This is a genomic window from Embleya sp. NPDC056575, assembly GCF_042793325.1.
Lineage (GTDB): Bacteria > Actinomycetota > Actinomycetes > Streptomycetales > Streptomycetaceae > Embleya.
Map to the genome: position 1 here is coordinate 1 of NZ_JBHTVA010000056.1, position 57399 is coordinate 57399.

49 protein-coding genes and 1 tRNA gene (1 of these 50 only partly in view) are annotated in these 57399 nt (G+C 72.4%); 18 read left to right on the forward strand and 32 right to left on the reverse strand.

What is annotated here, in order from left to right:
• Positions 1–67 precede the first annotated feature (67 nt).
• The gene (gene mfd, locus ACFRCG_RS34540) at positions 68–3625 is read right to left on the reverse strand and encodes a transcription-repair coupling factor (RefSeq protein ID WP_380038858.1); all 3558 of its coding nucleotides are present in this window, start codon (positions 3623–3625) and stop codon (positions 68–70) included.
• Positions 3626–3891: 266 nt separating this feature from the next.
• Between mfd and ACFRCG_RS34545 the strand changes: the two genes are divergently transcribed.
• The 3 genes from ACFRCG_RS34545 (at position 3892) to ACFRCG_RS34555 (ending at position 7496) form a co-directional block, all read left to right on the forward strand.
• Positions 3892–5358, forward strand: coding sequence for an aldehyde dehydrogenase family protein (locus ACFRCG_RS34545; RefSeq protein ID WP_380038860.1), 1467 nt, complete (start codon positions 3892–3894; stop codon positions 5356–5358).
• Between the two features lie 195 nt (positions 5359–5553).
• Complete coding sequence (locus tag ACFRCG_RS34550) at positions 5554–6183, forward strand: hypothetical protein (RefSeq protein WP_380038862.1); 630 nt, start codon at positions 5554–5556, stop codon at positions 6181–6183.
• A 56-nt stretch (positions 6184–6239) separates the two neighbouring features.
• Positions 6240–7496: a nucleotide sugar dehydrogenase gene (locus tag ACFRCG_RS34555; RefSeq protein ID WP_380038864.1), complete on the forward strand. Its 1257-nt coding sequence runs from the start codon at positions 6240–6242 to the stop codon at positions 7494–7496.
• A 123-nt stretch (positions 7497–7619) separates the two neighbouring features.
• Here the strand turns inward: ACFRCG_RS34555 and ACFRCG_RS34560 are convergent, their stop codons facing one another.
• The 7 genes from ACFRCG_RS34560 to ACFRCG_RS34590 all read right to left on the reverse strand — a co-directional run bounded on the left by ACFRCG_RS34560 (position 7620) and on the right by ACFRCG_RS34590 (position 14857).
• A complete protein-coding gene (locus ACFRCG_RS34560) occupies positions 7620–7775 on the reverse strand; it encodes a hypothetical protein (protein WP_380038867.1) in 156 nt (51 codons plus the stop codon).
• Positions 7776–8145: 370 nt separating this feature from the next.
• The gene (locus ACFRCG_RS34565; protein ID WP_380038869.1) at positions 8146–9726 is read right to left on the reverse strand and encodes an MBL fold metallo-hydrolase; all 1581 of its coding nucleotides are present in this window, start codon (positions 9724–9726) and stop codon (positions 8146–8148) included.
• Positions 9723–10859 carry a DegT/DnrJ/EryC1/StrS family aminotransferase gene (locus tag ACFRCG_RS34570; RefSeq protein ID WP_380038871.1) on the reverse strand — a complete coding sequence of 379 codons (1137 nt, stop codon included), beginning with the start codon at positions 10857–10859 and terminating at the stop codon, positions 9723–9725. Before ACFRCG_RS34570 ends, ACFRCG_RS34565 begins: the two co-directional genes overlap by 4 nt.
• Positions 10849–11559 carry an acetyltransferase gene (locus tag ACFRCG_RS34575; protein ID WP_380038873.1) on the reverse strand — a complete coding sequence of 237 codons (711 nt, stop codon included), beginning with the start codon at positions 11557–11559 and terminating at the stop codon, positions 10849–10851. Before ACFRCG_RS34575 ends, ACFRCG_RS34570 begins: the two co-directional genes overlap by 11 nt.
• Positions 11559–12722: a DegT/DnrJ/EryC1/StrS family aminotransferase gene (locus ACFRCG_RS34580; RefSeq protein ID WP_380038875.1), complete on the reverse strand. Its 1164-nt coding sequence runs from the start codon at positions 12720–12722 to the stop codon at positions 11559–11561. Before ACFRCG_RS34580 ends, ACFRCG_RS34575 begins: the two co-directional genes overlap by 1 nt.
• A gap of 96 nt (positions 12723–12818) precedes the next feature.
• On the reverse strand, positions 12819–13787 hold the full coding sequence (locus ACFRCG_RS34585) for an SDR family NAD(P)-dependent oxidoreductase (RefSeq protein ID WP_380038877.1): 969 nt from the start codon (positions 13785–13787) through the stop codon (positions 12819–12821).
• A complete protein-coding gene (locus tag ACFRCG_RS34590; RefSeq protein ID WP_380038879.1) occupies positions 13784–14857 on the reverse strand; it encodes a Gfo/Idh/MocA family protein in 1074 nt (357 codons plus the stop codon). Before ACFRCG_RS34590 ends, ACFRCG_RS34585 begins: the two co-directional genes overlap by 4 nt.
• Before the next feature lie 290 nt (positions 14858–15147).
• Between ACFRCG_RS34590 and ACFRCG_RS34595 the strand changes: the two genes are divergently transcribed.
• The gene (locus ACFRCG_RS34595; protein WP_380038881.1) at positions 15148–15660 is read left to right on the forward strand and encodes a YwqJ-related putative deaminase; all 513 of its coding nucleotides are present in this window, start codon (positions 15148–15150) and stop codon (positions 15658–15660) included.
• A gap of 1 nt (position 15661) precedes the next feature.
• Positions 15662–16144, forward strand: coding sequence for an SUKH-3 domain-containing protein (locus tag ACFRCG_RS34600; RefSeq protein ID WP_380038883.1), 483 nt, complete (start codon positions 15662–15664; stop codon positions 16142–16144).
• Positions 16145–16221: 77 nt separating this feature from the next.
• On the opposite strand, the gene pth is transcribed toward ACFRCG_RS34600, so the two are convergent.
• From pth to ACFRCG_RS34625, 5 genes are all read right to left on the reverse strand, one after another.
• Entirely contained in the window at positions 16222–16818 is a 597-nt protein-coding gene (gene pth / locus ACFRCG_RS34605) for an aminoacyl-tRNA hydrolase (RefSeq protein WP_380038885.1), read from the reverse strand.
• A gap of 38 nt (positions 16819–16856) precedes the next feature.
• Positions 16857–17435, reverse strand: a complete 579-nt coding sequence (locus ACFRCG_RS34610) for a 50S ribosomal protein L25/general stress protein Ctc (RefSeq protein WP_380038887.1) — start codon at positions 17433–17435, stop codon at positions 16857–16859.
• Positions 17436–17857: 422 nt separating this feature from the next.
• Positions 17858–18835, reverse strand: a complete 978-nt coding sequence (locus tag ACFRCG_RS34615) for a ribose-phosphate diphosphokinase (protein WP_380038889.1) — start codon at positions 18833–18835, stop codon at positions 17858–17860.
• Positions 18832–20370 carry a bifunctional UDP-N-acetylglucosamine diphosphorylase/glucosamine-1-phosphate N-acetyltransferase GlmU gene (gene glmU, locus ACFRCG_RS34620; RefSeq protein ID WP_380038891.1) on the reverse strand — a complete coding sequence of 513 codons (1539 nt, stop codon included), beginning with the start codon at positions 20368–20370 and terminating at the stop codon, positions 18832–18834. The genes ACFRCG_RS34615 and glmU overlap by 4 nt, the downstream gene beginning before the upstream one ends.
• Before the next feature lie 173 nt (positions 20371–20543).
• A tRNA-Gln gene (locus ACFRCG_RS34625) sits at positions 20544–20616 on the reverse strand.
• 336 nt (positions 20617–20952) lie between these two features.
• Between ACFRCG_RS34625 and ACFRCG_RS34630 the strand changes: the two genes are divergently transcribed.
• The gene (locus ACFRCG_RS34630) at positions 20953–21894 is read left to right on the forward strand and encodes an acyl-CoA desaturase (protein WP_380038965.1); all 942 of its coding nucleotides are present in this window, start codon (positions 20953–20955) and stop codon (positions 21892–21894) included.
• Between the two features lie 58 nt (positions 21895–21952).
• Entirely contained in the window at positions 21953–22555 is a 603-nt protein-coding gene (locus ACFRCG_RS34635; protein ID WP_101897050.1) for a TetR/AcrR family transcriptional regulator, read from the forward strand.
• Between the two features lie 127 nt (positions 22556–22682).
• On the opposite strand, the gene rocD is transcribed toward ACFRCG_RS34635, so the two are convergent.
• Positions 22683–23954 carry an ornithine--oxo-acid transaminase gene (rocD, locus tag ACFRCG_RS34640; RefSeq protein ID WP_380038893.1) on the reverse strand — a complete coding sequence of 424 codons (1272 nt, stop codon included), beginning with the start codon at positions 23952–23954 and terminating at the stop codon, positions 22683–22685.
• Positions 23955–24139: 185 nt separating this feature from the next.
• Positions 24140–25054: a dimethylarginine dimethylaminohydrolase family protein gene (locus tag ACFRCG_RS34645; RefSeq protein ID WP_380038895.1), complete on the reverse strand. Its 915-nt coding sequence runs from the start codon at positions 25052–25054 to the stop codon at positions 24140–24142.
• A gap of 337 nt (positions 25055–25391) precedes the next feature.
• On the opposite strand from ACFRCG_RS34645, the gene trpS reads away from it, so the two are divergent.
• From trpS to ACFRCG_RS34660, 3 genes are read left to right on the forward strand one after another with little or no spacing between them, the layout of a single operon-like run.
• On the forward strand, positions 25392–26420 hold the full coding sequence (gene trpS, locus ACFRCG_RS34650) for a tryptophan--tRNA ligase (RefSeq protein WP_380038897.1): 1029 nt from the start codon (positions 25392–25394) through the stop codon (positions 26418–26420).
• A gap of 10 nt (positions 26421–26430) precedes the next feature.
• Complete coding sequence (locus ACFRCG_RS34655; protein ID WP_380005260.1) at positions 26431–26973, forward strand: 2'-5' RNA ligase family protein; 543 nt, start codon at positions 26431–26433, stop codon at positions 26971–26973.
• Between the two features lie 42 nt (positions 26974–27015).
• Positions 27016–28068, forward strand: coding sequence for a YihY/virulence factor BrkB family protein (locus ACFRCG_RS34660; RefSeq protein ID WP_380038899.1), 1053 nt, complete (start codon positions 27016–27018; stop codon positions 28066–28068).
• 312 nt (positions 28069–28380) lie between these two features.
• Here the strand turns inward: ACFRCG_RS34660 and ACFRCG_RS34665 are convergent, their stop codons facing one another.
• Positions 28381–29589: a D-alanyl-D-alanine carboxypeptidase family protein gene (locus ACFRCG_RS34665; RefSeq protein ID WP_380038901.1), complete on the reverse strand. Its 1209-nt coding sequence runs from the start codon at positions 29587–29589 to the stop codon at positions 28381–28383.
• 107 nt (positions 29590–29696) lie between these two features.
• Here ACFRCG_RS34665 and ACFRCG_RS34670 point away from each other — a divergent pair, with 107 nt between their 5' ends.
• Together ACFRCG_RS34670 and ACFRCG_RS34675 are read left to right on the forward strand one after the other, a co-directional pair.
• Positions 29697–29930 carry an SCO4848 family membrane protein gene (locus tag ACFRCG_RS34670; RefSeq protein WP_380038903.1) on the forward strand — a complete coding sequence of 78 codons (234 nt, stop codon included), beginning with the start codon at positions 29697–29699 and terminating at the stop codon, positions 29928–29930.
• A complete protein-coding gene (locus tag ACFRCG_RS34675; protein WP_380038905.1) occupies positions 29927–31219 on the forward strand; it encodes a cytochrome P450 in 1293 nt (430 codons plus the stop codon). The genes ACFRCG_RS34670 and ACFRCG_RS34675 overlap by 4 nt, the downstream gene beginning before the upstream one ends.
• A gap of 647 nt (positions 31220–31866) precedes the next feature.
• Here the strand turns inward: ACFRCG_RS34675 and ACFRCG_RS34680 are convergent.
• Positions 31867–32361, reverse strand: coding sequence for a MarR family winged helix-turn-helix transcriptional regulator (locus ACFRCG_RS34680; protein ID WP_380005268.1), 495 nt, complete (start codon positions 32359–32361; stop codon positions 31867–31869).
• A 208-nt stretch (positions 32362–32569) separates the two neighbouring features.
• Between ACFRCG_RS34680 and ACFRCG_RS34685 the strand changes: the two genes are divergently transcribed.
• Positions 32570–33514 carry an ADP-ribosylglycohydrolase family protein gene (locus ACFRCG_RS34685; protein ID WP_380038907.1) on the forward strand — a complete coding sequence of 315 codons (945 nt, stop codon included), beginning with the start codon at positions 32570–32572 and terminating at the stop codon, positions 33512–33514.
• Between the two features lie 54 nt (positions 33515–33568).
• Here ACFRCG_RS34685 and ACFRCG_RS34690 read toward each other — a convergent pair whose 3' ends face one another.
• Positions 33569–34069 (reverse strand): carboxymuconolactone decarboxylase family protein, encoded by a 501-nt coding sequence (locus ACFRCG_RS34690; RefSeq protein ID WP_380038909.1) that lies wholly within the window; start codon positions 34067–34069, stop codon positions 33569–33571.
• A 47-nt stretch (positions 34070–34116) separates the two neighbouring features.
• Between ACFRCG_RS34690 and ACFRCG_RS34695 the strand changes: the two genes are divergently transcribed.
• A complete protein-coding gene (locus ACFRCG_RS34695; RefSeq protein WP_380038911.1) occupies positions 34117–35601 on the forward strand; it encodes a PLP-dependent aminotransferase family protein in 1485 nt (494 codons plus the stop codon).
• 30 nt (positions 35602–35631) lie between these two features.
• On the opposite strand, the gene ACFRCG_RS34700 is transcribed toward ACFRCG_RS34695, so the two are convergent.
• Positions 35632–36621 (reverse strand): malate dehydrogenase, encoded by a 990-nt coding sequence (locus ACFRCG_RS34700; RefSeq protein ID WP_380038913.1) that lies wholly within the window; start codon positions 36619–36621, stop codon positions 35632–35634.
• Between the two features lie 268 nt (positions 36622–36889).
• Between ACFRCG_RS34700 and ACFRCG_RS34705 the strand changes: the two genes are divergently transcribed.
• A complete protein-coding gene (locus ACFRCG_RS34705; protein ID WP_380038915.1) occupies positions 36890–38284 on the forward strand; it encodes a glutamine synthetase in 1395 nt (464 codons plus the stop codon).
• A 39-nt stretch (positions 38285–38323) separates the two neighbouring features.
• Here the strand turns inward: ACFRCG_RS34705 and ACFRCG_RS34710 are convergent, their stop codons facing one another.
• The 3 genes from ACFRCG_RS34710 to ACFRCG_RS34720 form a co-directional block, all read right to left on the reverse strand.
• Positions 38324–38704 (reverse strand): DUF3017 domain-containing protein, encoded by a 381-nt coding sequence (locus tag ACFRCG_RS34710; protein ID WP_380038917.1) that lies wholly within the window; start codon positions 38702–38704, stop codon positions 38324–38326.
• Between the two features lie 80 nt (positions 38705–38784).
• The gene (locus ACFRCG_RS34715; RefSeq protein ID WP_380005283.1) at positions 38785–39642 is read right to left on the reverse strand and encodes a bifunctional methylenetetrahydrofolate dehydrogenase/methenyltetrahydrofolate cyclohydrolase; all 858 of its coding nucleotides are present in this window, start codon (positions 39640–39642) and stop codon (positions 38785–38787) included.
• Positions 39639–41717 (reverse strand): FUSC family protein, encoded by a 2079-nt coding sequence (locus tag ACFRCG_RS34720; protein ID WP_380038919.1) that lies wholly within the window; start codon positions 41715–41717, stop codon positions 39639–39641. Before ACFRCG_RS34720 ends, ACFRCG_RS34715 begins: the two co-directional genes overlap by 4 nt.
• A 349-nt stretch (positions 41718–42066) precedes the next feature.
• On the opposite strand from ACFRCG_RS34720, the gene ACFRCG_RS34725 reads away from it, so the two are divergent.
• Positions 42067–42729: an RDD family protein gene (locus ACFRCG_RS34725; RefSeq protein ID WP_380038921.1), complete on the forward strand. Its 663-nt coding sequence runs from the start codon at positions 42067–42069 to the stop codon at positions 42727–42729.
• Positions 42730–42826: 97 nt separating this feature from the next.
• Here the strand turns inward: ACFRCG_RS34725 and purH are convergent, their stop codons facing one another.
• Together purH and purN are read right to left on the reverse strand one after the other, a co-directional pair.
• Positions 42827–44413 (reverse strand): bifunctional phosphoribosylaminoimidazolecarboxamide formyltransferase/IMP cyclohydrolase, encoded by a 1587-nt coding sequence (gene purH, locus ACFRCG_RS34730; RefSeq protein WP_380038923.1) that lies wholly within the window; start codon positions 44411–44413, stop codon positions 42827–42829.
• Positions 44410–45054, reverse strand: a complete 645-nt coding sequence (gene purN, locus ACFRCG_RS34735) for a phosphoribosylglycinamide formyltransferase (RefSeq protein ID WP_380005291.1) — start codon at positions 45052–45054, stop codon at positions 44410–44412. The genes purH and purN overlap by 4 nt, the downstream gene beginning before the upstream one ends.
• A 347-nt stretch (positions 45055–45401) precedes the next feature.
• Here purN and ACFRCG_RS34740 point away from each other — a divergent pair, with 347 nt between their 5' ends.
• Complete coding sequence (locus ACFRCG_RS34740; RefSeq protein ID WP_380038925.1) at positions 45402–46061, forward strand: hypothetical protein; 660 nt, start codon at positions 45402–45404, stop codon at positions 46059–46061.
• Here the strand turns inward: ACFRCG_RS34740 and ACFRCG_RS34745 are convergent.
• On the reverse strand, positions 46058–48055 hold the full coding sequence (locus ACFRCG_RS34745) for a DUF6350 family protein (RefSeq protein WP_380038967.1): 1998 nt from the start codon (positions 48053–48055) through the stop codon (positions 46058–46060). The two genes, ACFRCG_RS34740 and ACFRCG_RS34745, sit on opposite strands and share 4 nt — an antisense overlap.
• A 140-nt stretch (positions 48056–48195) precedes the next feature.
• Between ACFRCG_RS34745 and ACFRCG_RS34750 the strand changes: the two genes are divergently transcribed.
• Positions 48196–49365, forward strand: a complete 1170-nt coding sequence (locus ACFRCG_RS34750; protein WP_380038927.1) for an RNA polymerase sigma factor — start codon at positions 48196–48198, stop codon at positions 49363–49365.
• A gap of 77 nt (positions 49366–49442) precedes the next feature.
• On the opposite strand, the gene sucD is transcribed toward ACFRCG_RS34750, so the two are convergent.
• The 7 genes from sucD to ACFRCG_RS34785 all read right to left on the reverse strand — a co-directional run.
• Positions 49443–50327 carry a succinate--CoA ligase subunit alpha gene (sucD, locus tag ACFRCG_RS34755; RefSeq protein WP_126637535.1) on the reverse strand — a complete coding sequence of 295 codons (885 nt, stop codon included), beginning with the start codon at positions 50325–50327 and terminating at the stop codon, positions 49443–49445.
• A gap of 16 nt (positions 50328–50343) precedes the next feature.
• Positions 50344–51519, reverse strand: coding sequence for an ADP-forming succinate--CoA ligase subunit beta (gene sucC / locus ACFRCG_RS34760; RefSeq protein ID WP_078975664.1), 1176 nt, complete (start codon positions 51517–51519; stop codon positions 50344–50346).
• A gap of 371 nt (positions 51520–51890) precedes the next feature.
• Positions 51891–53054, reverse strand: a complete 1164-nt coding sequence (locus ACFRCG_RS34765; protein WP_380038929.1) for a VWA domain-containing protein — start codon at positions 53052–53054, stop codon at positions 51891–51893.
• Positions 53051–55330 carry a DUF5682 family protein gene (locus tag ACFRCG_RS34770; protein WP_380038931.1) on the reverse strand — a complete coding sequence of 760 codons (2280 nt, stop codon included), beginning with the start codon at positions 55328–55330 and terminating at the stop codon, positions 53051–53053. The genes ACFRCG_RS34765 and ACFRCG_RS34770 overlap by 4 nt, the downstream gene beginning before the upstream one ends.
• Entirely contained in the window at positions 55330–56442 is a 1113-nt protein-coding gene (locus ACFRCG_RS34775) for an AAA family ATPase (RefSeq protein ID WP_380038933.1), read from the reverse strand. Before ACFRCG_RS34775 ends, ACFRCG_RS34770 begins: the two co-directional genes overlap by 1 nt.
• A gap of 87 nt (positions 56443–56529) precedes the next feature.
• Positions 56530–57069, reverse strand: coding sequence for a Uma2 family endonuclease (locus ACFRCG_RS34780; protein WP_380038935.1), 540 nt, complete (start codon positions 57067–57069; stop codon positions 56530–56532).
• Positions 57070–57138: 69 nt separating this feature from the next.
• On the reverse strand, positions 57139–57399 hold the 3' end of the coding sequence (locus ACFRCG_RS34785; RefSeq protein WP_380038937.1) for a DUF5691 domain-containing protein. 1218 nt of this gene lie beyond the right edge of the window; only the last 261 of its 1479 coding nucleotides appear in the window; its start codon lies beyond the right edge, outside the window — the gene reads right to left on this strand; the stop codon is at positions 57139–57141.

Below are 57399 nucleotides of genomic sequence, written 5' to 3' on the forward strand. Positions count from 1 at the left end.
GCCGGGGTTGAGCGATTCCGCCCCGGCGCCCCCCCGCGGGCCCCAAAGCCGCGGAGCCGACTCGGGCCTACTTCCTCGCCGCCGCGATCGGCTCCAGCAGAATCGCGTCCACCAGATCCCGCGCCCACGTCAACAGCGCCCCGTCACGCAGCGGTTGCCCGCCGATCCGGGCGGTCATCGGCTTGGGCACCAGGATCTGCTGGGTCCCCGCCTTGACCAGCGTCTTCGGGTACAGCCGCTGGAGCCGCAACTGCTGCGACTCGCGCAGTTCGACCGGGCCGAACCGGACGAAGTTGCCCTGGAGCGTGACGTCGGCGATCCCGGCGGTGCGTACGTGCGCCCGGAACCGGGCCACCTCCAGAAGGTTCTCCACCGGCTGCGGCAACGGCCCGTAGCGGTCCACCAGTTCGGCGCGCACCGCGTCGATGTCCGCCTCGCAGGTGATCGCCGCGATCCGCCGGTACGCCTCGAGCCGCAGCCGCTCGCCGGGCACGTAGTCGTGCGGGACGTGCGCGTCGATGGGCAGCTCGACCCGGATCTCCGGGACCTCCTCGGCGCCGTCGCCGCCCGCCGCGAGTTCCTTGTACTGGTTGACCGCCTCGCCCACCATGCGCACGTACAGGTCGAACCCGACGCCCGCGATGTGCCCGGACTGTTCGCCGCCGAGCAGGTTGCCCGCGCCGCGGATCTCCAGGTCCTTCATCGCCACGAACATGCCCGCGCCCATCTCGGTGTGCTGCGCGATGGTCGCGAGGCGCTCGTGCGCGGTCTCGGTCAGCGGCTTCTCCGGCGGGTACAGGAAGTACGCGTACGCCCGCTCGCGGCCCCGGCCCACCCGGCCGCGCAACTGGTGCAGCTGGGACAGCCCGAAGTTGTCGGCCCGCTCCACGATCAGCGTGTTGGCGTTGGAGATGTCGATGCCGGACTCGACGATCGTGGTGCAGACCAGGACGTCGAACTCCTTCTCCCAGAAGTCCACCACCACCTTCTCCAGCGCGTTCTCGTGCATCTGGCCGTGGGCGATGGCCACCCGGGCCTCGGGCACCAGTTCGCGGATCCGGCCCGCCGCGCGGTCGATCGACTCGACCCGGTTGTGGATGTAGAAGACCTGCCCCTCGCGCAGCAGTTCGCGCCGGATCGCGGCGCCCATCTGCTTCTCCTCGTACGGCCCGACGAAGGTGAGCACCGGGTGCCGCTCCTCGGGCGGCGTGGTGATCGTGGACATCTCCCGGATGCCGGTGACCGCCATCTCCAGGGTGCGCGGGATCGGGGTCGCGGACATGGTCAGCACGTCGACGTTGGCGCGCAGCTTCTTCAACTGCTCCTTGTGCTCGACGCCGAAGCGCTGCTCCTCGTCGACGATGACCAGGCCCAGGTCCTTGAACCTCGTCTCGGCCGCGAACAGCCGGTGGGTGCCGATCACGATGTCGATCGAGCCCTCGCGCAGGCCCTCCAGGACCGCCTTGGCCTCGGTCTCGGTCTGGAACCGGGACAGCGACTTCACCACCACCGGGAACTGCGCGTAGCGCTCGGAGAAGGTGGAGAAGTGTTGCTGGACGAGCAGCGTGGTGGGCACCAGGACGGCCACCTGCTTGCCGTCCTGGACCGCCTTGAACGCCGCGCGCACCGCGATCTCGGTCTTGCCGTAGCCGACGTCGCCGCAGATCAGCCGGTCCATCGGGATCGGCTTCTCCATGTCGCCCTTGACCTCCTCGATCGAGGAGAGCTGGTCGGGCGTCTCGACGTAGGGGAAGGCGTCCTCCAACTCGCGCTGCCACGGGGTGTCCGGGCCGAAGGCGTGTCCGGGCGCGGCCATCCGGGCCGAGTAGAGCTTGATCAGGTCGCCCGCGATCTCCTTGATCGCCTTCTTCGCCTTGGCCTTGGTCTTGGCCCAGTCGGCGCCGCCGAGGCGGTGCAGCGACGGGCTCTCGCCGCCGACGTACTTGGTGACCTGTTCCAACTGGTCGGTGGGTACGAACAGGCGGTCGCCCGGTTGGCCGCGCTTGGCGGGGGCGTACTCCAGGACCAGGTACTCGCGCTGCGCGCCCTGCACCGTGCGCTGGACCATCTCCACGTAGCGCCCCACGCCGTGCGACTCGTGCACCACGAAGTCGCCGGGCCTGAGCTGGAGCGGGTCGACCATGTTGCGCCGCCGGCTGGGCAGCCTGCGCATGTCCTTGGTCGAGGTGCGCTGACCGGAGACGTCCTCCTCGGTCAGCACCAGGGTGCGCAGCGACTCGGAGCCGAAGCCGTGTCCGATGCAGCCGGTGGTCACATGCACCACGCCGGTCTCCGGCACCTCGGCGAGGTCCGCGTCGAGCCGGGCCGGCACCCCCTCGCCGGACAACGTCTCGACGAAGCGCGCGGCCGGTCCGTGGCCCTCGGTGACCAGTACCACGCGCCAGTCGTCGGCGAGTCGGCCCTTGATCTCGGCCAGCACCCGCTGCGCGTCGCCGCGGTAGGCCTCGACCTCGACCGCGCCGATCTCGGTACCGGAGTCGTCGGCGTCGGCGCCGAACGGGCTGAGCGACCACCACGGCACACCGATCCCGGCGGCGTGCTCGCGCACGTCGGCCAGGCTCCACAGGGACGCGGCGCCCAGGTCGATCGGGCTCTCCCCGCCGCCCGCCGCCGCGGCCCAGGACGCGTCCAGGAACTCGCGGCTGGTGGCCACCAGGTCGGCGGAGCGGGTGCGGACCCGCTCGGGGTCGCAGACCAGCACGTGACTGCCCGCGGGCAGCACGTCGAGCAGCAGCTCCATGTCGTCCACCAGCGCGGGGGCCAGCGACTCCATGCCCTCCACCGCGATGCCCTCGGCGATCCTGCCGAGCATCTCGACCAGCCCCGGATGCTCCGCCAGGAGTTCGCGGGCCCGCTCGCGCACCTCGTCGGTGAGCAGCAGCTCGCGACAGGGCGGTGCCCACAGGCCGTGTTCGGCGGTCTCCAGGGAGCGCTGGTCGGCGACCTTGAACCAGCGGATCTCCTCGACCTGGTCGCCCCAGAACTCGACCCGGAGCGGGTGCTCCTCGGTCGGCGGGAACACGTCGAGGATGCCGCCGCGCACGGCGAACTCGCCGCGCTTCTCCACCAGGTCGACGCGTGCGTAGGCGGCCGCGGCCAAGCGCTCGACCACGGTGTCGAGGTCGATCTCCTGCCCGGCCGCCAGAGCCACCGGCTCCAGCTCGCCCAGGCCCTTGACCTGCGGCTGGAGCACGCTGCGGATCGGCGCGACGACGACCTTGAGGGTGCCGGTGCCGGCGTCGGCGCGCTCGCCCGAGGTCGGGTGGGCGAGCCGGCGCAACACCGCGAGCCGGCGGCCGACGGTGTCCGAGCGCGGGGACAGCCGTTCGTGCGGCAGCGTCTCCCACGAGGGGTATTCCACGACGGAGTCCTCGGGCAGCAGCGACCCGAGGGCCGCGACGAGGTCCTCGCACTCGCGGGTGGTGGCGGTGACCGCGAGTACGGGTCGATCCGCGCGGGCGGCGACGGCGGCCACCACGAAGGGGCGCAGCGCCGGTGGTCCGACGAGGTCGAGGGCGGTACCGCGGCCCTCGGACGCGGCCCGCACCGCCTCGGCGACGGCGGGGTCCTGGACGACGATGTCTAGCAGACCGGTCAGGCTCATGGGCCGGTTGGATCCTCCGCAACGCGAACGGCCCCGACCTTGGAAAAGGACCGGGGTTCCCCGACAACCCTACGCCCGAAGGGGTCGGTGCCGCCCGCGATGACAATGTGTGACTGTGACCAGTACCGCCCACCCCTCCCCCTTGGCAATGTGACTGATAGGGGGTCCAATGGCCTGCGAACAGGAATCTGACGGGTCGTCGGATTTCCGGCGGGCGGCCGTCGGGAATCCGGGCAGCGGCTGGACCAGGGGAGACGACGGACACGATGAGCAGCGCGCAGCAGAAGCTCTACATCGGCGGCGAATGGGTCGAGCCGGAGCGCGGTCACTACGAGGTGATCAACCCGGCCACCGAGGAGGTCGTGGGCCTGGCGCCCGAGGCGTCGGTGGAGCAGGCGAACGCGGCGACCGCGGCGGCGGCCGAGGCGTTCGGCACCTGGTCGCGGACCACCCCCGAGGAGCGCTCCCGGATCCTGGACCGGGCGGCGGACCTGTTCCTGAAGATGGGCGGCGAGGTGGTCCCGCTGGCCTCCGCCGAGACCGGCGCCACGCTCTCGGTCGCGGGCATGATGCAGCTGGGCACCACGTACTCGCGGTTCAAGCGCTACGCCAAGGGCGCGCTGGAGCCGACCGAGTTCCCGCTCGCCCCGCAGCCGACCCCCGAGACCGCGCTGAGCCGGGCGGGCATCTTCGGCGCCGTGGAGGTGCGCCAGCCGGTCGGCGTGGTCACCTGCATCACCTCGTACAACAACCCGCTGGCGAACACCGCGGGCAAGGTCGCGCCGGCGCTGGCGATGGGCAACACGGTCGTGGTCAAGCCCGCGCCGCAGGACCCGCTGGCGGTGTACCGGATGGCCGAGGCGCTGGCCGAGGCCGGGCTGCCGGCGGGTGTGCTGAACGTGGTCACCGGCTCGGGGGTGGACGTGTCCGAGGCGACGGTGGCCTCGCCGCACGTGGACATGATCAGCTTCACCGGCTCGACCGCGATCGGCGCGCGGATCGCCGAGGTGGCCGGTCGTACCTTCAAGCGTCAGCTGATGGAGCTGGGCGGCAAGGGCGCGTGCATCGTGCTCGACGACGCCGACCTGGACGCGGCGGTGCACGGCATCGGCACCGTGTGGAGCTTCTACGCGGGCCAGATCTGCACCGCGCCGACCCGGGTGATCGCCCAGCGCGGCATCTACGACCGGCTCGTGGAGCGGCTCGCGGAGCACGCGAACGGGCTGAAGGTGGGCAGCCCGCTGGATCCCGCGACCCAGGTCACCCCGGTCATCTCCGCGGTGCAGCGCGGCCGGGTGGAGGCGCTGATCGCCAAGGGCCGCGAGGAGGGCGCCCGCCTGGTGGTCGGCGGCGAGCGGCCCGACTTCGCGAAGGGCTTCTACGTGGCGCCGACGCTGTTCGCGGACGCGACCAACGAGATGACCATCGCGCGCGAGGAGTTCTTCGGCCCGGTGGTCACGGTGATCCCGTTCGACGGGGACGAGGAGGAGGCGATCCGGATCGCCAACGACTCGGACTACGGCCTGATCTCCTACGTCTTCGCCGGGGACACCACCCGCGCCTACGGCATCGCCCGCCGGCTGCGCTCCGGCGGCGTCGGGGTGAACACCGTCGGGCGCAACATGGAGGCCCCGTTCGGCGGCTTCAAGCAGTCGGGCGTCGGCCGCGACGGCGGCTCCTACGGCCTGGCCGCCTACAGCGAGATCCAGAGCATCGTCTGGCCCAGCGCCTGACCGGCGCGACACGGACCGCGAGCGGCCCCGGGATCCTTCCCCGGGGCCGCTCGCCCGTTTCCGGCGGCCTCTTCGTGTTCGGCTCCGGGACGTCTCGGGTTCGTCGGTTTCCCGCGTGGGGGTGAGGTCGTGGCCATAACCTGAGGGGCGGTTCGCGGCGCTCGGTCGCGGGCCCGTCAGGGGGGATCTCTCGCAATGTCGCAACCGCAACGTCTGGTCCGGGCCTGGTCGGTGCGCGCGGGGGCCGCGCGCACCCAGGTGGAAGCCGGGGTGCGGGCACGACGATGGTTGTGGTTCCGCGAGGCGTTCCCGGACATCGAGCGGCTGCGCGTGGTGGACCTGGGCGGCTCCGCCGAGTTCTGGTGGCACGCCCCGGTACGGCCCGCGCACGTGCGGGTGATCACGACGGCCGAGCGGGCCGCCGAACCGGTGCCGTGGTTGGCCGTCGAGGCCGGCGATCCGCTGGCCTGGAACGGCGGTTGCGACCTGGTGGTGAGCGACGGCCTGCTGGACCGGCTGGCCGCGCCGACCGACCGGGCCCGGCTCGCCGACGTCGTGCACGCCTCTGCCGAGCGCTACTGGCTGCGCACCGCCGCCCGCGAGCACCCGCTCGATCCGCAGACCTCGCTGCCCGCCGTGCACCTGCTGCCCGGTCGGGTCCGGACCCGGATCGACGGCTCCGCGCCGAGGGTGTTCCCGGCCCGGCGCGCGGAGTTGGCCTCGCGCTTTCCCGGATCGGTGGTCCGCGGCGAGCGGGTGGCCGGGCTCGTGTCGTCCTGGGTGGTGGCCAAGCCGCGTGCCGATCACGTGCCGGGCCGCCCCTGACGTTGCATCACCAGCCGCTCGGGGGTGGGCGGTTGCGCGAGGAGGGGGATTCTCGGATGCGTGTTGTCATCGCCGGTCAGGGATATGTGGGACTGCCGCTGGCGGTTCGGGCCGCACAGGTGGGCCACGAGGTGGTCGGCTACGACGTCGACCGGGAGCGGGTCAAGCGGCTGGCGGCGGGTGAGTCCTACGTCGAGGACATCCCCGCCGCCGAGGTGCGCGCGATCTCGGACGCGGGCCGCTACCGCGCCACGAGCGAGCCGAGGGATCTGGGCGGCTACGACATCGCGGTGATCACCGTGCCCACGCCGCTGCGCGAGGGTGTACCGGACCTGAGCTACATCGAGGAGTGCGCCCGCACGCTCGCGCGGTATCTGCGCCCGGGCGCGTGCGTGGTGCTCGAATCGACCACCTACCCGGGCACCACGGAGGAGTTGGTCGGCCCGATCCTGGAGGAGGGCTCGGGGCTGACCGCGGGCCGCGACTTCCACCTGGGCTACAGCCCGGAGCGGATCGACCCGGGCAATCCGACCTGGAACCTGGTCAACACCCCGAAGGTGGTCTCGGGGGTGGACGCCGCCTCGCTCGCGGTGGTGGAGGGCTTCTACGGCTCGCTGGTAGAGCGGGTGGTGCCGGTGTCCTCGCCCAAGGAGGCCGAACTGGTGAAGCTGATCGAGAACACCTTCCGGCACGTGAACATCGCGCTCGTCAACGAGGTCGCGATGTTCGCCCACGACCTGGGCATCGACGTGTGGGAGGCGATCGACGCCTGCTCCACCAAGCCGTTCGGGTTCCTGCGCTTCACGCCGGGTCCCGGGGTCGGCGGGCACTGCCTGCCGATCGACCCGTCGTACCTGTCCTGGCGGGTGCAGCGCGCGCTGGGACAGAGCTTTCGTTTCGTGGAGTTGGCCAACGACGTCAACAACCACATGCCCGACTACGTGATCCGCCGACTCACCGCCGCGTTCAACGCCCGGCGGCGCTCGGTCAACGGCTCGCACGTGTTGTTGGTGGGGCTCGCGTACAAGAAGAACACCGGCGACGCCCGGGAGTCGCCGTCGACGCACGTGGCCCGGCTGCTGCTGAACCTGGGCGCCGAGGTCAGCGCCGCGGATCCGCACGTGGAGCAGTCCCAGGTGGTGGACGCGCGGTTGCGGCGGGTGGAGTTGACGCCGGAGACGGTCGCCGCGGCCGACGCGGTCGTCCTCCTCGTCGACCACGACGACATGGACTCGGAATTGTTGCGCACCGCCGACTACGTACTCGACTGCCGTCGGGTGCTCGGCGCGGGGCCCAACATCGAGGTGTTGTAGCGGTGTTGCAGGCGGTGTAGTAGGCCCGTCGCGGCCGGCGCACGGTGGTCGGAGGTGTCGACCACCGTGCGCCGCTTCGGACCGTCCCGGGCCCTGCGGCCCGTTCGCGTCGTTCCCCCGCCCCTACTTGTATTCGATGATCCTCGTCTTGTGCCCGGTGGCCTTCGTGTGCGCCTTGGCCGCCACCTGTGCCGCGTCCTTCGACCGGTACCGCTGGCGGGCGCCGTCCGACTTCGACGGACAACCGCCTTCTTGGCAGAGCCATCCCCAGGTACTCATGGACAACCTCCAGACATCACAGGCGCCACTCCCGTCCCGACCGAGGACGCGAATGACTCGGACGGCCACACCGCAGCACCTGCGGCCGCCGTGCGACCGACACTCGACACGTCATGACACGCTCGTGACGGAACCCGGACGTTCCGGAGAAAATCGTTGTCTTTTTGAATGCCTACCGCTTCGCGATCGACATACAAAGGATGCAATACCGCGATCAATGATCTTTTCTGCCTATTGCGACGAAAGAGTGATGCGGGATAGCTCGCCGGGGTGACGACGCGCAAGAGGCGGCGGTCGATTGCCGATAAGCGCGACACGTTATGTCAACCGGATCGCCTCGAACGAGTGCCTTCGGCCCCGGCGGCGAATGTCACGGATTCGGGACTTGCGGACCGGCACGATCGACGGCGGCGAGCGGGCCGGGCGCGGCTGCCGGGCCCACTCGCAGCGGCACCGTCCCGCCCGAGACGCACTCCCCGGTGTCCAGCCGCCACTTCCAGTGGTGTCGGGGGCACTCCAGCACCCCCGCCTCGATGTCCGCGTGCGACAGGTCCTCGCCGGCGTGCGGACAAAAGCGCTGCATCCGCACCCCGCACCGCTCGATCGACTCGCCGTGCGCGGCCGATTCGCGTTCGCGGACCATCTGCATGGTCTGCGCCGGGTGTTCGCCGTAGCGCAGCAGGCTCATCAGGGTCAGGTCGAACACGTCCGGATCGCGGGCCAGGCCGAGCCGCATGGACAGCAGCGCCTCCTCCCAGCCCACCTCGCCGTCCACGATCGCGCGCAGCGCCCGCTGCGGCACCTCGATCGTGTAGGCGGGGTCGACCGGTTCGTCCTCGAACACGATGTCGCCCGCGATCCGGCCCAGCCGCACCGACCACGAACCGCCGTCCGAGGTCAGCCGCACGTCCTTGCGCCACGCGCCGAGGAAGCGCCGGTTCCAGCTCTGCAACCGGGCGAAATAGGCATCCAGTTCGGCCGGGGTCACCGGCTCGAAGGGCGGCTCGGCGTATGCCCGCCACTCCTGCTCGCGGCGGTCCCGATAGGCGCTCAGATAGGCGTCGGTGCGCCAGTGCGCCACCGGGCCGCTCGGCGCCGCGAGGTCGTCGCCCGGCGCCGCCTCGATGACCCGCACCCTCGGGCAGGCCGCCGCGAAGTCGGCCGCGAACGCCTCCCACAGCGGGAAGATGGTCTCGTCGCGGTCGTTGAACCGGGCCAGTTCCGGGTCCAGGAACACCGGCGGGCCGGCCGAGGGCAGATAGGACCGCGCGCCGGTCAGCCGGACCTTGCGCACCAGCGTGTCGAACAGGTCCGAGCGCACCTCCGCGGTCTTCTCGCGCTGCACCTCCCCGGGGTACGCGTAGGCGTTCGGGTACCACATCGCGCCGGAGAACTGCGCGGACAACAGGTCGATCTCGTCCGGAAGTTCGCCGAGCGGGGTGTTGCAGTCGTTGAGATCGAGGAAGCGGTATCCGTCGAGGTCGACGAGCAGCCCGCTGTCCTCCTTGTGGCTGGTGTCGAGGAACATCGTCAGGGTCAGCCCGGGCACGGGAGTGAACGACTCGCGATGGCCGAGCACCACCTGCTTCGCGAACCCGAGCGCGGTCATCCGCCGGACCAGCGACTTGGACCGGTAGCGGGGCAGTACCACGGTGACGCCCCGGTCCAGCCGGTCGAGCAGCCGCTCGTCGAAGTGGTCCTCGTGCAGGTGCGAGAGGTAGAGGAAGTCGGGCCGGCCGGCGACCACCTCCGGCAGCAGTTCGCGGTTGTCCGGAAAGGGGAACCACGAGCCGAGGAACGCGGGATGGAACCACGGGTCGATCAGCAGCGAGAGCCCGGCGTGCGCGACCACGAACCCCGCGTGGCCGAGATAGCGGATCGCGCCGGGCGCCGGCGGATCGGGCCTCGGGGCGACCGGCCGCGCCCGGCGGCGCTCGGACCCCGGCGTCACAGCCGGCTCAGCGCTCCCGCGAGCACCTCCGCGACACGCTCCTGCTGCCCGGCGGTCAGCTGCGGGTACAGCGGCAGCGAGAGCAGTTCCTCGGCCGCCCGCTCGGCGATCGGGAAGTCGCCCCGGGCATGGCCGAGTTCGGCGAACGCGGGTTGCAGGTGCACCGGCACCGGATAGTGCACGCCGGCGCCGACGCCCGCCTCGTTCAACAGCGCGAGCACCTTGTCCCGCTCGGGCACCCGGACCGCGTACAGGTGCCACACGTGCTCGTTCCCGGGCGCGGTCCGGGGCAGCCGTACACCCTCGACGCCGGCCAGGAGCGTGTCGTAGCGCGCCGCCGCCGCCCGCCGGCGCACGTTCCAGTCGGCGAGCCGGCGCAACTTCGCGCGCAGCACCACGGCCTGGATGGTGTCCAGGCGCGAGTTGAACCCGAGCCGGGTGTGCACGTACTTGCGCGAGGAGCCGTGATCGCGCAACTCGCGCAGTATTCGCGCGTGTTCCTCGTTGCCGGTGCATACCGCGCCGCCGTCGCCGTACGCGCCCAGGTTCTTGCCCGGGTAGAAGCTGGTGGCCGCGATCGCGTCCGGACCCCACGCGCCGGGGGCCAGGCCGTCCTGGGTGGCGCCCTGGCACTGCGCGGCGTCCTCGACCAGGAACACCCCGCGCGCCTGGGCCAGCGCCCGCAGCGCGCCCATCGGGGCCAGTTGCCCGTTCAGGTGCACCGGCAGCAGGGCCCGGGGGCCCGACGAGTCGCCCAGCGCCTCGGCGGCCTGCCGCGGGTCGAGCAGGAGGTGGTCCTCGTCCACGTCGGCCAACACCGGCCGCGCGCCCGCCCGGACCACCGCCTCCGCGGTCGCCACGAACGTGTTGGCGGGCAGCACCACACCCTCGCCCGCGCCGACCCCCAGCACCCGCAGCGCCAGTTCCACCGCGTCGGTGCCGTTGGCCACGCCCACACAGTGCGCGGCGCCGGTGAACGCGGCGAACTCGGCCTCGAACTCCGCCACATCGGGACCGCCCACGAACGCGCAGGTGTCCAGGACCCGGGCGATGCCGGCCGCCACCTCGGTCGCCACCTCGGCGTGCGCGGCGGCCAGGTCCACCAGCGGGATCCGGCTCGGCTCAGCACTCATGCGTGTCTCCCCCACCTCGTCGCTCCGATTCGGCGAGGTCCGGCGCCGCGCGCAGTCGGCGCGCCGGCACCCCCGCCCACACCTCGGCCGGCGGCACGTCCCGCGTCACGACCGAGCCCATCCCCACCAGCGATCGGGCGCCGATCACCCGGTGCTCGCGCACCAGCGCACCGGCCCCCAGGTACGCCTCCCGGCCCACCACGACCCCGCCCGCCAGCCGCACTCCCGCGGCCAGCGTGGCGAACTCGCCCACGTCGTCGTCGTGGGTCAACACCACCTGCGGCATGGTGTGCGCGTGTGCGCCGATCCGGACCCCGGTGGTCAACACCGTCTGCGCCATCAGCACCACACCGGGGCCGACCTCGCAGGTCCGCGGGACCACCGCGCTCACGTGCACCAGCGTCGCCCAGCGCTCCGCCGGCAGCCCGAGTCGGGCCACCACCCGCGACCGGCTCCACCAGTGCGCCGGGCTGCCGGTGCACACCACCACGAGGGCGTCGGGCCACTTGTGCACCACGTCGGCCCCGCCGAGCACCGGCACGCCGTCCACCTCGGTGTCCTGCCGACCCGGATCGTCGTCCAGGAAGCCGAGCAACCGCCAACCCGAACTCCCGCGCGGGGCCCGGAAGTCCGGCAGCGCGGCGGCGACCTCCCGGGCGAACCCCCCGGCGCCGACGAGGAGCAGATCGCGAAAGGACACTAGACCGCCGCCCGCACGCCCGCCGCCGCCCGCACCGCGGCGACCACGCGGTCCTGCTGCGCCTCGGTCAGCTCGTGGAACAGCGGCAGGATCAGCGAGTCGCGGGTCAGCCGTTCGGTGACGGGCAGCGGTACGTGCTCGACGTCGGCGTAGGCGGGCTCCAGGTGCGCGGCCATGATCCCGCGCCGGGCGGAGATGCCGGCCCGGGCCAGCTCGCCGAGCAGTTCGTCGCGCGACATCGGGAAGTCCTCGGGCAGCAGCACCCAGAACGCCTGGAAGTTGCTCAGCCCGTACGCGGGATCCGCGGCCGTCTCCAGGCCCGCCACATCGGCCAGCGACCGCCGGTACCGGGCCGCCAACTCCCGCCGCCGCTCGACCATCGCGGCGAGCCTGCCGAGCTGTACCAGGCCGATCGCCGCCTGCACGTCGGTCATCCGGTAGTTGAAGCCCAGTTCGTCGTAGCTCTCCACCACCGGCGCCCCGCCCGCCCGGTCCGCCGCGTCCCGATCGGCCGCGCTCACGCTCATCCCGTGCTCGCGCAGCCGGCGCAACCGGGGCGCATGGCCGGCGCGCGCCAGCGTGAGCATGCCGCCCTCGCCCGTGGTCAGCAGCTTGCGCGGGTGGAACGAGAAGGTCGCGGACATCGCCCCCGCCCCGACCGGCCGACCCTTGTAGGTCGAACCCGCCGCGCAGGCCGCGTCCTCCACCACCACGATGCCGCGGCGGTCCACCAGGGCCCGCACCGCGTCCAGGTCGGCCGGGATGCCGCCCTGGTCGACCAGGATCACCGCCCGCGTGGCCGGGGTCAGCACCGGCTCGATCGTCTCCGGCGCCAGGTTGCCGGTGGTCCGCTCGACGTCGGCGAACACCGGGCGCGCGCCCACGTAGCGCACCGCGTTGGCGGTGGCCACGAAGGACAACGACGGCACCACCACCTCGTCACCCGGCCCCACCCCGGCGTTGATCAGCGCCAGGTGCAGCGCGGTGGTGCACGAGGACACCGCGATCGCCTCCGGGACCCCCAGCCGGTCCGCGAAGGCCCGCTCGAAGGCCGCCACCCGAGGCCCCTGGGCCACCCACCCGGAGCGCACCGCGTCGGCCGCCGCGGCCGCCTCCTCGTCGCCCATCCAGGGCCGCATCACCGGAATTCGTTCCATGCCCATCGTGTCCTCCCCCAGCCCCGTCCGCACCCAACCCTTGACCCAGCTCCGCGTGTCCACGCCCGAGCCGCACCGAACTCCCCCGGTGCGCCGATCGGTTCAGACCACGTCCCGCCACCACGCCACCAGCCGGCGCAGCCCCTCGTCGATGTCCACCTCGGCGGTGAAGCCCAACTCCCGTGCGGCCTTGGTGGTATCGGCCAGCCGCCGGGTCACCCCGCCACTGGCCCGGGCCGGCCCGTACTCGACGCCCAGGTGCTCGGCACCCATCACCACCAGCAGCCGCTCGGCCAGCGAGCCCAGCGAAGTCTCGCTTCCGGACGCGATGTTGAACACCTCACCGCTCGCGTCCGCCCGCGCGGCCAGGAGATTGGCGCGCGCGATGTCGTCGGTGTACACGAAGTCCATCGTCTGCAGGCCGTCGCCGAGGATCAACGGGGGTTCCCCCTTGCCGATCCGCTCCATCCAGCGGATCAACACCTCGGTGTACAGGCCGTGTACGTCCATCCGGGGGCCGTAGACGTTGAAGTAGCGCAGCGCCACGTAGTCGAGGCCGTACATCGCCCGGAAGCTGCGCAGCAGGCCCTCGTTGAACAGCTTGGCCGCGCCGTAGAGCGTGTCGTTGTCGTACGGGTGGTGCAGCTCGGTGGTCGGGAAGTGCTCGGCCAGCCCGTACACCGACGCGGAGGAGGACGTGACCACCTTGCGCACGTCGGCCGCGACCGCCGCCTCCATCACGTCGTAGGTGCCGTCCACCAGCACTTCCAGGGCGAGCCGGGGTTCCTCGACACACTGCGTGATCCGGATCGCGGCAAGGTGGAACAACACGTCCACACCCGGCGTCAGCCGGGCCAGCAGCGCCCGGTCGCGGATGTCGCCGTCCACCAGCTCGACCCGCTCGTCGGCCAACGCCCGGGCCAGATTGCCCCGGTGACCCCGGGTCAGGTTGTCGAGCACGACCACCTTCGCCGCGCCCTCGTCGAGCAGGCGGTCCACGATGGTGGATCCGATGGTCCCGGCCCCGCCGGTGACCAGGCAGTGCGATCCGGCGATCTCGACACTCGTCACGATGGCTCCCCCACGGCGACGGTGACGCCGCCCAGTTCCAGGCTGCGCGAGGCGGCCTCCAGCAGTTCCAGTACCCGCAGTCCCGCCCGCCCGTCGGTCAGCGCGGGTCGGGCCGCGCCGATCGCGTCGGCGAACTCGGCCATCACCGCGCGCAGCGCCTCGCGTTCGGGCAGCGCCGGCAACACCACGTCGCCCATCCGGTAGGAGATCAGCTTCTCCCGGCGGGCGTCGTGGTCGAGCGTGGTGTCCTCGATCCGGTCGACCCCCTTGTCGTGCACCTGGAGCCGGGCCGCCGGGTTGGTGTCGTCCCACACCAGCGTGCGCCGCGAGCCGCCGATGATGGTGGTGCGGACCTTGGTCGGCGAGAGCCAGTTGACGTGCACGTGCGCGATGGCGCCGTTGCTCAGCCGCAGCACGAGGTAGGCCAGACAGGCCCGGCCGGTGCCCAGCGGGTCGGCGCCGTGCGCGGCCACCGACACCGGGCGCACCCCCGGCGGCAGGATGAAGTCGAGGATGGACAGGTCGTGCGGCGCGAGGTCCCACAACACGTCCACGTCGGGCTGCACCAGGCCGAGGTTGATCCGGACGGAGTCGAAGAAGCGGATGTCGCCCAGCTCGCCGCCGTGGATCGACTCGCGGATGTGCCGGACCACCGGCATGTAGCAGAACGTGTGATCGCACATCAGGGTCAGCCCGGTGCGCTCGGCCAGTTCGACCAGCTTGACCGCCTCGGCGTACGCGGCCGTGATCGGCTTCTCGACCAGGACGTGTTTGCCCGCCTCCAGGGCCGCCGCGACCAGTTCGAAGTGCGTCGCGGCCGGCGTCGCAATGGCGACGGCCTGTACGGCCGGGTCCGCGAGCACGTCCCGATACGACGTGCTCACCCGGACCGTGCTGTACTCGCCCAGGACCGCTCTGGCCCGTGCCTCGTCGAGGTCACACAGCCACTCCACCCGCAGCGCCGGCGTGGCCTGCGCGTTGCGGATCAGATTGGGCCCCCAGTAGCCGGCCCCGATGACGGCCAGCCCGATGGGCAGACCGGAGCCGGAACCAGACCCGGAATTCGACATGACGGAACGTCAACTCCCCTGCACCCCCCGGCCGCACGGGCCCAGCCGCCGCACGGCACCCCCACCCGAACGAAGCTAGCGCCCGATCCGGCCCGGCGCCGGTCAACCGGGAAATCCGCGGGGGTCGGACCGGCCTGCGAAGATCCTTGGCGGAGTCCCGGTTGCACGTGACGCCGAGGCGTTTGGCACGCTGTTGCACGCACAGTCACCGATCCGGGCGCCGGCACGATCCCAGCATCGACACAAGCGGCCACCCGGCAAGCAGCACATGAACGAGAAGGGAACGCCACGTGGCCGCGGGTACCCCGACGACGACACTGGCGAAGGAACGTACGGCGGAAGCGGATCCGACGATCGAACCGGTCCCCGAGACCCCGGACCGGGGCACACCTCGGGGGACGCGCGAGAGCATCCTCCCGGCCGTAGCCGCCGCGCTGATCATCGGCAAGCGGATCAGCACCCGGGCGGGCGCCAAGGGCGACACCGTGCCGAACCCGCATCCGCTGGTCCGGGACTTCCTGCTGGCGCTGCCGCCCGAATCGCGCGAGCGCTGGCGGGGCCGCTGCCCCGAGGTCGAACTGGTCTCCGAGCACCTCTTCGAGGCCGAGGCGGCGCGCAGCAAACGGGCGGCCCGACGGCCGTTCACCGTGCAGGAGGCGCGCCGCTCGCTCAAGGGAGCCAAGCTGACGCTGCGCCGGATCCGCGAGGACGGCGACCCGCAGCACGACACCTACCAGCCGCCGTGCCGATCCTGCGCGCCGATGCTCGACCACTTCGGCGTCACACCGACGGAAAGCGGCTGACGTGTCCCGGTTCTCCTCCGACGTGGTACACGAACTCAAGCGGGCCGGCTGGACGGTGGGCCGGCGCCGGCTGGCCCAGGCCGAGACGTGGGCCCGGCAGATCAGCGACCACGAGTCGCCCGACGGGCACCGGCACAGCGTGTTCCCGGCCGCGCTCGTGGCCTGGGCCGAGTTCGGCACCCTGCACTTCGCGATCGGCGGCGCGGGCAAGGACGTTCTGCGCCGACCCTTCACCATCGATCCCACCCGGGGGCTGCACCTGCCCCGCACGCTGACCGACGTGGGCCGCGCGCTCGGCACCCCGCTGGCACCGCTCGGCGACGAGGACGGCGGCAGCGCCTACCTGGCCATCGACCCGGGCGGTCGGGTGTTCGGCCTCGACCACACCGGCGAGTGGTTCATCGGCTCGTCGATGGACGCCGCGATCAGCACGCTGGTCCTGGGGCACGCCCCGGTACGCATCCGCGACGACGGGCGCTGGTAGCCGGGGCGGGCCGTCGTACGCATGCGAAAGGGCGGCGCCCCGTGGGGGGGGTGCCGCCCTTCGTCGTCGTGGCTCGCTCAGGTGTTGAACCGGTTCTGCGCCCGCTCCAGCCCCTCGCGGACCAGTGCCTCGCACGCGTCGGCCGCCCGGTCCACCTCGAACCCCAACTCCTTGCGCTCGGTGGCGGAGAAGTCCCTGAGCACGAACGCCGCGACGTCCATCCGGCCCGGGGGTCGCCCGATGCCGAACCGCACCCGCAGGTAGTCGGGCCCGAGCGACTTGGTGATCGACTTCAGGCCGTTGTGCCCGTTGTCGCCACCGCCGCGCTTGAGCCGCAACACGCCGTAGTCGACGTCCAACTCGTCGTGCACCGCGACGATGTTCGCGACCGGGATCTTGTAGAAGTCGCGCAGCGCGGTCACCGGACCGCCGGACAGGTTCATGAACGACATCGGCTTGGCCAGCACCACCCGGTGCGGGCCGATCCGGGTCTCCACCACCTGGGCGCGCGACTTGTGCGTCTTGAATTTCGACCGATCCCGCTCGGCGAGCAGGTCGACCACCATGAACCCGACGTTGTGGCGATTCCCGGCGTATTCGGGGCCGGGATTGCCGAGGCCCACGACCAGCCAGGGACTGTCGTCCGTGGTGGCGTGGGCCTGCGACTCACTCATGATGCCGTTGTCCCCGCGTTCGTTGCGCGTGTGTCGACTCAGGCCTCTTCGGCCGCGGTCTCCTCGGCGGTCGGCTCGGGCGCCGACGGGGTGAGGATGTGCAGGATGACGGCCTCGGGGTCGCCCGCGAGCGCGGTGCCCTTCGGCAGCTTGATGTCCTTGGCGTGCACCGAGGCGCCCGGCTCCAGGCCGGTCACGTCGATCTCGATGGTGCCGGGGAGGGCGGTGGCGTCGGCCTCGACGGGGAGCGCCGGCACGACGGTCTCCAGCAGGCCGCCCGGGGCGATCTCGCCGACGGTGCTGACCGGAACCTCGACCGCGACCGTCTCGCCCTTCTGGACGATCAGGAGGTCGACGTGCTCGAGGTGCCGCTTGATCGGGTGCCGCTGGACGTCCTTGGGCAGGGCGAGCTGCGCCTTGCCGTCGATGTCCAGCGAGAACAGCACGTTGGGGGTCTTGAGCGCGAGCATGAGCTCGTGGCCCGGAAGCGCAAGGTGGAGCGGAGCGGAGCCGTGACCGTAGAGGACGGCCGGCACCTTACCCGCGCGACGGGCGCGACGGGCGGCACCCTTGCCGAACTCGGAACGCGGCTCGGCGACGATACGGACCTCGGACACGACGGGTACTCCTCGAACGACGCGGTGGCGGATGGCGGGGCGGGGTCCCCATGATGCGGATCGACTGCGGACGGTGATCGCCGGAGTCGGTTCGTAGGTGCCCGAGTGGCACCGGGTCCCCTGCAAAAGCCTTGGAGGAGTACACGACACACAACTACCGCGTCGATCACGGAGCAAGTAGCGCGCATCCCTCGCCGGGCAACCCCGTTAGCCTACCCGCTCTTCTCGGTCGACCCGAAATCGGGTCGCGACAAGCACCACTCGAACGAGTGATGGCGCGCCCCCCGGTCGGGGCACAATACCGCGAAGAGCGAGCGGGCACACATACGCCGCCCGGCCGAACGGACGGGCGGCGTACGCGAGTTGGAGCAGTCGAGACTCGGCATCCCGCTAAGGTGCCGAATGTCGACAAGACCGTCGGATCAGCTGTGGCCCTCGAACAGGCTCGTGACCGAACCGTCCTCGAAGACCTCGCGGATCGCGCGGCCCACCATCGGGGCGATCGACAGGACGGTCAGCTTGTCGAACCGACGCTCCTCCTCGATCGGCAGCGAGTTGGTCACGATGACCTCGCTGATCCGCGAGTTCTTCAGCCGGTCCACGGCGGGGCCGGAGAGCACCGCGTGGGTGGCGGCCACGATCACGTCGGCCGCGCCGTTCTCGTACAGCGCGTCGGCGGCGGCGCAGATCGTGCCACCGGTGTCGATCATGTCGTCGACCAGCACACAGGTGCGGCCGGCGACGTCACCGACCACCTCGTGCACGGTGACCTCGTTGGCGATGTTCGGGTCGCGGCGCTTGTGGATGATCGCCAGCGGGGCGCCGAGGCGGTCCGTCCACTGGTCGGCCACCCGGACCCGGCCGGCGTCCGGGGAGACCACGGTCAGCCGCTCGCGGTCCACCCGCTTGCCCACGTGGTCGGCCAGCAGCGGCAGCGCGAACAGGTGGTCCACCGGGCCGTCGAAGAAGCCCTGGATCTGCGAGGTGTGCAGGTCCACGGCCATCAGTCGGTCGGCACCCGCGGTCTTGAACAGGTCCGCCATCAGCCGCGCCGAGATCGGCTCGCGACCGCGGTGCTTCTTGTCCTGACGGGCGTAGCCGTAGAACGGGACGATGACCGTGATGCGCTTGGCGGAGGCCCGCTTGAGCGCGTCGATCATGATCAGCTGTTCCATGATCCACGTGTTGATCGGAGCCGTGTGGCTCTGGATCACGAACGCGTCGGCACCTCGTACGGAGTCCTCGAACCGTACGTAGATCTCCCCGTTGGCGAACTCGAAGGCCTTGGTGGGAACGAGGTCCGCACCGAGCTCCGAGGCCACCTCCTTCGCAAGTTCGGGGTGGGCCCTGCCCGTGAAGAGCATGAGCTTGCGCTCAGGCGTCACCTTGATCCCGCTCACAGCACCGTCTCCTTGCCATTCGCCTCGGCAGAACCGTCGTTCGGCCCGGCCGTTGTGTGCACGTCACCCGCGTCGCCCTGGCTCGACGCGAGCGCGCGTTCGGCGGCCTGCGCCGAGGCCGTACCCGCGCGTTTGCGTGCGACCCACCCGTCGATGTTGCGTTGGCGCCCCCGCGCCACCGCCATCACACCGGGTGGGACATCTTCGGTGATCGCCGATCCGGCGGCCGTGTAGGCGCCGTCGCCGATCTCGATCGGGGCGACCAGCATGGTGTCGCTGCCCACGCGGACGTGGTCGCCGACCACCGTGTGGTGCTTGTTCACGCCGTCGTAGTTCACGAAGATCGTGGCCGCGCCGATGTTGGTGCCCACTCCGATGGTCGCATCCCCGACATAGGTCAGATGCGGCACCTTCGATCCCTCGCCGACCACGGCGTTCTTCATCTCCACGAAGCCGCCGGCCTTGGCCTTGGCGGCGAGGCGGGTACCGGGCCGCAGGTAGGTGTACGGACCCACGGTCGCCTCGGGGCCGATCTCGGCGCCCTCGCTCGTGGTGTTGTACACGTGCGCCCCCGGCCCGACGACCGTGTCGCGCAGCGTGCAGTTGGGCCCCACCACGGCCTCGGCGGCGATGCTGGTGACGCCGTGCAGCTGGGTGTTGGGGTGCACGACGGCGTCCGGCTCGAACGTCACGTCGACGTCGATCCAGGTGGTCGCGGGGTCGATCACGGTGACCCCGGCGCGCATCACGGCCTCGATCAGGCGGTCGTTGAACACCCGCCGCGCCTGGGCGAGCTGGACCCGGTCGTTGACGCCCAGGATCTCCTGGTGGTCCACGGCGGCTGCGGCGCCCACCCGGTGTCCGGCCTCGCGCAGCACGTGCAGCGTGTCGGTGAGGTATTCCTCGCCCTGGCTGTTGTGCGGGGTGATCTGGCCCAGCGCCTCGCGCAGCAGCTTGCCGTCGAACGCGTACACGCCGGAGTTGATCTCGGCGATCGCGCGCTGCGCGGCGGTGGCGTCCTTGTGCTCGACGATCGCGGTGACGGCGCCGCGCCCGTCGGGGGTGTTCTCCCGCACGATCCGGCCGTAGCCGGTCGGGTCGGGCACCACCGCGGAGAGCACGGTGACGGCGTTGCCCTCGCTCTCGTGGGTGGCGACCAGGGCGGCCAGGCTGTCCGAGGTCAGCAGCGGGGTGTCCCCACAGGTGACCAGGACCACTCCGTCGGGTTCGCGGCTGCTCGCGGCGAGCCCGTCCAGGGCGACGCGCACGGCGTGGCCGGTGCCGTTCTGTTCCTCCTGGACGACCACCTTGGCGGCCGGGTCCAGGACGGAGAGGTAGCCGGCGACCTGGTCGCGGCCGTGGCCGACGACGACGATCAGGTCTTCGGGATCCAGTCGTCGGGCGGCCTCGACCACGTGCCCGACCATGGCCCGACCGGCCAGGGAGTGCAGGACCTTCGGGGTGGTCTTGGAGCGCATGCGGGTGCCCTCACCCGCAGCGAGTACGACGACGGCAGCCGGGCGGATGGGGCTCACAGAGCAAGGCTCCTCGGCATCGCTGGCGGGGGGATGCCCGACGACTCCGAAGGCCGACCTCGGAGATACGAAACGACGGCACGACGAAGCCGAGCCGAACAAACCGGGCCCTATGAGGATAGCGCCGTCGGCGGGAGCCTCCACGCGCCGATGCGGCCTGCACGACCGAAGGGCTCCGCTACCAGGATTTGAACCTGGACCAAGGGGACCAAAACCCCGTGTGCTGCCGAGTTACACCATAGCGGAATGAATCGGGCATTCCGCCTGAGCAGCGGGTTCATCCCGTTTTCACGGCACCCACTATGCCGGCCCCCCGGCATCCCGTGCGCGAATAACCCCCCGGAAACCGGGCCCGAGATCGCCGAAGCGCCGTCGGCATGCTCGCGGACACACCTGGAAAACGTCGTCCTCGGGCCGCGCGAGGCAAAAATGAGAAGGCGTACAGACCCCTCGCTTTCCGCTCATGACCTGCCATACTGACGGAACTTACGGCTCCGTAGGTTACGTCGCCGTAGCGTTGCCTGTCCCCGATCCGAGGGAATCCCTGTGACCGTTTCCTCCTCCGGTTCCACCGGCGCCGGCGTGCTCGAAGCCGAACGGAAGTCCGCCGACTCCGCCACCCGCGGCACGCTCGGGGGCGAGCGCAAGCACGCCGCCGAACAGATCGCGCTGGCGCTCTTCATCGGCGTCCCGTTCCTCGCGCTGGTGGCAGCCGTACCGGTCGCATGGGGATGGGGGCTGTCCTGGCGCGACGTGGTGCTCGCGGTGGTGATGTACGCCATCACCGGCCACGGGATCACCATCGGCTTCCACCGCTACTTCACCCACGGGTCGTTCAAGGCCAAGCGCCCGGTCCGGATCGCACTGGCGATCGCGGGCAACATGGCCGTACAGGGGCCGCTGGTGCGCTGGGTGGCCGACCACCGCAAGCACCACAAGTTCTCCGACAAGGAGGGCGACCCGCACTCGCCGTGGCGCTACGGCACCGGCGTCGGCGCGCTGTCCAAGGGCCTGTGGTGGGCGCACATGGGGTGGCTGTTCGACGTCGAGCAGACCTCGCAGGAAAAGTACGCGCCCGACCTGCTCAAGGACCGCGACATGATTCGCGTCTCCCGCCAGTTCCCGCTGTGGGTGGCCGTCTCGCTGGCCGCTCCGGCGCTGGTCGGCGGGCTGTGGGCGTGGTCGTGGCAGGGCGCGGTGACCGCGTTCTTCTGGGCCGGCCTGGTCCGGGTCGCGCTGCTCCACCACGTGACGTGGTCGATCAACTCGATCTGCCACGCGGCGGGCGAGCGTCCGTTCAAGTCGCGCGACCGTTCCGGCAACGTGTGGTGGCTGGCCATCCCGTCGATGGGCGAGTCCTGGCACAACCTGCACCACGCGGACCAGACCAGCGCCCGGCACGGGGTGCTGCGCGGTCAGCTCGACAGCAGCGCTCGCACGATCCGCTGGATGGAGAAGCTGGGCTGGGTCTGGGACGTGCGTTGGCCGGACCGGGAACGGGTCGCCGCACGGCGCGCGGCATGATGGGCCAGTGACCGAGACCAGCAGGCGGAGTGCACCGCGCGGCGGCGGTCGTGTGCGCATGACCGGGAAAGAGCGCCGGGAGCAGTTGATCGACATCGGTCGAACGCTGTTCGCGGAGCGTGGCTACGACGCGACGAGTGTCGAGGAGATCGCACACAAGGCCGGTGTGTCGAAGCCGGTGGTCTACGAACACTTCGGCGGCAAGGAAGGGCTGTACGCGGTCGTCGTGGACCGCGAGACGAGCGCGCTGCTCGACGGGGTGACCGGCGCGCTGACCGGCGGCCACCCCCGGGAGCTGCTGGAGCAGGCCGCCTTCGCGCTCCTCGACTACATCGACCAGAACACCGACGGCTTCCGCATCCTGGTCCGGGACTCGCCGGTGGCCCAGTCGACGGGCACCTTCGCCTCGCTGATCAGCGACATCGCCTCGCAGGTCGAGGACGTACTCGGCCTGGAGTTCAAGTCGCGCGGCTACGACCCGAAGCTGGCCCCGATGTACGCCCAGATGCTGGTCGGGATGGTCGCCCTGACCGGCCAGTGGTGGCTCGACGTCCGCCGCCCCAAGAAGGCCGACGTCGCGGCCCATCTGGTCAACCTGGCCTGGAACGGCCTGTCCGGCATCGAACCGAAGCCGAGACTGGTCGGCCGCCGCAGCTCCTGACCCGATCCGGGGTCTTCGGCATGTGAGGCGGGGACGCCCCTGGGGCGATCCCCCTCTCGGCGTCGCGCCCTGCGGCACGGTGACGGCCGCGGAGTTCCGGGGATTCCGCGGCCGTCGCGGGGTGGGGTCAGCGCAATACCGCGCGGAGTTGGTCGAGGGACCATTCCAGGTCGTCCTTGGAGATGACCAGGGGTGGGGCGATGCGGATCGTTTGGCCGTGGGTGTCCTTGACCAGGACGCCGCGGTCCATCAGGGCCTGGGAGACGTCGCGCGCGGTGCCGTGCGCCGGGTCGATGTCGACGCCCGCCCACAGGCCGCGACCGCGGACCGTGGTCACGGAGCGGCCCACCAGCGCGGCGAGTTCGCGGTGCAGGTGGTCGCCGAGGTCGGCGGAGCGCTGCTGGAACTCGCCGGAGCGCAGGATCTCCAGGACCTCCAGGCCCACCGCGCAGGCCAGCGGGTTGCCGCCGAACGTGGAGCCGTGCTCGCCGGGGGCGAACACGCCGAGCACGGCACGGGACGACACCACGGCCGAGATCGGCAGGATGCCGCCGCCGAGCGCCTTGCCCAGGATGTACATGTCGGGCACCACACCCTCGTGCTCGCACGCGAACGTGCGGCCCGTGCGGCCCAGCCCGGACTGGATCTCGTCGGCGATGAACAACACGTCGCGCTCGGCGGTGACCCGGCGCACCTCGGCCAGGTAGCCGGGCGGCGGGACCAGCACGCCGGCCTCGCCCTGGATCGGCTCCAGCAGCACCGCCACCGTGTCGTCGGTGATCGCCGCGCGCAGCGCCGCCGCGTCGCCGTAGGGCACGACGTCGAAGCCCGGGGTGTACGGGCCGAAGTGCCGACGCGCCTCCTCGTCGGTGGAGAAGCTGATGATCGTGGTGGTGCGGCCGTGGAAGTTTCCCGCCGCCACGATGATCCTGGCCCGCCCGTCCGGCACGCCCTTGACCTCGTAGCCCCACTTGCGCGCGGTCTTGACCGCGGTCTCCACCGCCTCCGCGCCGGTGTTCATCACCAGGACCATCTCCATGCCGGCCATCTCCGCGAGTTGCTCGCAGAACGGCGCGAAGCGGTCGTTGTGGAACGCCCGGCTGGTCAGCGTGACCCGGTCCAACTGCCGCTTGGCGGCGTCGATCAGGCGCGCGTTGCCGTGTCCGAAGTTGAGCGCGGAATACCCGGCCAGCATGTCCAGGTAGCGCCGGCCCTCGACGTCGGTCATCCAGGCCCCGTGCGCCTCGGCGACCACGATCGGCAGCGGGTGGTAGTTGTGCGCGCTGTGCTCCTCGGCCAATGCGATCAGTCGGGTGCTCTCGGCGCCGGGGCCGCCCGGGCGACCGACCCCGGACTTGTGCTCGGGGGAGGAGGGGACGGGGGTGTGCTGCGTGCTCATGACGTCCTTTCGCAACGGTGGAGAGCCGTGGGAATCGCTACGAGAGTGGAGAACGGCGATACGGCGATACCGGGAGATGCCGGGAGGAGGTTCGGTACGAAGGCGGGAAAATCCCGTGACAAACGACAAGACGGAGGAAAGTCACCCGGGTGGGTACGGACGGGATACCCCGCGGGGGCGGCGGATCAACGGGCGGCGCGCAGTTCCAGGACGCAACCGCGCACGCTCGCGCCATGGGCCGCGAATGCGGACATGTCCAGCTCGATCGTACGGAATCCCCGCTCCGCCAACCGGGCGGCGAGGGCGGGTGTCGTGTCGCCCATCACCACGCTGCGCCCGTCGGAGACCGCGTCGAGGCCGAGCGCCGCCGCGTCCGCCTCGTCCACCTCGATCCGCTCCGGGAACACCCGGGTCAGCCGGCGCAGCGCGGCCGGGGTGAACGCCCCCGGGTAGTAGGCCGCGGTGTGCTCGCCCAGCACGGTCAACGCCGAGCCGAGTCGGGGAAAACGCGGGTCGGCCAACTCCAGCGGGACCACGGGCAGGCCGAAGAACGCCTGCGCCTCGGCATGCGCGGCCGCCTCGGTCGACGGCCCCACCGCGGCCAACAGCCGGGGGCCGACCGGGATCAGGTCACTCTCGCCCTCGTGGGCGAACACCGGCTCCAGCGCGGAGCGGAAGCCGTGCCGGGCGAACCACTCCAGATACACCGGCGTCGCGGCCGACCGGGCCGCCGCCCGCGGCCGCGCGCCGAGCACCCGCCTGCCCACCACGGTCGCGGCCCGCGAGGCGAAGACCATGTCGGGCAGCCCCGGGCGACCCGGCACCAGGCTCACCCGATGCCCGAGCCCGATCAACACCGCGCGCAACCGTTCCCACTGACCCATCGTGGTCGTGGTGCGCGCCGTGAAGCCGGTAGCCGGCGGCGTCCCGTCCAGGAACACCGGCGGACACATCACGTAGTGCCGCAGTTCGGCCGCCCGCGGGGCGACGAAGCCGCGTCGCCGCTGTCGGGCCACCCGCGCCCGCTCGGCTCCGGGCGATATGCGCTCCGACCGCAGGTCGGAACGGCCCGATCGGCCACAGCGCGAGGTGAGGCGCACGCGATATCCCCTTCTCGCGGACGGTGGCGGCAGGCGCGCGCCCGGGATTTCCGCGGCCCACGCCCGTCCGACCCTGCCGATGACGACGCCGTGCGGTCGGCGGCAGGCCGGGAGCCGCACCCGATCGTCACCGTGGATAGGCGGTCGGCGACCCTCTGTGTCGGCTTTGGACAGCCTAGGTTGCCGGCGCCGGGGGCGTAAAGGCGGCTGCGTTGTCCCCTACCGCACGATCGTTGCGCATTCCCCCGGGCGCTCACCTGCTTTGTTGTGCGCCCCGCGCGGACGTCGTGCGGCTCCCCTGACCGGAACCACGTCACGCGCCTGAGAGAATGGCGGCATGGCCTCGACGCGTCCCCGTGTTCTGTCCGGAATCCAGCCGACCGCGGATTCGTTCCACTTGGGTAACTACCTGGGCGCGATCCGGCAGTGGGTGCCGTTCCAGGACAGCCACGATGCCTTCTACATGGTGGTCGACCTGCACGCGATCACCGTTCCACAGGATCCGAAGCAGTTGCGCGAGCGCACCCGGATCTCCGCCGCGGAGCTGCTCGCGGCCGGTCTGGACGCGGATCGCTGCACCCTGTTCGTGCAGAGCCACGTACCCGAGCACGCACAGCTCGCGTGGGTGATGAACTGCATGACCGGCTTCGGCGAGGCCGCGCGGATGACCCAGTTCAAGGACAAGTCGGCCAAGCAGGGCACCGACCGCACCACCGTCGGCCTGTTCACCTACCCGGTGCTCCAGGTCGCCGACATCCTGCTCTACCAGGCCGACGCGGTCCCCGTCGGCGAGGACCAGCGCCAGCACGTGGAGCTGACCCGCGACATCGCGCAGCGGTTCAACTCGACGTTCGGCGAGACGTTCACCGTCCCCAAGCCGTTCATCGTCAAGGAGACGGCCAAGATCGTCGACCTCCAGGACCCGACGATCAAGATGAGCAAGTCCGCCTCGACGCCCAAGGGCATCGTCAACCTGCTCGACGACCCCAAGGCGAGCGCGAAGAAGATCCGCAGCGCGGTCACCGACACCGGCACCGAGGTGCGCTTCGACGAGAAGGAGAAGCCGGGGGTGTCCAATCTGCTCACCATCCACTCGGCGCTCTCCGGCACCTCGATCGCCTCGCTGGAGGAGCGCTTCGCGGGTCGCGGCTACGGCGACCTGAAGAAGGAGGTGGCCGAGGTGCTGGTCGATTTCGTCACCCCGTTCCAGGAGCGGGTGCGCGGCTACCTCGACGATCCGGCCGAGCTGGACGCCGTGCTCGCCCGGGGCGCCGACAAGGCCCGCGAGGTGGCGTCGCGAACGCTCGCCGAGACCTACGACCGTGTCGGCTTCCTGCCCCCGGTCACCGGCCGGTCGGGAGGCTGAGGCGCAGCACATGGCCAAGCGCACCATCGGGGTGTCGATCGCGATTCCCGAGCCCTACGGCAGCGAGTTGCAGGCTCGCCGCGCCGGGTTCGGGGATCCGCTCGCGAACGCCATCCCGACCCACGTGACCCTCCTGCCGCCGACCGAGGTGGCCGACGAGGCGATGGCCGAGATCGAGGAGCACCTGCGCGCGGTCGCCGCGGGCGAGGCCCCGTTCGACATACACCTGCGCAGCACCGGTACGTTCCGGCCGACCTCGCCGGTGGTGTTCGTCCAGGTCGCGCGCGGCATCCCGGAGTGCGAGCGGATCGAGGCCGCGGTGCGATCCGGGCCGCTGGAGCGCGAGTTGCACTTCCCGTACCACCCGCATGTGACCGTCGCGCATCACCTGCCCGATCACATGCTCGACCTGGCGTTCGCGGAACTCGTCGACTACGACGCGGTCTTCCCGATCTGGGGCTTCAGCCTGTACGAGCACGGCACGGACGGGGTGTGGCGCCCGCAACGTGACTTCGCGTTCGGCCAATCGTTGCCAGGTCCGCTGCCCGTGTGACGCCGTCCCGGCCGCGCGGGACGTCACAGAGTGGAGTCGCGTGTGGGCAGGGCATCGGACGGGCAGCAGTCATCCGTGGCGATCAAGGAGCGGCTGGCGAGGATCCCGGTCATCGGCCCCACCTGGCGGGCCTATTCGCGCTACGGCGATCGACAGGGCAATCGACTCGCCGCCGCGGTGACCTATTACGGGTTCCTGTCGCTGTTCCCGTTGATCACGCTCGCGGCGGCGGTGGTGGCCGCGGCACTCGACCCCTCCCAGGTCCGCCGGATGCAGAACAAGATCTCCGAGCAGATCCCCGGTATCGCCGACAAGTTGGACCTGGACGCGCTGGTGCGCAACGCGGGCGCGGTCGGGGTGATCGGCGGCGCGCTGCTCCTGGTGTCCGGGACGGGGTGGGTGGACGCGACGCGTTCCTCCATCCGGGCGATCTGGGACGTGGAGGAGGAGCCGGGCAACGTCGTCGTGCGCAAGTTCGCCGACGTCGGCGTACTGATCGGCCTGGGGCTCGCGTTGGCGTTGTCGGTCGGCGCGTCCACGTTCGCGACGGTGGTGATCCGGCACGTCTCCGACTCGATCGGGCTCGAACACCAGCCGGTGGGCCGGGTCCTGCTGCAGATCGCCGCGTTCGCGGTCGCGGTCGGCGCGAGCGTGGTGCTGTTCCTGTACCTGCTCGTGGGGATGCCGCGGCTGACCATGCACCGCTCGGTCGCGATCAAGGGCGCGTTGATCGGGGCGGTCGGCTTCGAGTTGCTGAAGCTGTTGGTGTCGTCGTACATCGCGGGGGTCGCGGGCAAGAGCGCGTACGGCGCGTTCGGCGTCCCGGTGGCACTGCTGCTGTGGATCTACTTCGTGACCCGCCTGCTCCTGTTCTGCGCGGCCTGGACGGCCAACGCCCAGGAGGCCGACGAAGCCGCGGACAACATCGAGGCCGCCGCCGAAAAAGCCGCCGCGGAACCCCCGTTGGACCTGTCCAAGTACAAACCCAGGCCCGCCCGCCCCATCCGCACCTACGCCCTGGCGGTAGCCGGCACAGCCACCCTCGGCATCCTCCTGGAACGCTTCACCCGAAACCGCCCACCAACCGACACCTGAACCCACCCGGAAAACCGCACCGCGCCACCGAAGCCAACCCCTCCAGCCCACCCGGCACTTGATGCCGCCGGCAAACCGCAGCGCGCAACCAACCCAGCCCGCCCGGCGCTTGAGGCCATCGGTAAAAGCCAAGCGTCATCACAAAGCCAACCAACCCAGCCCGGCCGGCGTTTGAGGCCGCCTGCAAACCGCAGCGCCTCGCCCGAAGCCAACCCCTTCAGCCCGGCCGGCGCTTGAGGCCATCGGTAAAAGCCAGGCATCGTCGCGAAGCCAACCAACCCAGCCCGGCCGGCGTTTGAGGCCGCCACACCCCTACGGCAGGATGTCGTCCTCGAACCGCACGCCCGAACCCCCCTCGCGCCGCCGAAGGGCGAACAGCACGCCACCGCCCACCACAAGCGCCGCCGGCACCCCGAGCCCCGCCCACAACACCCAGTCGAACCCGTCGTCGTCCGAGGTGGCCGACGCCTTCGTGGTCTTGGTGTCGCCCGGCTTCCCGTCGGCCGCCTTCGTGCCCTTGTCGTTCTTGTCCCCCGGCGCCGCCAACGGCTCCACCAGCATGCCGACCGGCTTGGCCTGGGCCATCGCGGCGAAGCCCCAGTCGAGCAGCTTCCCGGTGTCCTCGTACGTCTTGCCCTTGCCCTCGACGTGCATGATGCTCACGAGCAACGTGTGCCCGCCGCGCTGCGCGCCGCCGACGAAGGTGTTCCCGGCGTTGGTGGTGTAGCCGTTCTTGACACCGAGCATGCCCGGATACTGGCCCAGCATCGTATTGGTGTTCTGGATCTGGAACTTGGCCCCCGCGACACCGGGAAAGTCGGCGACCTTGGTGCTCGCGTACGAGCGGAAGTCGTTGTTCTTGAGCCCTTCGCGGGCGAACAACGCGAGGTCGTACGCGCTGGAGACCTGCCCCGGCGCGTCGTAGCCGTCCGGCGAGACCACGTTGGTGTCGCCCGCCTGAAGCTGCTTGGCCCGCTCGTTCATCTGCCGCACGGTGGTGTCCACGCCACCGTTCATCGCGCACAGCACATGCACCGCGTCGTTGCCCGAGCGCAGGAACACCCCGCGCCACAGGTCCTCGACCTTGTAGGTCTCGTTCTCCTTTATCCCGACCAGGCTGCTGCCCTCGCCGAGATTGCGCAGCTCGGCCGGCGCCACCTGGTGGGTGGTGTTGCGGTCGATCTTGGGCAGCACCGTGTCCGCGAACAACATCTTCAGCGTGCTGGCCGGCGGCAACTTCCAGTGCGGGTTCTTCGCCGCCAGGATCTTGCCGGTCTCCGCGTCGGCGACCACCCACGAGTAGCCCTCGACGGCGGGCGGCGGCGGGCTCCCGGGCGGCAGGTCGCTCTGTACACCCGGTTGGGCCAAGCGCGCGCCACCCACATCCGACATCGACGCGGGGGGCTGCGGCTCCGGCGTGCCCGGGGCGGCCTGCGCCATCCAGGCGGAACCCAACACGAAAGCGATCGCCCCCGCGCACGCGACAGCCGGCTTGCGAGAAGCCCGGAACCAGTAAGACATGCGATGAGCGTACTGGCGGCCCCCGGCTGCGGTTCGGCGACCGCGCCGCCGCATACTGAACCGGGACAAATTTGCTGAACTTTTGACCGGGAAACGGGTGCTTCACGTTGAGGATCGGCCGCGGTACATCCGCCTGTCTGGTGTTGTTCGGCGTCTGGAGCTGGATCCTGTGGCCGAACTTCCTCAGGAACATCTGGGCCGACGACCGCTCCTGGAACGACGGCGCGACCGCGTTCTTCCTGATCCACCTGGCACTGACGATCGTCTCGTTCGCGGCGGGCAACGCGATCGGTTGGCTCGGGATCAAGGGGCTGCGCGCGACGCGGACGTCGCGGACGTGACCGACGACCCCGCGGGCTGCCCCGCGCATCCCGTGCCGGCCGGGCCCGAGTTGTTCACCCGGGAGTTCATCGCCGATCCGTATCCGGCGTACGCGCATCTGCGCGAGTACGCGCCGGTTCATCGCACCACGCTGCCCAGCGGGGTCGAGGCGTGGTTGGTCACCCGCTACGCCGACGCCCGGCAGGCGCTCGCCGATCAGCGGCTGAGCAAGGACCCGCGGCGGTCCGAGGCGGCCTGGAAGCAGGGCAAGGTCGGCGTGCCCGGCGAGCAGCGCTCGGGGGTGGGCGCACATCTGCTCAATCTCGACCCACCGGACCACACCCGGCTGCGCCGCCTGGTGTCCAAGGCGTTCACGCCGCGCCGCGCCGAGGAGTTCCGCCCGCGCGTACAGGCCCTGACCGACCGGCTGCTCGACGACTTCGCCCGGACCGGCGAGGCCGACCTGATCCACGACTTCGCGTTCCCGCTGCCGATCTACGCGATCTGCGACCTGCTCGGTGTGCCGGAGGAGGATCAGGCGGACTTCCGCACCTGGGCCGGGATGATGATCCGGCACGGCTCGGGGCCGCGCGGCGGGGTGGCCCGGGCGGTGCGGCACATGCGTACCTATCTCGCCGAGTTGATCCACCGCAAACGCGCGACGCTCACCGACGCGGACGACGATCTGATCTCGGGGCTGATCCGGGCGAGCGACCACGGCGAACACCTGACCGAGGACGAGGCCGCGGCGATGGCCTTCATCCTGCTGTTCGCCGGTTTCGAGACCACGGTCAACCTGATCGGCAACGGGCTGCTGACGCTGCTCACGCACGACCGGGAACGGCTCGCGCTCCGGGCCGACCCCGAACTGCTCGCGCCCACGGTCGAGGAGCTGCTGCGCTACGACGGCCCGGTCGAGGTGGCCACGTGGCGGTTCAGCACCACCGAGGTGGAGATCGGCGGAACCCGGATCCCGGCGGGCGAGCCGGTGCTCGTGGTGCTCGCGGCGGCCGACCGCGACCCGCTCCGGTTCCCCGCGCCCGACCTGCTCGATCCGGCCCGCGCGGACAACCAGCACCTGGCCTTCGGGCACGGCATCCACTACTGCATCGGCGCACCGCTGGCCCGGCTCGAGGGCCAGATCGCGATCGGCACGCTGCTGCGCCGGCTACCCGATGTGCGGCTCGCGCTGCCGGCGGACGAACTGCGGTGGCGCGGCGGGCTGATCATGCGTGGCCTGCAGCGGCTGCCGGTGACGTTCACCCCGGAGGCGGACGGCCGCGCGGCGGGTGGGCCGAAGCTCGACTGAGCCGAAGTGCGCTCGCCCGGAAGGCGGTTCCGCCTCCGGTCGATCGGGACGCACGTGGGGCGGTGGGGTGACGGATCGTCATCCGTCATCCCGCCGCCCCGCCTGTACCCGAGCACCCTTCTCCCCGTATCGCCCCGACCCCGGTCTTCCCGCCCCTGGCCCCCGCCCCGAGCCCACCCCTGGTCCCACCCCGGTCCCACCCCCGGGTTTTTCCCCGCCCGTCCCCTACCTTCGAGTCCCCCTGCGCGCGTTCCCCCGCCTCACATCCCGGTGCTCGCCACCCCCACGCCCCCGGCGTTCCACCCCTCGGATCACCGTCCTTCGGCCACTCCGGCGTTACTTCCCCAAGACGCCTTCGCGGATCCGGACGATGCTCCCCGCCCCGCCCCCGCCCCCGCCGCGTCCCGGACTAGTCGTGCCCGGTCAGTGCCGCGAGGTCGGCGGGTGTGGGCCGACGGCGCCGTGTACTGCGAACCGGGTGAATGGTGGAGGTCATGCCCTGCTCCTGTTCCCCGAGGCGAACCCTTGCGGTCTCGCTCCCAACAGGGACTTGTCTACAGGGCGTCGTTCCCGACACACAACGGGTCCTTGACACATTTGATCACTTAGAGTGAATCCCGACCATGAAATGGTCAAAGAGGTTTGTTTCAGGCGTGGTTGTCGAACGGCGCGACGATCGAACGCAACAACCCGGCCAGCGCCGCCTGCTGATCGACCGTCAGGCCGGCCAGGATGGCCCGCTCGTGTTCCAGCAACTCGGCCATCGCCGCGTCGACCCGATCCCGGCCGTCGTCGGTCAGCCGGACCAGCACCCCGCGCCGGTCGTCGGGGTCGGGCAGGCGCAACACCAGGCCCTTGGCCGCGAGGCGGTCGATACGATTGGTCATCGTCCCGGAGGTGACCAGCGTCTGGGTGAGCAGTTGGCCGGGCGAGAGCTGATACGGCGCGCCGTCGCGGCGCAGCGCGGAGAGCACGTCGAATTCCCACGGTTCGAGGTCGCGCGCGGAGAAGGCGGTACGCCGAGCGCGGTCGAGGTGCCGCGCCAGTCGGGTCACCCGGCTCAGTACTTCGAGGGGTTCGACGTCGAGGTCGGGGCGCTCCCGCTTCCATGCCGCGACAAGCCGGTCGACCTCGTCTTTCATGAGGTCATTCTAGCGAATCGTTCGATGCCGAGCCTCTTGATGTCGAGATAAGAATCAGCAATATCCGCCATGTTCCGAGAGGATGCGGCCACCTTATGGCCGTACCGCACCAAGAAGGGCCGGAACCCGCGTGCCGAGACGGCGAAGTCTGCGTCCCGGCACGGTAATCCCTTGGTCTCCGGGCCGAACCGGCCGGCAGGGTGGGCGCATGTACCGCACCCGACGTGTCGCGAACGCGGCGCGCTCCCTGCACGGTTTGGCCCTCGGCGACGCCTTCGGCGAGCAGTGGTTCGGCTACCGGGGCGCCGAGCTCACCGAGCGGCTGACCGGCCGCATCACCCCGCAGGCCCGCCTCTGGTACTGGACCGACGACACCGCGATGGCGCTCTCGCTGCTGCGCATCCTGCACCTGTGCGACACGGTGGACCAGGACGCGCTCGCGGCGCATTTCGCCGCGTCGTACGAGGCAGATCCGTATCGCGGCTACGGCCCGTCGATGCACGGCGTGCTGCGCGCGATCCACGAGGGCGAGCCGTGGCGGGAGGTGACGCGCCGCCAGTTCGAGGGCCAGGGCTCGTGGGGCAACGGCGCGGCGATGCGGGTCGCGCCGCTGGGGGCGTGGTTCGCCGACGACGGGCTCGCGGTGGTGGCGGCCGCGGCGGAGCGGTCCGCCGAGACCACGCACGCGCATCCGGAGGCGGTGGCGGGAGCGGTCGCGGTGGCGATCGCCGCGGCGCTGGCGACTCGGGGGCGGGGCGAAGCGGCCCCGGATCCGGTGGAGTTCCTGGCCGAGGTGGCCGGACACACGCCGGAGAGCGACGTGGCGGCGGGCCTGCGGGCGGCCTCCCGGCTGCCCGCCCACGCCTCGGTCCGGCACGCGACGAGCGTACTGGGCAACGGCTCGCGGATCAGCGCCCCCGACACGGTCCCCTTCGCCCTGTGGACCGCCGCCCACCACCAGGACTCCCTCCCGGAGGCCCTGTGGCACACCGCGACCGGCATGGGCGACGTCGACACCACCTGCGCGATCACCGCGGGCGTCGTCGCCTCCCGCACCGCCCTGGCCGACGTCCCGCAACCCTGGCTCACCGCGCGCGAGCCGATCCCGACCTGGGCCGACACCGGCGAAACGGCGACGCCGACCCGCTCCTGACCGGACCGGGGAATCGGGCGCCCCGCTCCGCCCCCGCGGTCGGAGCGGGATCCGTCAACGAGCCAGGTCGGGACGGTACGAGCCCGCCACCCACGCGCGGGTGGCGACGCCGACCCGGTTGAGGGTGTTGATCGCGGCGATCGACCAGACGATCTGGCCCATCTCCACGTCGTCGAAGTACTTCGCCGCCTCGTCCCAGACCGGCGTCGGCACGTGCCCCTCGGTGAGCAGCGTGACCGCCTCGGTCAGGGCCAGCACCGCACGCTCGCGGGCGGTGAAGAACGGCGTCTCGCGCCACACCGGGATCGCGTGCATACGCTGCTCGGTCTCGCCGAGTTCGCGGGCGTCCTTGGTGTGCATGTCCACGCAGTAGGCGCAGCCGTTGATCTGCGACGCGCGGATCTTGATCAGCTCCGCGACGATCGGGTCCAGGCCCTCGGCCGCCGCCTTGCTCAGCGCGATGGCGGCCTTGTACGCGGCGCCGTGCAGGGGCTTGAGGGGCAGTCGGGCCGGGTCGCCGGCGACGGGGGTTTCGGTCATTTCCTGAATGCTCATGACCTCGACCCTACGTACGGATCGGACCACGATTAAGGTCCAATCCCATGCGGAGTTCCTGGGCCATCGGCGATGTGGATCTGTACCTGGAACCCGGCCCCGTGCGCGGCCGGCGGATCGGACTGGAGCGTGCGCTGCGCACGGCGATCGTGGACGGCCGGCTCGCCCCCGGCACCCGGCTGCCCTCCTCGCGCGCCCTGGCCGTGGATCTGGCGATGGCCCGAAACACGGTCGCCGAGGCGTACGCCCAACTCGTCGCCGAGGGTTATCTGATCGCCCGCCGGGGCGCCGGCACCCTGGTCGCCGAACGCCCGGCCGACCCGGTGCCGGTGCCGGTGTACGCGCGCGCCTCGGCTCCGCGCTTCGACCTGCGGCCCGGACGCCCGGACCTGTCGGCGTTCCCCCGGGCCCGCTGGGCCGCGGCCCAGCGGCGCGCGCTGGCCGCCGCCGGACCCGACGCGTTCTGGCCGCAGGCCGACCCGCGCGGCCGGATCGAACTGCGCGAGCGCCTGGCCGACTACCTCGGCCGGGTCCGGGGCGTGCGCACCCGGCCGGATCGCATCGTGGTGTGCGCGGGCTACACGCAGGGCCTGTACCTGCTCGGCCACACGCTGGCCGCCCGCGGCGCGCGCCGGATCGCGATGGAGGACCCGGGGCTGCCGTTTCTGCGCGAGATCGTGGCCCGCACCGGCGTCGAGGTCGGCGCCGTCGGGGTGGACGGGCAGGGCGCCCGGATCGACACCGCCGGCGACGCGGACGCGATCGTGCTGACCCCGGCCAACCAGGCCCCGATGGGCGTGCCGCTGCACCCGGACCGGCGTGCGGCGGCACTGCGCTGGGCGGCGGAGACCGGTGGCGTCGTGGTCGAGGACGACTACGACGGCGAGTTCCGCTACGACCGGCACCCGGTCGGCGCGCTCCAGGGTCTGGGCGCCGAGCACGTGGTGTACGCGGGCACCGCGAGCAAGATGCTCTCGCCGGGCCTGCGGCTCGGCTGGCTGGTGGTGCCGCCGTACCTGCTCGACGACCTGCTCGCGGTCCGCGACCGACCCGAGTTGGCGGTGGGCACGCTGGATCAGCTCACCCTGGCCGAGTTCATCGCCGCCGGCGACCTGGACCGGCACGTGCGCCGCGCCCGCCTGGCGTACCGCGACCGCCGCGACCGGCTCGTCGCGGAGCTGGCCCGGCGGGTGCCGGCCGTACGGGTGTGCGGCATCGCGGCGGGCCTGCAGGTGCGGCTCGAACTGCCCGAGGGCGGTCCGGGCGAGGAGGAGACGCGCGCGCTGCTGGCCCGGCGCGGCGTGGCGGTGCACCGCATGGGCTGGTACCACCGGGCCCCGTACGCCGAGCACCCGCCGGGGCTGGTCGTCGGCTACGCGGCGCCCGCCGCGGCCGCCTTCGCCGGCGCGCTGGAGGCCCTGGTCGGCGCGCTGGCCGAGCTGTTCGGGCCGAGGGTCACGCCCGGGCGCGCCCGGCTCCCCGCACACACCGGGGGCGGGCCGTTCGGCCCGCCCCCGGTCGATTCCGCGTGAGGCCGGCGCCGCGACGGCGCCGGCTCCGACTCAGATCAGGCCCAGCTCGCGCACCGCGTCGCGCTCCTCGGCCAGCTCCTGCACCGAGGCGTCGATCCGCGCCCGGGAGAACTCGTTGACGTCCAGGCCCTGGACGATCTCCCACTTGCCGTCCTCGCAGACGACCGGGAAGGACGAGATCAGGCCCTCGGGCACACCGTAGGAGCCGTCCGAGACGACGCCCATCGAGGTCCAGTCGCCGTCGGCGGTGCCGTTGACCCAGGTGTGCACGTGGTCGATCGCCGCGTTGGCCGCGGACGCCGCCGAGGACGCGCCGCGCGCCTCGATGATCGCCGCGCCGCGCTTGGCGACGGTGGGGATGAAGGTGTCGGCGAGCCAGGTGCGGTCGTCGACCACCTCGGCGGCGTTCTTGCCGGCGATCTGCGCGTGGAAGATGTCCGGGTACTGGGTGGCCGAGTGGTTGCCCCAGATGGTCAGCTTCGCGATGTCGGTGACCGCGACGCCGGCCTTCTTCGCGAGCTGGGTCAGCGCGCGGTTGTGGTCCAGGCGGGTCATCGCGGTGAAGCGCTCGGCCGGTACGTCGGGCGCGTGCTGCTGCGCGATCAGCGCGTTGGTGTTGGCCGGGTTGCCGACCACGAGCACCTTGATGTCGTCCGCCGCGCCGGCGTTGATCGCCTCGCCCTGCGGCTTGAAGATGCCGCCGTTGGCGGCCAGCAGGTCGCCGCGCTCCATGCCCTTGGTACGGGGGCGGGCGCCGACGAGCAGCGCCACGTTGGCGCCGGCGAAACCGTCGGTCGGGTTGTCGAAGATGTCGATCCCGGCGAGCAGCGGGAACGCGCAGTCGTCGAGCTCCATCGCGGTGCCCTCGGCGGCCTTGACCGCCTGGGGGATCTCCAGGAGGCGCAGGCGGACCGGGGTGTCGGGGCCGAGCAGGTGACCGGAGGCGATGCGGAACAGCAGCGCGTAGCCGATCTGACCGGCCGCGCCCGTGACGGTGACGTTGACGGGGGTACGGGACATTGCGCGCGGGTCTCCTCTGCTGCGGCGGGATCCGACGCCGATGGCAGTCCGCCGGTAGCTCGGCATCGAGATACTTTTCGCGGCCACACTACCCCCGCCTCCGGGGCGGCTCGGCCACCCACCGGTGTGAGCTTCGCCCGGCCGCGCGTCTTGGCTCACCCGCCTCGCCGGGGTGCGTCGGATCCGCCGGTTTCCGTTTCGGCGGAACCGGCCGGTAGGTTCGTGACGGATCGAAGTCGCACGGCCTCGAAGGGTGATCCCGATGTGCATGTCACCGCACCGCGTCGCGTCGATCCCGGCGGCGGTGCCGGCGTCGGTGCCGGAACCCGCGCTCGTGCCGGTCGCGCCCGCGGTCGAGGGCGCGTCGGTCGACCCGATCGACGCGGTGGCGCTCGGCTGGGTCGACAACGCGGGCATCACCCGGGTCAAGACCGTTCCGTACTCCCGCCTGGACGCGGTCGCCGTGCACGGCGTGGGCTTCTCCCCCGTGTTCGACGTCTTCCTCGCCGACGACTCGATCACCGCGGGCAACCTGGTCGGCGGTCCGGCGGGCGATCTGCGCCTGGTCCCCGACCTGACGGCGCTGCGTCCGCTGGCCGCGCAACCGGGCTGGGCCTGGGCGCCCGGCGACCGCTACACCCAGGACGGCGTGCCGTACGCGGGCTGCCAGCGCACCTTCGCCCGGCGGATGGCCGCCCGCGCCGGGTTGCGCGGATTGTCGCTGCGGATGGGCTTCGAGGTCGAGTGGGTCACCGGTACCGAGGACGCGGCCGGCCGCTTCGTGCCCGCCTTCCACAAGGCCGCGTACGGGATGACCCGGGTGGTGCGGGTGTCCGCCCAGCTGCGCGAGCTGATCCGCGCGCTCGCCGCGCAGGACGTGCGCGTGTTGCAGGTGCATCCGGAATACGCGGCGGGCCAGCTGGAGGTGTCCGTCGCCCCGGAGGACCCGGTCGGCGCGGCGGACACCACGATCCTGGTGCGCGAGACGATCCGGGCGGTGGCCGCCCGGCACGGGCACGCGGTCAGCTTCGCTCCGTGCGTGGTGCCCGGCGAGGTGGGCAACGGCGCGCACCTGCACTTCTCGCCGTGGCGCGACGGGACGAACCTGTGCCACGGGGGTGAGGGGCCGCAGGGGCTGACCCGTGAGGGCGAGGCGTTCCTGGCCGGTGTGCTGCGCGAGTTGCCCGCGCTGCTCGCGATCGGCGCGCCCGGCGCGGCCAGTCATCTGCGTCTGGTCCCGGCCCAGTGGGCGGGGGTGTACCGCTGCTGGGGCCTGGAGAACCGCGAGGCCGCGATGCGGCTGGTCACCGGGATGGTGGGCGAGCGGCAGCACACCGCGAACGCCGAACTCAAGTGTTTCGACGCGACCGCCAATCCGTATCTGGTGGTCGGCACGGTGATCGCGGCCGGTCTGGCCGGTCTGGAGGACGGACTGCGGCTGCCGGTGGAGGTGCCGGGCGACCCCTCGACGGCCGGCGACGTACCGCGTCTGCCCGGCTCCCCCGCGGCGGCGCTGGCCGCCCTGGAGGCGAGCACGGTGCTGCGCGAGGCGCTGGGCGAGACCCTGTTCGACGCGATCACCGCGGTCCGCCGAGCCGAGATCACCCGCTCGGCCGGGATGACCCCGAGCGAGATCGCCGCCGAGGCGCGCCGGTTGTATTAGATCCGACCCGGCGCCCCCGGCGGGCCCACCGCGACTGGGCTAGCCGCCGGTGCGCTTGGGCACCCACGGCAGGTCGACCAGCGGTTCCGGGATGCTCAGCCCCAGGAGCAGGACCGCGCCGCCGAAGAACAGCAGCATGGCCACGTCGGTGAACCGGCTGCGAACCGCCAGCACCCCCACGTCGGACACGAACATCCGCAGCAGCGCGGCGACCAGGAAGGTCCCGGCGATCATCATCGCGGCGGGACGGAACCCGCTCAGCGCCGCGGTCAGCAGCGCGGCGAACAGGCAGCCGAAGACCACCGTCGCGGGCCACTCGCGCAGCCGCCCGGGGCCGCTCGGCGAGCCGCCGCCCTCGGGCGGGAAGGTGCCCGGGTCCTTCCTCCTGCCATCCCTGCGTCGCCCCCGAGTCGTTGCCACCACGTCCACCTCTCATCGACAGGGCGAGCGATGCCGCGACCGGCCCGGAGCGATGCGGCCCCGGGCCCGTCGCGGCCGGGTCACAGACCGGTGACCTGCCGCTCGGCGGCCTCGACGACGTTGGTGAGCAGCATCGCGCGGGTCATCGGACCCACCCCGCCGGGCATCGGGGCGACCCACGCGGCCTTCTCGTACGCCTCCGGGTGCACGTCGCCGACCAGGCCGTGCTCGGTGCGGGTGATGCCCACGTCGAGCAGCACCGCGCCGGGCTTGACCATGTCGGCGCTGATCAGTCCGGGCACCCCGGCGGCGGCGATCACGATGTCGGCCTGGAGCACGTGGAACGGCAGCTCCTTGGTGCCGGTGTGGCACAGGGTCACCGTGGCGTTCTCGGTCCGGCGGGTGAGCAGCAGGCCGATCGGGCGGCCGACGGTGACGCCTCGGCCGATCACGCACACCTCGGCGCCGTTGATCTCGATGTCGTGCCGGCGCAGCAGTTCCACGATGCCGCGCGGCGTGCACGGCAGCGGCGCCTCCTGGCCGAGCACCAGCCGGCCGAGGTTGGTCGGGTGCAGGCCGTCGGCGTCCTTGTCCGGGTCCATCAGCTCCAGGACCCGGTTGGCGTCCAGGTGCCGGGGCAGCGGCAGCTGCACGATGTAGCCGGTACAGGCGGGATCCGCGTTGAGTTCGCGGACCACGTCCTCGACCTGGTCCTGCGTCGCGTCGGCGGGCAGGTTGCGCTGGATGCTCGCGATGCCGACCTGGGCGCAGTCGCGGTGCTTGCCGCGCACGTACGAGTGGCTGCCGGGGTCGTCGCCCACGAGCACGGTGCCCAGACCCGGCGTGATGCCGCGGGCCTTCAGGGCCTCGGCCCGCACGGCCAGTTCGGCTTTGATGGCGGCGGCGGTGGCCTTGCCGTCGAGGATCTGCGCCTTCAAGTTGTCTCTCCTGGTCCACGGTTCCGGGCCGGTCGTTGCGATTGTCCCGTATCCGGGCCGGCCGTGCGGCGGCCCCCGTACAGCAGCCGCGCCGGCGGGGCCAGGATGCGCCGCCGGACGAAGGCGGGCAGGTGCCGGGCCGCCACCGGTTCGTTCGCGCGGGTGATCACCCGACCGAGCCGCTTGAGGTGTTGCCGCAATACCGGATACCCCCACAGGTCCGGGAGTTCGGGCAGGGTCGGGGGGCGGCGCTCCTCGGCGGCCGAGGCCAGTTCCTCGACGTAGGCGTCGAGTCGGGCCAGGTCGTCCTCGGGGATCGGCTCGGGCGGATCCGTGCGGTAGGTCTCGGGCGTGGTCATCAGCCGGTAGCCCAGGCGCTGGGCGGTGACGATGGCGGGCCACAGGCGTTCCGCGTCCAGGTGCCGGCCGGTGATCTCGCCGAGCGCGGACTCGTACACGCTCCACAGGTCGATCAGTTCGCGGCGGGCCGCCCGGCGGGTGCTGCCCCAGGCCGGATCGTCGACGATCTGCCCGGTGACGGTGGCGCGCAGCAACATCGCCTCGGCGCGGATGGCCCGGCCCAGCTGCCGGGGCAGCCGGGTGGCCGAGGCGCGCGGCCACAACACCAGGCTCGCGACCAGGCCGACCGCCAGGCCGAGCACGGTGTCGATCATCCGGGTGGCGGCCAGGTCGCCCACGTGCGCGCCGGGGCTGCCGGCGGCGGCCAGGAACAGGCCGACGGGGGTCACGCAGGCCGCGCCAACGGCGAGGTTGCGGGCGATCACCGTCTGGGTGGAGCCGAACAGCAGGGCGACGACGATCACCACCAGCCACTGGTCGGGCCGCAGGTCGTGGAAGAACAGCGCGATCACCGCGACGCCGAGCAGGGTCCCGATCGCCCGTTGCAGCACCCGGCCGAAGTCGAGCACGACATTGCCGCCCTGGAGCGCGGCACCGGCCGCGATGGCCACCCACACGGGGTGCACCACCGGCAGCAGCGCGGCGGCGAGCGCGGCCGAGCCGACGCCGAGGCCGGTGCGCAGCGCGGTCGGCGGCACCAGCGAGGACCGGTCGAACGCGGCGCGCAGCCGCTCGCCGGCGCTGGGCCGCCGGCCGGGGATGATCTCGCCCTCCTTGACCGCGGGTTGCCCGGCCGCCGCGGCGGCGGCCCGCAGCGCGGTGCGCAGCATGCGTTCGGCGTCGGTCTCGGTGTCGGCGAGCACCGCGGGCAGCACCGGGACGAGGGTGGGCCGCCCAACGGCGCCGGCCAGCGCGCGCACGGTCTCGATGATCTCCGCCGGCAGCGGCCGGTCCCGCTCGACGGCGAGCAGTTGGGCGGCCTGGAACAGGTCGAGCGCGCGTCGGCACAACACCCGGAGGCGGCGGGCCTCACCGGTGCGCCGGTTGCGTCTGGTGTCGGCGCGCAGCACGGTCACCCACGCGCTGTGCACGGTCTCGGAGGCGCGGTGCCGGGCGGCGTCGCTGGGCTGGTCGCCGATCGCGGCGAAGAAGTCGGCCAGCGCCTCGAAGCAGGCGGCGAGCGCCAGGTGCTCGGGGTGGCGCGGGCGCACCAGCCAGCCGGACATCGACACCAGCCAGGCCCCGGCGGCGCCCGCGAGCACGAGGGCGCCGCGTTCGAGCACCCGGTCGGGCTGGTGCGGCAGGAACGCGCCCATCGCGCAGACCAGGGTGAACATGTACCCGCCGGGACGGTCCACCTGGAGCGCGCCGCACAGGAAGGTGGCGACGCCGGCCACCACGGTGATCACCGGGACGTACAACAGCGGCGTGCCGGCCGCGAGCGAGCCCAGCATCAGCGACACGGCCAGGCCCAGACCGACCAGCGCGAGGGTGATGCCGCGACGCGCGTAGGGCTCCTTGGCCGCGTACAGGACGGTGTAGCCGCCGAGCGCGGCGAAGGTGGCGTCGCCGAGGCCGAGGGTGGCGGTGACGATCGCGAAGGGGATGCCGACGCCGAGCGCGGCGCGGATCCCGGCGGCCCAGGTGAAACCCTTCCCGGTGAGCGTGACCAGCGGCCTGATCTGGTTCTGCGGGCCCAGCTCCGGAGGATGCACCGCCGGGAACGGAGGCAACGTCGGCGGCCCGTTCGGGTCCGCCGAGGGCCCGGGCGGCAACGCGAGGGGTGCACGTTCCGGATGGGGTCCCGGGGTCGCCTGATCCTGCATGCTCCCATGCAACGCACGTTTCGCCGGGAATGCCAAGTCCCGCTCGCGCATGATCCCGCTCACCGAACCGGCCGGGACCTACCCGGCGCCAACCACTTCGGTATAAGGTGCCGCCTCCAATGGACTCTCGGGTCGTGGGGGCGACGCCGGGCTCGAATACGGCGCTCGCGCGTCGACATGCCCGGGGGTCACCGGCGTCGCGCACGGGTGTGCGCGCGTTCTCAGGGGAGAGTTCCAGATGTCCCAACCTCCGGGTCCGTACGGCCCGCCGCCCGGGTACGGCGCCGAGGGCCAAGGCGCGGGCTACGGCCAACAGCCCGGCTACGGTCAGCCCGCCTACGGCCAACCCGGCTACGGCCAACCGGCCTACGGCCAGCCCGATTACGGTCAGCAGGGCGGCTACGCCCAGCCGTACGGCTACGGGCCCCCGCAGAATCTCGGCGACTACTGCGCGAGCTGGGGGCGGCGCGTGGGTGGGGCGCTCCTGGACGGGCTCGTCATGTTGCCGGTGATGATCCCGTACTACATCGGGTTCGGGATGTACGTGAACAAGACCGAGACCACCAGCAACCTCGACGGCAGCGAGACGACCACCTACGACGGTGGGTCGGGTCCGATCGTGCTGATGGTCGTCGGCGGTGTGCTCTCGTTCCTGTTCGGTCTCTGGCAGCTCTACCGCCAGGGCAAGACCGGCCAGACGATCGGCAAGAAGGCGGTCGGGATCAAGGTGTTGCGCGAGCGGGACGGGATGCCGGCCGGCTTCGGCATGGCCTTCGTCCGCGCCATCGCGCACTTCCTCGACATCATCACGTGTTTCCTCGGCTTGTTGTGGCCGCTGTGGGACGACAAGAAGCAGACCTTCGCCGACAAGGTCTGCTCGACGGTCGTGGTCAAGGTCTGAGCACCCCCACCGACGCGCGCGAGGCGCGGCCCCGTTCGGGGTCGCGCCTCGCGTGTGTCCGGGGCCGGATCGGTGGGACCCGGTCGGTGGGGCCGGATCAGTGGAAGAAGTGCCGGGTCCCGGTGAAGTACATGGTGATGCCGGCCGCGCGCGCGGCCTCGACCACCTGCTCGTCGCGAACCGAGCCGCCCGGCTGCACGACCGCCTTGACGCCGCCCTCGATCAGCACTTCGAGGCCGTCGGGGAACGGGAAGAACGCGTCGGACGCGCCCACCGAGCCGGCCGCCCGCTCGCCGGCGCGCTGCACCGCGAGCCGGGCCGAGTCGACCCGGTTGACCTGGCCCATGCCCACCCCGACCGTCGCGCCGCCGGTCGCGAGCAGGATCGCGTTGGACTTGACCGCGCGTACCGCCCGCCAGGCGAACACCAGGTCGCGCAGCGTCTCGGTGTCGGCCGGCTCGCCGGTGGCCAGCGTCCAGGCGGCCGCGTCGTCGCCGGGTGCCTGGTAGCGGTCGGCGTTCTGGAGCAGCAGCCCGCCGTCGATCTGGCGGAACTCGACCGGCGTGGCGGGCGCCTCGGGCGCGCGCAGCACCCGGATGTTCTTCTTCCGGGCCAGCACCTCGACCGCGCCGTCCTCGTAGTCCGGCGCCACGATGACCTCGGTGAAGATCTCCGCGACCTGCTCGGCCATCGCCACGCTCACCGGCCGGTTGACCGCGATCACGCCGCCGAAGGCGGACAGCGGGTCGCTCGCGTGCGCCCGCAGGTGCGCCTCGGCGACGGTCTCGCCGATCGCGATGCCGCACGGGTTGGCGTGCTTGATGATCGCCACGCAAGGCTGCTCGTGGTCGTAGGCGGCGCGGCGGGCCGCGTCGGTGTCCTGGTAGTTGTTGTAGGACATCTCCTTGCCGTGCAACTGCTCGGCGCCGGCCAGGCCGCCGGTGCCGTCCACGTAGAGCGCGGCGGCCTGGTGCGGGTTCTCGCCGTAGCGGAGCACGTTCTCGCGGCGCCGCACCGAGCCGAGGAAGGCCGGGAAGCCCTCGTCGTCGGCCGGGGCGTAGCTGCTCGAGAACCAGGACGCGACCGCGACGTCGTACGCGGCGGTGTGGCCGAACGCCTCGCCCGCGAGCCGCTTGCGCTGCGCGAGGTCGAAACCGCCGGCCTCGATCGCGGCGAGCACGTCGGCGTAGCGGTCCGGGCTGGTCACCACGGCCACGGACGGGTGGTTCTTGGCCGCGGCACGCACCATCGAGGGCCCGCCGATGTCGATCTGCTCGACACACTCGTCCGGCGTGGCGCCCGACTCGACGGTCGCGGTGAACGGGTACAGGTTGACCACGACCAGGTCGAACGGCCGGATCTCCAGCTCGTCGAGCTGCCCGCGGTGCGACTCCAGGCGCAGGTCGGCGAGGATGCCGGCGTGTACGCGCGGGTGCAGCGTCTTGACCCGGCCGTCCAGGCACTCGGGGAAGCCGGTCAGCTCCTCGACCTTGGTCACGGGCACGCCCGCGGCGGCGATCCGGCCGGCGGTGGAGCCGGTGGAGACCAGTTCGACCCCGGCGGCGTGCAGGCCGCGGGCCAGCTCCTCCAGGCCGGTCTTGTCGTACACGCTGATCAGCGCGCGACGGATCGGGCGCAGCCCGTCCTGGTCGGCGGGGGTGGGGGTGGGGGCGGCGGAAGTCATGCGGGGATCCGGACCTTTCTTCCTTCGATGCGGTAGCCCTCGCGGGCCAGCCGGCCCACGACCTCGACGAGCAGGGTGCGCTCGACAGTCTTGATGCGCTCGTGCAACGCCTCGCCGCCGTCGGCGTGATCGCCGTCCTCGACCGCGACGACGCCCTGAGCGATGATCGGCCCGGTGTCCACGCCGGCGTCCACCAGGTGCACCGTGCAGCCGGTCACCTTGGCGCCGTACGCGAGCGCGTCCCGGACGCCGTGCGCGCCGGGGAACGAGGGCAGCAGTGCGGGGTGGGTGTTGACGGTGCGTCCCTCGAAGCGGGCCAGAAAACGCGGGCCCAGGATCTTCATGAAGCCGGCCGAGACGACCAGGTCGGGCTCGTACGCGGCGACCGCGGCGGCGAGCGCCGCGTCCCAGTCGGCCCGGGTGGGGTGGTCGGACACCCGCTCGACGAAGGTGGGCACGCCGGCGCGTTCGGCGCGGGCCGGCCCCGCGATGTTGTCGCGGTCGGCGCCCACGGCCACCACGCGCGCCCCGTACGCGGGATCCGCGCACGCGTCGAGCAGGGCCTGCAGGTTGGTGCCGGAGCCGGAGACGAGGACGACGAGCCGGGCCGGCCCGGGGGTGCGCGGGGCGTGAACGGCCACTGCTTTCAAGCTCTTTCCGGAAGGGAAGGGCGGGAGGGGCACCCAAGGGATTCGGGCTCTCGCCGGGATTTCGCACGGGTCCGGCGGGCGTTCCCCGACGGGAGGCGGGAACACGGAGCGGCGCCCGTACGTCGGCAACGATAGCGTCAGGGGGTAGGCAGTACCGAACCGGCGGGGTGCGATGCCATCGGCGGTGCCGGGCGCGATCCGGTCGACGGGCCCACGGGCCGCGGTCGACGGGGGCCTCCGGGCCCCGCGGACGCCGCCGCCCGGCTACGGTGCACCCCGCACACGTACGATCCTGGGAAGGGAATCCCGCGATCCGGCACGACGAGGGCAGGCAGAGGATGAGTACCGGCAACGAGACCGACGAGCGGGATCCCTACGCCCCGCCGCCGGAGGGTACGCCCGACCGCCCGCCGGCCGCCCCGTGGAACGTGCCCGGCAACGGGCGAGGGGACGGCAACGGAGGCAACCGACAGGGCCGCGAGGACCGGCCGCAGCGGGCGCCGCGCGAGCCGCGCGAGCAGCCCGACCCGAAGGACGTCCGGGTCCGCAACGCGCGCCTGGCGCTGTGGGCGGGGGTGTGGGCGGTGTTCTTCGCCCTGTTCTTCCCGTCCGACCTGGGCCTGGTGCTCGGCGTGGTGCTGGGTGTGGCCGCCCTTGCACTCGGCATTCGCACCGTCCGCGGCACCACCCCGGCCACCGCCGGGCCGCGGATCGAGGAGGGCCCGGGCGGCACCGCCCGGCACCCGGGGCACGCCCCCGGCGGCCCGGCCCACCGGCCGCGCGTGCGCCGGCCGGCCCGCGCCCGCTCGGGCGCCGCGCTCGCGGGTCTGGTCACCGGCGCGATCGCGGTGGTCTACGTGCTGGGTGTGTGGACCTTCGAGGCGGTCAACAAGGACTACTACGACTGCATGGACAGCGCGCTCACCAAGACGGGCGAGCAGCGCTGCCTGGACAAGCTGCCGGACCGGTACCACTGGGTCGTGGACGGCACGTTCTAGGGCTCCTGCCGGGTTCGGGGCTCGGTCCTCCGGGGGTCGGAGTCTCGGGGCTCGAAGTTGCGGGGCTCGGCGTTTCGGGGCTTCGTGTTTCGGGGTCTCGTGTTTCGGGGCTTCGTGTTTCGGGGTTCCGCGGATTCGAGGAGCGGGTGCGCTCCCGCGTCGGTCGGGTCGGGATGGAACGAGGCGAGGGCCGTCTCCGCTGCGGCGGGGGCGGCCTTCGCGCTTTCCGGGGTCCGCGGGCTCGCCGGGCGCTCCGGGCGCTCCGGGCTCACGGGGGTCGTCGCGTCGTCCGGGCCGGGCGAGTCCGCCGGGCCTCTCGGGGTCTCCCGGCCGCGCCACCAGGTGGCGGCCAGGGCGGCGGGGGCGGCGACCAGGGCGATCTCGACGGTGAGCGCGGCGGCGGTGCGCCATACGTTCGGGCCCAGGTCGGCGAGGTTGGCCAGGCCGGCCGTGCCGGTGGCCAGCCGGGTCGAGGCGAGGGCGAGCAGGCCGACGCCCACACCGGCGCCGACCGCGTGCGCGGTGACCGGGAGCCAGGACCGGGGCGGCTCGGCGCGGGCCGCGAAGCAGCCCGCCACGACGCCCGCGAGCACCGGAAGCACCGCGGGCGCCCATGCGGTGGAGGGCATTGTCGCGGGGCCCGGCAGGGCGGCGAGCAGCGGCAGCGTGGGCAGCGTGCCGAACGTGCTGCCGGTGGGCGCGATGGTGGTGGCCGCACCCAGCACGAAGCCGGTACCGGCCGCGTAGCACACCGCCCACACGATCGCGTTGGGCACCAGGGCCGCGCACAACACGGCCAGCGCCGCGAAACCGACCGCGTCGTTCGTGGTCAGCTTCAGGGCCAGGCGGATCTGGCCCGCGTGGGCGAACAGACAGACCAGAACCAGCAGCGCCCCGCCCGCCGCGAGCACCGCGGCCGAGGCCAGACCGGCGCGGATCGCGGGCACCCGGACCAGGATCGGGCCGAACGCGCCCAGCACACCCGCGGCCAGGACACCGATCCCGGCGACCGCGACCGTGTCCGGGACCGGCCGCACGCTCGCGGTGCCGACACCTGCGGCCACCGCGTACATCAGGCCCGTGTACACCGGCACCTGCGCCGCGAGCACGAGCACGGTCCCGGCGACGCCGTCGGCGAGCCGTCGGCCCATCCGGCACAGCAGCCAGATCAGCGGGACGGTCAGACCGAGCGGGGCGAGCCGCAGCGGCACCACGGTCACGATCGGCGCGACGGAGCCGGTGGCGACGTGGCTGGTCTCCACGACCTCGAAGCCGACGTGATGCGCGGCGAGCCAGATCCCGCCGACCACGCGCAGCAGCGCCTGGGGGTGGTCGAAGCTGCCCGAGCCGGCGCCGCAGGTGGCCACGATCAGGACCAGCAGGGCGACCGTGCCGAGCCCGGCCGCGGCCACGAGCAGCGCGGACACCGCGCCTCGGGCCAGCGCCTGGGCGATCCGGGCGGTGTCGGGACGGTGCCCGGCGAGGGTGCGCAGGGCCGCCACGCCGGGCGGCGTGGACCACGCGGGCAGCGCCGAACCGGTGGGCGCGGGCGGGCCCCAGGGGCGGGCGGGCGGCGGTTCGCAGGCGTCGGGGATCTCGACCGGGGCGAGCGCGGGGAGGGCGTCCGGGGGGCGGTCGGGCCTGGGCGGAACGACCGGGGGCGGGGCATCGGGGCGCGGGGGCGCCGCCGGGGGTTCGTAGGCCGTTTCCGGTGCCTCGGGTGCCGCCGACGGCGCGTGCGCCGTGTCCGGTGCCGCCGGGGGTTGCCGCGGCGTCTGCGCCGGCGTGTCGTGGGTGTGTACCGCGTCGGCTGCTCGGGCCGGCTCCGCCGTCTCGTCGGCCGAGGTGGGGGGCGTGCTCGACGGCGCGGACGGCTGCTCGAAGGCATGCTCGAAGGGCCCGGAGCCGGGCTGGAGCAGGCTCTCCACGCCGGCCCACGGGCCGGCTCGGACCACCGCCCAGGGCGCCGACGATCCGTGCTCGGTTTCCGGCATTTCGGTCACGATCCCCATGCTGCCCGCGCGACCGTGATCCGAGCCGCATATGCCTGCCGGGCGGGGCAAGACACCCCATTTGCTCGATCACAAGCATTTAATATGCATTTTCGGTCGACCCTCGGGTACCTCAGCCCCTCATGGGCATCGACGACGAGCACACGGTCCCGCGCGCGAGCGCCCCGGGGTTCGACGCCCTGGTCGCGGCGACCGCCCCCGACATCGCGCGCTACACGTTCGTGTTGACCGCGAGTCCCGCACGAGCCGCGCACGTGACCCGGCACACCTTCGCCCGGGTCTGGCGCGACCTGCCGGACGCGGCGGACACCCCGGCCGACGCCGCCTACGTACGCACGGTCGCCGGCGACCTCGCGCTGAGCCGCCGGTTCCTGGTCCGCCGGGCGCTGTGGCGGCTCGTACCGCACCCCGACCTCACCGCCCGGGTGGTCCCGCACGCCGACGACGACACGCGGCGCGACCAGGACGTCGCGCTCCTGCGCGCGCTCCAGCGGGTGCCCGCGCACCGGCGCCGGGTCTTCGTCCTGCGGCACCTGTTCGGGATGTCCCCGGAGCAGGTGGCGGCCGAGACCGAGGCGACCACCGAGGTGACCCGGATCCGGCTGATACACGCCCACGAGGACCTCGCCGACCGGATCCCGGCGATCACCGGCCCGTCGCCGAACTGTGCCGAGGCACACGCGTTCCTGAGCACGCTCACCCGCGACCTGGCCGCCCGCCACGCGCCGCACGTCCCCCAAGCCCACGCCGCGCGCGTGGGCAGCCGGGCGCGCACCGCGACGCTGGTCACCGTGGTGGTCGCGGCGATCCTGGCGCTCTTCGTGGCCGCGCTCCCCCGGCTGCTCACCCCGGGCACCTCCCGCGACTCGCGCGCGGGCGACCGGGTACGGCCGCTCACCGGCCCGGAGGTGGCCCGCCCGGCGCCGCCGATGCCCGCGAGGGCGCCCGCGGCGGCGGACGAGACCCCGTCGGCGCCCGCGGCACGCACGGAGGCGCCGACCGAGGCTCCGACCGCGCCCGAGGCTCCCGCGCCGCGGTCCCCCGCGCCGCCCGCGGACGGGCGACCGGCCCTCGGCGTGGCGCCGGCCCCCGCCGCCCCGGAGCGGCTCGCGCCGCTGATTCGACCCGCGACGCCCACCGGTGCCCGGACCACGGCCGGAACGGCGGACGACCTACGAGCGCGCACGGGGGCCGCGGCGACCGGGCCGGGCACGCTGCTGGCCCCGGAGTGGGCCTTCGTCCTCGACACGAGTTGCGTGAACAACGGGCTGCGCCGGCCGGCGTCGCCCTGACCGGCCGGGGAAGGCACGACGCCCCGCATCCCACCGGAAAACGGTGGGGCGCGGGGCGTCGTCGGTGACCGGGTGGGTCAGCCGGCCATGATCTCGCGCATCAGGCGCGCCGTCTCGGACGGCGTCTTGCCGACCTTGACGCCGACGGCCTCGAGCGCGTCCTGCTTGGCCTGCGCGGTGCCCGAGGAGCCCGAGACGATGGCGCCGGCGTGGCCCATGGTCTTGCCCTCGGGGGCGGTGAAGCCCGCGACGTAGCCGACGACCGGCTTGGTGATGTGCTCGGCGATGTAGGCCGCGGCACGCTCCTCGGCGTCGCCGCCGATCTCGCCGATCATCACGATCGCGTCGGTGTCCGGGTCGTCCTGGAACGCCTGGAGGCAGTCGATGTGCGTGGTGCCGATGATCGGGTCGCCACCGATGCCGACGGCGGTCGAGAAGCCGATGTCGGCCAGCTCGTACATCATCTGGTAGGTCAGCGTGCCCGACTTGGACACCAGACCGATCCGGCCGGGCTTGGTGATGCTGGCCGGGATGATGCCCGCGTTGGACTGACCGGGGGTGATCAGGCCGGGACAGTTCGGGCCGATGATCCGGGTCTTGTTGCCCTTGGCGCCGGCGAGCGCCCAGAACTGCGCGGTGTCGTGCACCGGCACGCCCTCGGTGATCACCACGGCGAGGCCGATGCCGGCCTCGATCGCCTCGACCACGGCGTCCTTGGTGAACTTCGGCGGCACGAAGACCACGGTGACGTCGGCGCCGGTGGCCTCCATGGCCTCGGCCACGGTGCCGAATACCGGTACCTCGGTGCCGTCCACGTCGACCGTGGTGCCGGCCTTGCGCGGGTTCACGCCACCGACGATGTTCGTCCCGGAGGCGAGCATCCGGTGGGTGTGCTTCATCCCCTCGGATCCGGTCATGCCCTGGACGATGACCTTGCTGTCCTTGGTCAGGAAGATAGCCATGCTGGGTCGGTCTCCCTTACTTCGCGGCAGCGAGCTCGGCGGCCCGCTCGGCCGCGCCATCCATGGTGTCCACCTGCTGGACCAGCGGGTGGTTCGCGTCGGTCAGGATCTGCCGACCCAGCTCCGCGTTGTTGCCGTCCAGTCGCACGACGAGCGGCTTGGTGACCGCCTCGCCCTTCTGCTTCAGCAGTTCGAGCGCCTGCACGATGCCGTTCGCGACCGCGTCGCACGCGGTGATGCCGCCGAAGACGTTGACGAAGACCGACTTGACGTCGGCGTCGCCCAGGATGATCTCCAGGCCGTTCGCCATCACCTCGGCGGACGCGCCGCCGCCGATGTCGAGGAAGTTGGCGGGCTTGACGCCGCCGTGGTTCTCCCCGGCGTACGCGACCACGTCGAGCGTGGACATGACCAGGCCCGCGCCGTTGCCGATGATGCCGACCGAACCGTCGAGCTTGACGTAGTTCAGACCCTTGGCCTTGGCCGCCGCCTCCAGCGGGTCGGCCGCGTCCTTGTCCTCGAGCGCCTCGTGGTCGGGGTGACGGAAGTCGGCGTTCTCGTCGAGCGAGACCTTGCCGTCCAGCGCGATGATCTTGCCCTCTTCGGACTTGATCAGCGGGTTCACCTCGACAAGCGTGGCGTCCTCTTCGACGAAGACGGTCCACAGCGTCTTGAGGGTCGCGACGATCTGGTCGTGCAGCTCGGCCGGGAACTTCGCCGCCTCGACGATCTCGCGGGCCTTGGCCTCGGTCACGCCCTCGATCGCGTCGACCGGGATCTTGGCGAGCGCGTCGGGGTTCTCCTCGGCGACGACCTCGATCTCGACACCGCCCTCGACGGACGCCATCGCGAGGAAGGTGCGGTTGGTGCGGTCGAGCAGGAACGAGACGTAGTACTCGTCCACCGGCTTGGCCAGCCCGGCCAGCATGACCTTCTTGACGATGTGGCCCTTGATGTCGAGGCCGAGGATCTGCTCGGTCTTCTCGACGACCTCGTCGGTGCTGAAGGCCAGCTTCACGCCGCCGGCCTTGCCGCGGCCACCGACCTTCACCTGAGCCTTGACGACGGCCTTGCCGCCCATACGCTCGGCGGCGGCCCGTGCCTCCTCCGGCGTGAAGACGACTTCACCGGGCAGAACCGGCACACCGTGCTTAGCGAAGAGATCCCTCGCCTGGTACTCGAACAGGTCCACGCGGGTCCGTCCTTGTGATCGCGATCGGATATGCGGAACATGCGCAGCCGCGTCCGTCGTCGCGCAGGTCCGGCAGGCTCGCCCCCGGTTCCGGTGGACGGCGTCCGCACGCGTAGCTGATCCGCCTTGCAGGCTATCGGGCACAGGTGCCAGGCCCGAATCAGGGTCTGGGTCCCGCTCCCGGTCTCTTCTCGACGACGGCGGCACCGCGCGTCGAGATCCGCCTGTTTGCGCCTGTTCCACCGTGACACAGGGAACACACCAAAACGGACAGTGACCACGCAATGTGGCCGACGCCACGCCGAACGCCGCGGCTGCCGATCACCCCCGGCCGAAACCCCGACGCCCGAGCGCACGGACGGTCGGTCTTCCTATGGCCTCGGGATCGGGAGGGGCAGGCCCTGGAGCGCGGCGGCCATCACCTCCGGGAACAGGTCGGGGGTGCAGGCGAAGGCGGGGCTGCCGAGCGCGGACAGGGCCGCGGCGTTGGTGTGGTCGTAGGCCGGGGCACCCTCGTCGGAGAGGGCCAGCAGGGTGACGAAGGTGGTGCCGGCGGCCCGCATGCTCGCCGCGCGGCGGACCATCTCGTCCCGCACGCCGCCCTCGTACAGGTCGCTGATCAGCACGACGACCGTCTCCGTCGGGCGGGTGATCAGCGACTGGCAGTAGGTCAGCGCGCGGTTGATGTCGGTGCCGCCGCCGAGGCGGGTGCCGAAGAGCACGTCGACCGGGTCGCTCAGCCGGTCGGTCAGGTCGACCACGCTCGTATCGAAGACCACCAGCGAGGTCCGCAGCGCGTGCATCGAGCCGAGCACCGCGCCGAACACCGACGCGTAGACCACCGAGGCCGCCATCGAGCCGGACTGGTCGACGCACAGGATCACGTCCTTGTGCACCCCGTGCCGCCGGCGCCCGTAGCCGACCAGGCGCTCCGGCACGATCGTGCGGTGCTTGGGCTGGTAGTGGCCGAGGTTGGCCCGGATCGTGGCGTTCCAGTCGATGTCCCGCGGGCGCGGGCGGTGCACCCGGGTCGAGCGGTCGAGCGCGCCTGTGACCAGGCTCGTGGTGCGTTGCGCGACCCGGCGCTCCAGGTCGTCGACGACGCGGCGGACCACCGCGCGGGCGGCCTCCTTCGTCGCCTCGGGCATCAGCGCGGTGAGCGCGAGCAGGGTGCCGACCAGGTGCACGTCGGGTTCGACCGCGGCCAGCATCTCCGGCTCCAGGAGCAGCCGGGTCAGGTCGAGCCGCTCGATCGCGTCCTGCTGGAGGATGCTCACCACGCCCGCCGGGAAGTAGGCGCGGATGTCGCCGAGCCAGCGGGCCACCGACGGCGCGGAGGCACCGAGGCCGGCGGCGCGCGGCCCGGTCGCCCGGCGGCTGCCGCGCGGGGCCTGGGTCTCGGGGCGGTACAGCGCGCTCAGCGCCTGGTCGATCCGGGCGTCGTCGCCGGTGAGCCCGTGGCCGGTGCCGTCGGGTTCGCCGCCGAGTACCAGGCGCCAGCGGCGCAGTCGTTCGTCGTCGGCCTCGCTCGTCACGGGGTCACCTCCCGGTGCGCCAGGCCCAGGATCCCGGCCAGCAGTGGCAGTACGGCGTCGGCGCGCGCGCCGTCGAAGTGCTCGGCGGTGGCGATCGGGACGGCGGCCCGCGCCGGGGTGCGGATGCGCTCGCCGAGCAGCCGGCGCTCGGGCGCGGCGAAGCCGGCGAAGGTGCGGCGCAGCAGCGGCAGGATCTCCACGAACAGTTCGTCGGGGGTGCCGGTGATCCAGGCGTCGACCAGGTCGAGGAGTCCTTCGTCGTGGATCAGCAGCATGCCGCCGCCGGCCAGGAATCCCTCGATCCAGGCCGCCGATTCGCGATGCGGGACGCCCCGGGTGAGGGCGCGGGCCAGACGGGGCGCGGCGTCCTCCCGCGCGAGGCGGCCCCGGTCGAGCAGCAGGCGGGTGGCCCGGCCGGTGAGCAGGCCGGGCAGGTCCTCCCGGTCGGCGAGCCGCCGCAGGGTGGCGTACCACTCGTCCTGCCGACGCTCCGGCAGCAGTTGTACGGCGGCGTGCACGTCGTCGAGGCGACGGCGCATCGCGGCGGCGCCGTCGTGGTCCAGTCCGGCGCAGGCCGCGGGCAGCCCGACGCAGATCCGGACCACCAGGCCGGTCACGACGGTGTCGAGCGCCGAGGTGTCGGTGCCCCGGACGTCGCCGTAGCGCAGTGCCCGCACCAGTCCCGGGAGCGCGTCGGCGAGCCGGCCGACGTCGGCGTCCAGCGCGGCGCGCCGGTCGAGCACCCGCATGATCACCGGCAGCGCGTCGGGCAGGTCGGCGCGCAGGCAGCGTTCGGCGACCTCGGTGACGTCGGCGAGCGATTCGGCCCGGATCGCCAGGTCGCTCGCGCGCGCCTCGGCCGCGGCGACCACGGTGGTCCCCCACACGCCCGCCTCGGCCACCCGGATCGCCAATTCCGGCTGCCAGTCCAGGCGCCAGGTCTCGCGGAAGGTGCCCCGGCTCTCCCGACCCGGGACCGGCACGCCCCAGGCGACGTCGAGCAGGGCGAGCCGGTTGAGCAGTCGGCTGCGGTCGGCGTGCGAGTCCTTGCGCAGGTCGAGTTCCAGTTCGCGGGCGGCGGGCTCGGGCCGCAGCCGCAGTCGGCGCTGCTCGCGGGTGAGGTCGCGCTGGAGCGGTACGGCGGGCACCGTCGGCGGCACCTCGCCGATCACGTCGCCGACCACGAGGGCGTCGTGCACCAGCGCGAGCGGCCCGGTGACGCCGTCGCACATCACCGCGCGGACCGCTTCGAGGGTCTCGTCCAGACCGGCCAGCGGTCGTCCGCGCAGCGCGGCGAGCGCGTCGGCGTGCCGGGTCGCCTCGATCACATGCGCGGAGGAGACCGGGTGGCCCGCCTCCCGGAGCAGCGTGGCGATCCGGACGAACCAGCGGGGCAGCGGGTCGGGCTCGGCGGCGGTGTCGAACAGGTGCCGGTACCAGCCCGGGGACGCGACCCCGGCCCCGTAGCCGGAGCTCTGTGCGAGGCGCTGGTGGGTCCACGGCACCCACGTGGTCTCGACCTTGACCGCGGCCCGGTGCGGCGCGAGCAGCGCGCGATCGGCGGCGGCGGAGGGCGGGTCGGCGAGCGCGGGCACGTGCCAGGCGCCGCACACCACGGCGATCCGGGTGTGTCCGGCCCGGCGCGCGGAGCGGACGCACTGGCGCATGTACGCCTCGCGCAGCCGTTCGATGTCGGGCTCGGCGGTCGGGCCCGGGTCGACGGCGGGCCGCTCGTCCTCGCGCAGCGCGGCCATCGCCTCCGCGAGCGCCGCGAAGGGCCGCAGCGGGTCGTCGGCGGGCGGGCGGTGCTCGATCACGTCCTCCCACCAGTGCTCGGCGTCGTCGCGACCGGCCAGTCGGGCCAGCGCGGCGATCGGGTCCACCGGGGGCGGGACGGGCTCGGCCGGCTCGTCGCCCCCGCGCTCGCGGCGGGCCCGGTCGAGGGTGAAGGACACCGCGACCGGCAGGTCGATGAACCGGACCGGGACGCCGTGCCCGCTCGCGTGGGTGATGGCCACCCACTCGGGGCTGAAGTCGGCGTACGGCCAAAAGCCGGCCTGCGCGGGATCGTCGACCGCGTGCGCGAGCAGCGCGACGGGCGGACGCAGGCCCGGCTCGGCGGCGAAGGACAGCAGGGGGTCGGCCTCGGGCGGACCCTCGATCAGCACGATGTCGGGCCGCAGCCGGGCCAGCGCGGCGCCGACCGCCCGGGCCGAGCCGGGGCCGTGGTGCCGCACGCCGAGCAGGGTCGGTCGCGCGGCCGGGGGCCGCGCCATCAGGCCGGGTCCGCGTCGCGGCAGGCCCGGTAGAAGTCCTGCCAGTCGGCGCGCGGGCGCACCGCGGTCTCCAGGTATTCGCGCCAGACCAGGGTGTCGGCGGCCGGGTCCTTGACCACCGCGCCCAGGATCCCCGCCGCCACGTCGGCCGAGCGCAGCACACCGTCGCCGAAGTGCGCGGCGAGCGCGAGGCCGCCGGTGACCACGGAGATCGCCTCGGCGGTGGACAGCGGCCCGGACGGGGTCTTCAGCCTGGTCCGCCCGTCTTCGGTGAGGCCGGCGCGCAGTTCGCGGAACACCGTGACCACACGCCGCAGTTCGGCCTCGGCACCGGCCACCGGCGGCAGTTCCAGGCCCGAGCCGAGCTGGGCCACCCGGCGGCTGACGATCTCCACCTCCGCGTCGGCGGTCGCGGGCAGCGGGAGCACCACAGTGTTGAACCGGCGGCGCAGGGCCGAGGAGAGTTCGTTGACCCCGCGGTCGCGGTCGTTGGCGGTGGCGATCAGGTTGAACCCGCGCACCGCCCGCACCTCGTCGTTCAACTCCGGTATGGGCAGGGTCTTCTCGGACAGGATGGTGATCAGCGAGTCCTGCACGTCGGCCGGGATGCGGGTCAACTCCTCGACCCGGGCGAGCAGTCCGCGGCTCATCGCGCGCATCACGGGGCCGGCGACCATGGCCGCGCGACTGGGCCCGTGCGCGAGCAGTCGGGCGTAGTTCCAGCCGTAGCGGACGGCCTCCTCGGGGGTGCCGGCGGTGCCCTGGACGAGCAGCGTGGAGTCACCGCACACGGCGGCGGCCAGATGCTCCGACACCCACGTCTTGGCCGTGCCCGGCACGCCGAGCAGCAGCAGCGCGCGGTCGGTGGCCAGCGTGGTGACGGCGACCTCGACGATCCGGCGCGGTCCGATGTACTTGGGCGAGATCACCGTGCCGTCGGGCAACGTGCCGCCGAGCAGGTAGGTGGCCACCGCCCACGGCGACAATTTCCACCGCGGCGGCCGGGGCCGCTCGTCGGCGGCGGCGAGCGCGGCCAACTCCCCCGCGAACGCGTCCTCCGCGGGCGCCCGAAGCACACCCTGATCGACCCGCGCACCCGATTCGGCAGACACGCCCACCACGGCTCCCCCAGCGCTCGAACAAACCCGAACAGGGACAAGTCTGCCGCCCGGGTCCGACACGCCGAGGCGCCGAGGGGGTCAGAGGTGATCGAGCAAAAACGCGGTCTCGATGGTCGCGTCGAACGGCTCGGGCAGCCGCACCGGACGTCCGGCTCGCACTCGTTCGGTGAACGTGTAGCGCCCGTCGACCGGCTCGAAGCACACGATCACCTCGTGCTCCCGCCGATCGACGATCGCCGTCACCGGTACTTTGGCGCGCGCGTATTCGTCGGGCTTCTCCCGCAGATCGATTCGGCGGGTGCCGCCCGAGGTCACCTCGACGAACATCCGGACTCCGGAGGCGGACATCGCGTGCCCGTCCCGGAATTCGGCTTTCCTGCGCGGAGCGAGAACCACGAGGTCGGGTGTGCGCTCGGTACCGATTCCCACCACGAACGCAATGCCTTCCAGCACGAGCACCCCTGCCGGAGGCAACGGTTCGAGCGCGTGCCGCGGACCCGTGAGGATCCGGGCGTGTTCCCGGTCCGGCGATGCCTGCACGACCGGACCGGCCGTCGATGCCTCCCACCGCACGCCCTCGGGAAACTCGCCCGCGACGAGGCCCGTCGATGCGGACATCGGACGAACACGTGGAAAACATGCCGCCCGCACCGTCGCCACCGCCCCTCCGCGCGAGGACGGATCGGCTCAGCCGTCGAGGAGTTCCGCGCGCATCGTCGCGCGGTAGCGCAGGGTCGCGGCCAGCGTCCGGAAGGCCTTGGGCCATTCGCCCTCGCCCTCGGCGAGGCGGTCCACGCGGTCGACCATCGACGGGTCCAGGCCGCGGCCGGCCACGTCGCGCGCGCCGCTGAAGCTCCAGGGGTACGCGCCGGACTCGGCCGCCGTGGCGAAGGCGTCCAGGACCGCGTCGCCCAGGGGGAGCGGCCACGGGGTCGGGCAGTTGGTGAG

Coding starts and splice junctions, on each gene's coding strand:
- ACFRCG_RS34545 (WP_380038860.1), top strand. CDS start 3,892: ATGAGCAGCGCGCAGCAGAAGCTCTACATCGGCGGCGAATGGGTCGAG.
- trpS (WP_380038897.1), top strand. CDS start 25,392: ATGGCCTCGACGCGTCCCCGTGTTCTGTCCGGAATCCAGCCGACCGCG.
- ACFRCG_RS34770 (WP_380038931.1), bottom strand. CDS start 55,330: ATGGCGCGGCCCCCGGCCGCGCGACCGACCCTGCTCGGCGTGCGGCAC.
- ACFRCG_RS34700 (WP_380038913.1), bottom strand. CDS start 36,621: ATGTCCCGTACCCCCGTCAACGTCACCGTCACGGGCGCGGCCGGTCAG.
- ACFRCG_RS34590 (WP_380038879.1), bottom strand. CDS start 14,857: ATGTCGAATTCCGGGTCTGGTTCCGGCTCCGGTCTGCCCATCGGGCTG.
- ACFRCG_RS34745 (WP_380038967.1), bottom strand. CDS start 48,055: ATGCCGGAAACCGAGCACGGATCGTCGGCGCCCTGGGCGGTGGTCCGA.
- ACFRCG_RS34555 (WP_380038864.1), top strand. CDS start 6,240: ATGCGTGTTGTCATCGCCGGTCAGGGATATGTGGGACTGCCGCTGGCG.
- purH (WP_380038923.1), bottom strand. CDS start 44,413: ATGACTTCCGCCGCCCCCACCCCCACCCCCGCCGACCAGGACGGGCTG.
- sucD (WP_126637535.1), bottom strand. CDS start 50,327: ATGGCTATCTTCCTGACCAAGGACAGCAAGGTCATCGTCCAGGGCATG.
- ACFRCG_RS34695 (WP_380038911.1), top strand. CDS start 34,117: ATGCGGAGTTCCTGGGCCATCGGCGATGTGGATCTGTACCTGGAACCC.
- ACFRCG_RS34580 (WP_380038875.1), bottom strand. CDS start 12,722: ATGGGCATGGAACGAATTCCGGTGATGCGGCCCTGGATGGGCGACGAG.
- ACFRCG_RS34740 (WP_380038925.1), top strand. CDS start 45,402: ATGAGTACCGGCAACGAGACCGACGAGCGGGATCCCTACGCCCCGCCG.
- pth (WP_380038885.1), bottom strand. CDS start 16,818: ATGAGTGAGTCGCAGGCCCACGCCACCACGGACGACAGTCCCTGGCTG.
- ACFRCG_RS34560 (WP_380038867.1), bottom strand. CDS start 7,775: ATGAGTACCTGGGGATGGCTCTGCCAAGAAGGCGGTTGTCCGTCGAAG.
- ACFRCG_RS34685 (WP_380038907.1), top strand. CDS start 32,570: ATGTACCGCACCCGACGTGTCGCGAACGCGGCGCGCTCCCTGCACGGT.
- ACFRCG_RS34550 (WP_380038862.1), top strand. CDS start 5,554: ATGTCGCAACCGCAACGTCTGGTCCGGGCCTGGTCGGTGCGCGCGGGG.
- ACFRCG_RS34690 (WP_380038909.1), bottom strand. CDS start 34,069: ATGAGCATTCAGGAAATGACCGAAACCCCCGTCGCCGGCGACCCGGCC.
- ACFRCG_RS34655 (WP_380005260.1), top strand. CDS start 26,431: ATGGCCAAGCGCACCATCGGGGTGTCGATCGCGATTCCCGAGCCCTAC.
- ACFRCG_RS34780 (WP_380038935.1), bottom strand. CDS start 57,069: ATGTCCGCATCGACGGGCCTCGTCGCGGGCGAGTTTCCCGAGGGCGTG.
- ACFRCG_RS34705 (WP_380038915.1), top strand. CDS start 36,890: ATGTCACCGCACCGCGTCGCGTCGATCCCGGCGGCGGTGCCGGCGTCG.
- ACFRCG_RS34570 (WP_380038871.1), bottom strand. CDS start 10,859: ATGAGTGCTGAGCCGAGCCGGATCCCGCTGGTGGACCTGGCCGCCGCG.
- ACFRCG_RS34725 (WP_380038921.1), top strand. CDS start 42,067: ATGTCCCAACCTCCGGGTCCGTACGGCCCGCCGCCCGGGTACGGCGCC.
- mfd (WP_380038858.1), bottom strand. CDS start 3,625: ATGAGCCTGACCGGTCTGCTAGACATCGTCGTCCAGGACCCCGCCGTC.
- rocD (WP_380038893.1), bottom strand. CDS start 23,954: ATGAGCACGCAGCACACCCCCGTCCCCTCCTCCCCCGAGCACAAGTCC.
- ACFRCG_RS34680 (WP_380005268.1), bottom strand. CDS start 32,361: ATGAAAGACGAGGTCGACCGGCTTGTCGCGGCATGGAAGCGGGAGCGC.
- ACFRCG_RS34665 (WP_380038901.1), bottom strand. CDS start 29,589: ATGTCTTACTGGTTCCGGGCTTCTCGCAAGCCGGCTGTCGCGTGCGCG.
- ACFRCG_RS34635 (WP_101897050.1), top strand. CDS start 21,953: ATGACCGGGAAAGAGCGCCGGGAGCAGTTGATCGACATCGGTCGAACG.
- ACFRCG_RS34750 (WP_380038927.1), top strand. CDS start 48,196: ATGGGCATCGACGACGAGCACACGGTCCCGCGCGCGAGCGCCCCGGGG.